Genomic DNA, 57415 nt, shown 5'->3' with positions numbered 1-57415 from the left:
AACTGGCCGAGTTGCACCAGCGGATGTTGCGGGGAGACCCGGCGCTGGAGCTCGGCCCGGAGCCGGTCCTGCCGGGCCGGCCACTCGGCGGGACGCTCCGGACCGCCTGGCGCCCGGCCCAACTGCCGGCTGATCCGGCCGACTTCACCGGACGGTCGGCCGAACTGCGGACGCTCTTCCGGGTGCTGGGCCCTGGGCCGGCTTCGGAGCCCGCCGCGTCGCGCCGGGCGACGGCGGTCGCGGTCGTGGTGGTCAGCGGGCCGCCCGGGATCGGCAAGACGGCGCTGGCGGTGCACGCCGGGCACCGGCTGCGGGAGCACTTCGGCGATGGCCAGCTGTTCGCGGCGCTGCACGGGCCGGACGGCCGCCCGCGGACGGCGGCCGATGTGCTGGGCCGCCTGCTGACCGACCTGGGGGTGGAACCGGGCGATCTGCCGGGGGAGTTGGAGCAGCGGTCGGCGCTCTTCCGGTCGGTCAGCGCGGGGCGCAGACTGCTGCTGGTCCTGGACGACGCGGACAGTGCGGCGCAGGTGGCGGAGCTGCTGCCCGGCTCGGCCGGCTGCGCGGTGCTGGTCACCGCGCGCTCCCGGCTGGCCGAACTGCCGGGCGCCCGTGCGGTCGTACTCGACCGGCTGGCACCGAGCGAGGCGGCCCGGCTGCTGCGGCGGCTGCTGGACGGCGCGGGCGCGCGCACGGGTGCCGGGACGGCGGCCGACGAGGAGAGCGCGGCCGCGGCGGTGCTGGCGGCCTGTGACGGTTGGCCGCTGGCACTGCGGTCCGCCGCCGCCCGGGTGGCGGCCCGCCCCGGCGGTGGGCTCGTCCGGCTCGCCGGGCGATTGGCCGACGAACGGCGCCGGCTGGCCGAGCTGAGCCCCGGCGGGCGCGGCGTCGGCGGGGCCTTCGCGTCCTGCGGCGATCGGTTGCGCCGGGCGCCGGACGGCCTGGCCGGGTGGCTGGCGTTCCGGCGGCTGAGCCGGCTGGGCCCGGCCGACTGGACCGCACGGACGGCGGCTGACCTGCTCGGCGTCGGCGAGGACCGCGCCGATGAGCTGCTCGACCTGGTCGCCGAACACGGGCTGCTGCGCCGGACGGCCGACGGCGGGTACCGGCCGCATCCGCTCGCGGCGCTCTTCGGACGGACCTCCGGATGGACGCGGGATGGAATCCGGATGGCGCCCGTGGAGCCGGGGCGGCGGCGCGAACAGGACTGACGTGCGGCGATGCCGGGGCTTCGGGGCGGCCGTAAAGGTCTGTACCACGTTGGCACCTCGCCGGTTGTCCCTGGCCCGTCAGGAAGTCTTGACCGGCCATTTGGTCTAGTCCACTCTGTGGGCCTGGCCTCAGCTGCGCACGTCCCCGGCCACGACCGGGAACCCCGTACGCCGCCCGGGGCCGGGCTGTTCTCCGCTTCGCTCCCTGCTGCCTGTGTCACGCGCCCTGGGCGCGGCCCGGTGTGCCGCGCCGTCCTGTTGATCAGAGGAGCTGCCCCGTGCACCGTGCGACCAGACAACCCGAGAGAAGACCCGTCGAGCGCGGCGGGGCGAAGCGCTCGGCCCCGAGAACCGCCCTGGCCTGCGTGGCCGCGCTCGCCCTGGCGGCGGCCGGCACGGTGCTGATCGCCTCCGGCGGGAGTGCCAGCGCCACCGTGGGCGCCGACGTCGGCAACCTCCTGCAGAACCCGGGCTTCGAGACCGGCACCCTGGCCGGTTGGAGCTGTACCGCGAACTCCGGTGCCGTGACCGGAAGTCCGGTGCACTCCGGGTCGTACGCGCTGCGGGCCACCCCGGCCGGAAGCGACGACGCGCAGTGCACCCAGCAGGTCGCAGTGCGCCCGAACTCGGCCTACACACTGAGTGGTTGGGTGCAGGGCAGTTACGTCTACCTGGGCGACAGCGGGACCGGTGGGACGGACACCTCGACCTGGAGCACCAACGCCTCCTGGAACCAGCTGACCACCAGCTTCACCACCGGCCCGACCACCCTCAGCGTGACGGTCTACCTGCACGGCTGGTACGGGACGGGCGCGTACGGTGCCGACGACCTGGTGCTGACCGGTGCTCCGCCGTACCCGACGTCCACCCCGCCGACCACTAACCCTCCCACCACGCCCCCACCCCCCACCACGGCCCCGCCGACGACGCCGCCCCCCACGACGCCGCCGCCGACCACGCCGCCCCCCACCACGCCCCCGCCCGGTGGTAACAAGCACCTGCTGACCGGCTACTGGCAGGACTTCGACAACGGCGCCACCGACCAGCGGCTGAGCGACGTCAACTCCGCCTACGACATCATCGCGGTGGCGTTCGCCGACACCGACCCGTCGAAGCCCGGCGGTATCACGTTCGCGCTGGACGGCACCCTGTCGAGCAAGCTCGGCGGCTACACCGACGCGCAGTTCAAGGCGGACATCAAGGCCAAGCAGGCGGCCGGCAAGAAGGTGGTCCTCTCGATCGGCGGCCAGAACGGCACCATCTCGGTCGGTGATTCCACGGCCGCGGCCAACTTCGCGAGCAGCGCTTACGCATTGATGCAGAGCTACGGCTTCAACGGCGTCGACATCGACCTGGAGAACGGCGTCAGCGCCACCTACATGGGCAGCGCGCTGCACTCGCTCGCGGCGATGGCGGGCAGCGGCTTCGTCCTGACCATGGCGCCGCAGACCATCGACATGCAGTCCACCGGTGGCGACTACTTCCAGCTGGCGCTGAACACCAAGGACATCCTGACCATCGTCAACATGCAGTACTACAACTCGGGTTCGATGAACGGCTGCGACGGCAACGTCTACTCCGAGGGCAGCGAGGACTTCCTGACCGCACTGGCCTGCATCCAGTTGCAGGGCGGCCTCGCGCCGAGCCAGGTCGGCCTCGGGGTTCCGGCCTCGACCAGTGCGGCCGGCAGCGGCTACGTCTCGCCGAGCACCGTGGACAACGCGCTGGACTGCCTCGCGAGCGGTACCCACTGCGGCTCCTTCAAGCCCGCCACCAGCTGGCCCGGCATCGGCGGCGCGATGACCTGGTCCACCAACTGGGATGCCAGCAATGGCAGTTCCATCGCCACCACGGTCGGCAGCCACCTCCACGGCATGAGCTGACCCGACGCATCCCCCTGCTCCCGCCCACCGCCCGCCCCACACACACCGGGCGGTGGGCGGCCCTTCCCCCACATCACAGGAGAGCGAGAATGCGCAGAACCAGTCGATCGGCATGGGCGATGACCTCGGCAGCCAGCCTGCTGCTGGGCGCGGCCGTGTCGGTGCTGGGCATGGCTCATGCCCAGGCCTCACAGAACCTCCCGGCGGCCACCCCACTGGCCGCCGCACCCGCCGCCAACACGACGGGAGCGCCCGCCACTTCGGGCGGAATGAAGGTGGCGTACTACGACCAGTGGTCGGTGTACCAGAACGCCTTCTACCTGCAGAACGTCAACAGTTCGGGTGAGGCGAGCAAGCTCAACTACCTGATCTACGACTTCGAGAACATCGACCCGACCAACCTCACCTGCTTCGAGGCCAACTCGGCCGCCTCGCAGGACGAGAACAACCCCAACGCGGGTGACGGTGCGGGCGACTCGTACGCCGACTACGGCAAGAGCTTCAGCTCCGGCATCAGCGTGGACGGCACCACGGACGCCTGGAACATGCCGATCGTCGGCAACTTCCACCAGCTCCAGGAGCTGAAGGCGAAGAACCCGAACCTCAAGGTCATTCTGAGCCTGGGTGGTTGGACCTACTCCAAGTACTTCTCGGACGCGGCCGCCACCGACGCCTCGCGCAAGAAGCTGGTCAGCTCCTGCATCGACATGTTCATCAAGGGCAACCTGCCCTCGCAGAACGGCTACGGCGGCACGGGCACCGGCAAGGGTATCTTCGACGGCTTCGACATCGACTGGGAGTACCCGGGCGGCGGCGGCCACACCGGCAACCACTCCAGCACGGCCGACAAGCAGAACTTCACCGCCCTGCTCGCCGAGTTCCGCACCGAGTTGAACGCCCAGGGCGCCGCCGACGGCAAGACCTACGCGCTCTCGGCCGCGCTGCCGGCCGGCCAGGACAAGATCCAGAACGTCGAGACCGACAAGATCGGCCAGTACCTGACGTTCGGCGATCCGATGACCTACGACATGCACGGCGGTTGGGAGCCCACCGGGCCCACCAACCACCAGGCGCCGCTGTACGAGAACCCGGCCGACCCGTCCACCGCGATCGCCCCCGGAACCTCCAAGTACTCGGCGAACGAGGCGATCAAGGCCTACACGGTCGGCGACTCGCAGTACGGGATACCCGGTGGGTTCCCGGCGGCCAAGCTCAACATGGGCGTGCCGTTCTACTACCGCGGTTGGACCGGCGTGCCGGCGGGCAGCAACCACGGGCTCTTCCAGACGGCGACCGGTCCGGCGACCGGCGCGGCGGACTCGGGCAACGTGGCGGGCATCCGGATGTACAAGGAGCTTTCCGGGGTCGTCGACAATGCGGCGGACACCTTCTGGGATCCGAGCTCGCAGGCCGCGTACTTCTACGACGGCAGCACCTTCTGGTCCGGTGAGGACTCCCAGTCCCTCCAGGCCACCGCGGACTACCTGCACTGCAACGGACTCGGCGGAACGATGATGTTCTCGCTGTACGACCTGGACTCGGCTGCCACGCTGTTCAACGCGGCGGTCACGGACACCAACGGCTCGGCCTCCAGCTGCCCGGCGCCCACGCCGACCCCCACCCCGACCCCGACCCCGACCCCGACGCCGACGCCCACCCCGACCCCGACTCCCACGCCGACTCCCACCCCTACCCCGACCCCGACGCCGACGCCCACCCCCACCCCCACGCCCACCCCCACCCCCACCCCGACCGGCGGCATCGTGGTCAACGGCGGCTTCGAGTCCGGCTCGCTCGCTCCGTGGACCTGCACCGGCAACCTCGGCTCGGTGGTGAGCAGCCCGGTGCACTCCGGCTCGCACGCCCTGGCAGGCGCTGCCAGTGCCAGTGACGACGCCCAGTGCTCGCAGACCGTCACGGTCAAGCCGAACACCACGTACACGTTGTCCGGCTGGGTGCAGGGCAGCTACACCTACCTCGGGGTGACCGGCTCGGGCGCTGACACCTCGACCTGGACCAGCGGCCCCAACTGGTCCCAGCTCTCAACCAAGTTCACCACCGGCGCCGGGGTCACCTCGGTGACCGTCTGGGTGCATGGATGGTACGGCCAGGGCACCTACTACGCGGACGATCTCAGCGTGAGCTGACGACCCGACGCGCGGTTCCCGCGCAGGTCGGAGGCGGTGTCACCCAAGCGGTGGCGCCGCCTCCGGTAGTATTGGCGGACGCTCGGTTCATCCCCATTGGCGGTGGGGGGTTTGTGAGGCGCAAGTGTCGGGAAATCGACAAAGCGCTGAGGCAATCTCGCCGGCCTCGGCCCGGCCCGCCAAATGTTCGCGGGGCAGGTGTACGCGGGTATCGGGTGATGCGACGATGGACCACATGGGGGATGGTGCGCGGCTGTTGACGAGCCGTACGCCCCGGCGCGCCCCCGGCGGACGCCGCGACACTCGGGGGGAGCGGGAGTCGGCATGAAGCTGATCGGCAGGAACTCGCCAGGCCCCGTCCACCAGTACGGCGACGAGGCCGTCACACCCGTGCCCGCTTCCGCCCCGGTACCCGCCCAGCGCAGGAGCGCGCTGACCCAGGGACGCTCGTCCGGGCCGGAGAGCCTGGTGCACGTCCCCGTCCCGCAACTGCCCGGCCGCTACTCGCCGGTCGGCGGCGCGGGCAGCGCCGTCAGCGCCGCGTCCGCGAGCACGGCAGCGGCCGGGGGCGGCGACGACTTCGAGCACCTCAGCTTCGAGACCGAGCTCGCCGCCCGGGAGTCCGCCGCGCTGGAGACCCGGCACCGGGCCGCCGCCGACGCGGGGGACCCGAACGCGGCCAGCCTGCTCGGCGCACTGCTGCTGCGCCGCGGCGAGCTGGACGACGCCGAGCCCTACCTGCGCAAGGCCGCCGCCGCCGGGCTGCGGGCCGCCGCCAACAACCTCGGTGTCCTGCTGCACCAGCACGGACACCGCGCCGAGGCGGGCCAGTGGTGGCGGCAGGCCGCCGTCGCGGGCAGCGCCCCGGCCGCGCACGCGCTCGGACTGCACCTGCGCGACCACGGCGACGAGGAGGCCGCCGAGTACTGGCTGCACTTCGCCGCCGAGCAGGGCCACGCCCTCGGCGCCTACGCGCTGGGCGACCTGATGGAGCACCGGCGCGACGTGCGCGCCGAGCGCTGGTTCAAGTCCGCCGCCGACGCCGGTCACCGCGAGGCCGCCTACCGGCTGGCCCGGATGCGCGAGGCGGCCGGCGACAAGGACAGCGCCGAGACCTGGTACCGCACGGCGGCCGTCCGCAGCCACGGCCGGGCCGCGCTGCGCCTGGGCGTGCTGGTGGAGGAGCGCGCGCAGGGCGACCAGGCGCTCTGGGACGAGGCCGCGCGCTGGTACCGGCAGTCCGCGCAGAACGGTGAGCCGCGGGCGGCCTGCGCGCTGGGCTTCATGCTGCGTGACGCCGGCGACCTGCCGTCCGCCGCCGAGTGGTGGCAGGAGGCCGCCGAGGCCGGTGACGGCAACGCCGCCAACGCGCTGGGCGCCTTGCACGCGAGCCGGGGCGAGGACGCCGCCGCCGAGCGCTGGTACCGCGTCGCGCTCGACGCGGGCGACCACAACGGCGCGTTCAACCTCGGCCTGCTCTGCGCGGGCGCGGGCCGCGACGCCCAGGCCGAGCAGTGGTACCGCCGCGCCGCGTACGCCGGGCACCGCGAGGCCTGCAACGCGCTGGCCGTCGTGCTGCTCCAGCGCGGCGACGAGTCCGGTGCCGAGCCCTGGTTCTCCAAGGCCGCCGAGGCCGGCAGCGTGGACGGCGCCTTCAACCTCGGTGTCCTGCACGCCGGTCGCGGCGAGCACCAGCAGGCCCAGGAGTGGTACGCCCGGGCGGCGGCCGAGGGGCACGGCGAGGCGGCGTTGCAGCTGGCGGTGGCCAAGGAGCAGCGCGGCGACCTGCCGGCCGCGCTGGACCGCTACCGTCAGGCGGCGGTCGGCGGGTCCGCGGAGGGCGCCTTCCGGCTCGCCTCGCTGCTGGACCGGCGCGGGGACGCCGAGGCCGAGGCCGAGCACTGGTACGCGATCGCGGCCGACGCCGGGCACGCCCGCGCGCAGGTGCGGATGGGCGTGCGGGCCGCCGAGCGCGGTGCGTTGGAGATCGCGGAGAGCTGGTACCGCCGGTCCGCGGAGGGCGGCAGCCGCAGTGCGGCCTTCAACCTGGGCCTGCTGCTGGCTCGTCAGGAGCGCGAGCCGGAGGCCATGCTCTGGTACACCCGGGCGGCCGACGCGGGCCACGGGCGGGCCGCGCTGCGCTTGGCGCTGCTGGCCCTGCGCCGGGGGGAGCCGGTCCAGGCGGAGAACTGGTGCCGGCGGGCGGCCGACTGCGGTCCGGCGGAGGTTGCCGAGCGCGCGGCCCGGCTGCTGGACGCGCTGCACCCGGAGATGACGGCTTGAGGGCCCCCTGCGGCTGCCGGGGTCAGGCAGTCGACGGGGTCAGTGGCAGTCCGGACAGAGTCCGCGGTAGGTGATCTCGGCGCCGGAGACGGCGAAGCCGAAGCGCTCGTCGGCCGGCAGCGCGGCGAGCGGGTCGCCGGCCGGGTGGACGTCGCGGATCGTGCCGCAGTGCGAGCAGATCAGGTGCTGGTGCGAGTGGTGCGCGTTGGGGTCGTACCGCTTGGCCCGGCCGTCGGTGCTGACCTCCAGCACCTCACCGAGGACGACCAGTTCGCCGAGCGTGTTGTAGACCGTCGCGCGGCTGATCTCCGGCAGGCGGGACACCGCGCGGGCGTGCACCTCGTCGGCGGTCAGGTGGACGTGGTCGCCGTCGAGGACCTCGGCCACGACACGCCGCTGCGCGGTCAGTCTCCAGCCACGTTCGCGGAGTCGTTCGAGGAGGTCACTCATAGGTACAGGGTAGCAAGTTCTGGACTTGGTTCCAGTGTTGACTTAGACAAAGTCCAAGCTAGGATCGTGTCCACAGGACAGCGCAACACGACCGGATATCGCGGAAGGTGCTCCCATGACTGCCCAGGACGAGCTGCGGCCAACCTTGACGACGGAGGCGGGCGCGCCCGTTGCCGACAACCAGAACACCGCGACCGCGGGAATCGGTGGTCCGGCCCTCATCCAGGACCAGCTGCTCTTCGAGAAGCTCGCGCACTTCAACCGTGAGCGCATCCCGGAGCGCGTGGTGCACGCCCGTGGCGCCGCCGCCTACGGCACGTTCACGCTGACCGCCGACGTGAGCGCCTGGACCCGGGCCAAGTTCCTGTCCGAGGTCGGCAAGCAGACCGAGACCTTCCTGCGCTTCTCCACGGTGGCCGGCAACCTGGGCTCGGCCGACGCGGTCCGTGACCCGCGCGGCTTCGCGCTGAAGTTCTACACCGAGGACGGCAACTACGACCTCGTCGGGAACAACACCCCGGTGTTCTTCATCAAGGACGCCATCAAGTTCCCGGACTTCATCCACACCCAGAAGCGCGACCCGTACACCGGCTCCCAGGAGGCGGACAACGTCTGGGACTTCTGGGGCCTGTCGCCCGAGTCGACGCACCAGGTGACCTGGCTCTTCGGTGACCGCGGCATCCCGGCCAGCTACCGCCACCTCAACGGCTACGGCTCGCACACGTACCAGTGGCAGAACGAGGCCGGCGAGTACTTCTGGGTCAAGTACCACTTCAAGACCGACCAGGGCATCAAGAACCTGACCGCCGACGAGGCGGGCGCGCTGGCCGGCGCCGACCCCGACTCGCACCAGCGCGACCTGCGCGAGTCGATCGAGCGCGGCGAGTTCCCGAGCTGGACCGTCCAGGTCCAGATCATGCCCGCGGCCGACGCGGCGAACTACCGCTTCAACCCGTTCGACCTGACCAAGGTCTGGCCGCACAGCGACTACCCGCCGATCGAGATCGGCAAGCTGGAGCTCAACCGCAACCCGGAGAACGTCTTCGCCGAGGTCGAGCAGTCGATCTTCTCCCCGGGACACTTCGTGCCCGGCATCGGCCCGTCCCCGGACAAGATGCTCCAGGGCCGGCTCTTCGCCTACGCGGACGCCCACCGCTACCGGGTCGGCATCAACGCCGACCACCTGCCGGTGAACCGCCCGCACGCTGCCGAGGCGCGTACCAACAGCCGTGACGGCTACCTCTACGACGGCCGCCACGGCCGCCAGAAGAACTACGAGCCGAACAGCTTCGGCGGTCCGGTCGAGACCGGCCGCCCGCTCTGGTCGGCCACCCCGGTGACCGGCGAGACCGGCACCCACGTGGCGCCCTCGCACAGCGAGGACACCGACTTCGTGCAGGCCGGCGACCTCTACCGGCTCTTCAGCGAGGACGAGAAGGCCCGCCTGATAGCCAACCTGGCCGGCTTCATCGCCAAGGTCTCCGCCGACCGCGAGGACATCGTCGAGCGCGCGATCGACAACTTCCGCCAGGCCGACGCCGACTACGGCCGCCGCCTGGAGGCCGCGGTGCGCGAGCTGCGCAAGCAGCAGTAGCAGCACCCCTCAAGACCGCGGGCCCCGGAACCAGTCCACCGCACTGGTTCCGGGGCCCGCACCCATCTCGGGACAGCGCGTCAGACGCTCAGCCGTCGCAGGGTCTCCTCGTGCAGCAGCCCGTTGGAGGCCACCGCGTCGGCCCCGCCCGGGCCGTCCACCCCGTCCAGCCCGGTGAACCGCCCGCCGGCCTCCTGGACGACGATGCACGGCGCGGCCATGTCCCACAGGCTCAGCTCCGGCTCGGCCGCGATGTCCACCGAGCCCTCGGCGAGCATCATGTACGACCAGAAGTCGCCGAACCCGCGGGTGCGCCAGCAGGCCCGGGTGAGGTCGAGGAAGGGATCCAGGCGGCCGCGCTCCTCCCAGCCGGTCAGCGAGGAGAACGAGAGCGAGGCGTCCTCGATCCGGGACACCTGCGAGACGTGGATCCGCGAGGCCTTCGCCAGGCTGCGCCCGGCGTACGCGCCCAGGTCCTTCGCGGCCCACCAGCGGCGCTGCAGCGCGGGGGCCGAGACGATGCCGACCACCGGCACCTCCTCGCCGTCCGCGCCGACCTCCAGCAGCGCGATCAGGGTGGCCCAGACCGGCACGCCGCGGATGTAGTTCTTGGTCCCGTCGATCGGGTCGATCACCCAGCGCCGCGGCCCGGTGCCGACCAGGCCGAACTCCTCGCCCAGCACCGCGTCACGCGGCCGGGCCCGCTGGAGCACGCTGCGCACCAGCTCCTCGGCCGCCTTGTCGGCGTCACTGACCGGCGTCAGGTCGGGCTTGGTCTCGATCTTGAGGTCGAGCGCCCGAAAACGCTCCAGCGTGATCGAGTCGGCCGAGTCGGCGAGGACATGGGCGAGGCGGAGATCGTCGTGGTAGTCGGCCATGCGTCGAACAGTAGCGAGCCGCCCCCGATCCCGACAGTTCGGCTCGCACGTCGGACAGTCAGGAACCGTCGGCCGAGCGGTAGGCGGGGAAGGCACTGGTGTCGATCGCGAAACCGAAGGGCTCGGGGAGCGGGATCGGGTGGCCGAAGTCGACGTGCACGGTGTCGGTGTAGCCCTCGGAGGCGGGGACGCTGTGCAGGGTGCAGCGGCGCTTGAAGGGGTCGACGATCAGGTAGAGCGGGATGCCGAAGCGGGCGTAGACCTCGACCTTCGTCATCAGGTCGGTGGCTTTGGTGCTTCGTGAGAGGACTTCGGCGACGAGCGAGACATGGTCGGCGCGGTAGGTGCCTTCCAGGTCTACCGAGGCTTCGGCGGGCATGGCGAAGAAATCGGGCTGCGGCTCGTCGCTGTACCCGGGATGCCGGACGGTCTGCTCGGCCGCGATCTGCCACTGCGAGTGGAGCGAGAACTGCTGGATCAGGCTGAGTTGGATCTTCCAGTGCAGGGGCTTTCCGGACGGCGACAAGATGATCTCCCCGTTGAGCAGTTCCACCCGGTAGCCCTCGGGGATCTCGATGGAATCGAGAAAGCGGTGCGCGCGTTCGTCCATCACACTCATGCCGGACCTCCTGAGATTGCTGGATCCATGCTGGCACACGCCGCTGACATCCAGGCCTCAGTGGCCGGAGCCGCTCAGTTGGAGGCCGACGACGCCGGCGATCACCAGGCTGATCGAGACGAGCTTCAGGGCCGAGGTGGACTCGTCCATCCAGATCATTCCGTAGATCGCGGTGCCGGCCGCGCCGATGCCGGTCCAGACCGCGTAGGCGCTGCCCACCGGGAGGGTCTTGAGGGAGAGGGTGAGCAGCCCGAAGCTGCAGAGGGCGAAGACGGCGAAGAGGAGGGTGGGGACGAGCCGGGTGAAGCCGTGGCTCAGCTTGAGGTTGATCGCGAAGCCGGTTTCCAGCAGTCCGGCGAGGACGACCATCAACCATGCCATCGGTTCGTCTCCCTGTGTCTGACAGAGCGTCGGTTGTGATCAACCGACGCTCTTATGATCACCGCTGGCGGGTGATCCGACACCTCGGCCCGCGGCGGGTCAGTCGCCCTCGCGGGTCTCGCGGGAGGAGAGCAGCTGGCGCAGCGAGTACAGCCGGGCCTGCTCGGCGTGGCCGTCCTCGACCCAGGCGTCCAGGGCGCAGTCCTGTTCGTCGTGGCTGCAGGCCCGCGGGCAGTCGACCGTGCCCGGCTCCAGGTCGGGGAAGGCGTGGATCACCCGGGAGGGCTCGATGTGCGACAGGCCGAACGAGCGGAAGCCCGGGGTGTCGATCACCCAGCCCGGGTCCAGCGACTTCTTGGAGCCCGGCTTGGCCCCCGGGGGCGGGGGCAGCCGCAGGGCCAGCGCCGAGACGGTGGTGTGCCGCCCGCGCCCGGTGACCGCGTTGACCACGCCGGTGCTGCGCTGGTGCAGCGGGACCAGGGCGTTGACCAGGGTGGTCTTGCCGACCCCCGAGTGGCCGATGAAGACCGTCGAGCGCCCGCGCAGGTGCTCGCGGACCGCCTCCGCGCCGGTCGTCTCCAGCTCGTCCCGCCGGGTGACGACGTACGAGATGCCCAGCGGCGCGTAGGTCTCCAGCAGTGGCGCGGCCGGGGCCAGGTCGGACTTGGTGAGCACCAGCAGCGGCTCCATGCCGGCGTCGTAGGCCGCCACCAGGCAGCGGTCGATCAGCCGGGGCCGGGGCTCGGGGGCGGCCAGCGCGGTGACGATCGCCAACTGCTGGGCATTGGCGACCACGATCCGCTCGTAGGGGTCGTCGTCGTCGGCCGTGCGCCGCAGGACCGAGCTGCGCTCCTCGACGCGGACGATCCGGGCCAGCGTGTCGGGTTCGCCCGAGAGGTCGCCGACCACGTTGACGATGTCGCCGACCACCACGCCCTTGCGGCCCAGCTCGCGGGACTTCATCGCGACCACCTCGCGCTCGCGCTTGGTGCCCGCCTCGACCAGGCAGGTCAGCCGGCCGCGGTCGACGGTCAGGATCATCGCCTCGTCGGCGTCCTCGTGCTTGGGCCGGATCCTGGTCCGCGGCCGGGAGCCCTTGGGGCTCGGGCGGTTGCGGATGTCGTCCTCGTCGGCGTCCTTGCCGTAACGGCGCATGTTCCCGTACTCCCGCTCAGACGCCCGCCGCCGCCGGCGGATCGAGCAGATCGGCCCACATCTGCGGGAAGTCGGGCAGCGTCTTGGCGGTGGTGGCGACGTTCTCCACCTGGACGCCCGGGACGGCCAGGCCGATCACCGCGGCGGCGGTGGCGATCCGGTGGTCCTCGTAGGTGTGGAAGACCCCGCCCTTCAGCGGGCGCGGGCGGATCCGCAGGCCGTCCTCGGTCTCCGAGACGTCGCCGCCGAGGTCGTTGATCTCCTTGGCCAGCGCGGCCAGCCGGTCGGTCTCGTGCAGGCGCAGGTGGGCGATGCCGTAGAGGTGCGACTCGGAGTCGGCCAGCGCGGCGACGGCGGCGATCACCGGGGTCAGCTCGCCGACGTCGTGCAGGTCGACCTCGATCCCGTGGATCCGGCCACTGCCGGTGAACTCCAGGCCTTCGTCGGTGAAGCGGTGGCTGCCGCCCATCTGGGCGTAGATGCCGCGCAACGCGTCACCGGGCTGGGTGGTGTGCCGGGGCCAGTCGCGGACCGTCACCCGCCCGCCGGTCACCAGGGCGGCGGCGAAGAACGGCGCGGCGTTGGAGAGGTCCGGCTCGACCACGATGTCGCGGCCGAGCAGCGCGCCGGGGGTGACCCGCCAGACGTCCTTCTCGCCGCCGTCCTCGGGGGCGTCGACCTGGACGCCGGCCAGCCGCAGCATGTCGACCGTCATCCGGATGTGCGGCAGCGAGGGCACCGGACCGCCGATGTTGCGGATCTCCACGCCCTGGTTGTAGCGGGCGCCGGAGAGCAGCAGGGCGCTGACGAACTGGGAGGAGGACGAGGCGTCCAGCTCGACCGTGCCGCCGTCCAGCGCGCCGGTGCCGTGCACGGTGAGCGGGAAACCGCCGCGCCCGCCGTCGTCGATCCGGGCGCCCAGCGCGCGCAGCGATTCGATGACGCCGTGCTGCGGGCGCTCGTAGCTGCGCGGGTCGCCGTCGAAGTGCACCGGGCCGTCGGCGAGGGCCGCGAGCGGGGGGAGGAAGCGCATGACCGTGCCCGCGTTGCCCACGTCCACCTGGGCCGGGCCGCGCAGCTGACCGGCCGGGATGACCCGCCAGGCCTCGCCGCCGCCGCTGCCGCCGCTGGAGTTGTTGACCTGCTCCTCGATGCCGACGCCGAGCGCCCGCAGGCCGTCGGCCATCAGTTGGGAGTCACGGCTGCGCAGCGGCCTGCGCACCCAGCCGGGCTCGGAGGCGAGGGCGGCCAGGACCAGGGCCCGGTTGGTGACGGACTTGGAGCCGGGGATGGTGACGGTCGCGTCGACGGCGGCGGTCGCGACGGGGGCGGGCCACAGGGTCTCGGTCATGCCGCCAGTTTAGGGGGGCGGGGCGGGGGTGGTCCGCGTGCGGCCCACGCTGTGGACGCCTCAGCGCAGCAGCTGGCTGCCGCCGGCCAACAGGCAGGACAGCGCCACCACCAGGAAGAGGGTCACCCAGAGCAGCGCGCCGACGCCGGTGAGCCGGGCCAGCTGGTCGGCGTCCGAGTCACGGGCACCGCCGCGGCGGCGCTTGCTCTGCAGCTCGATGACCGGGCGCACCCCGGCGAGCAGCAGGAACCAGATGCCGAGGTAGGCGAAGCCGGCCTGGAGCTGGGCGCTGCCGAACCAGGAGACGGCGAAGAAGACGGCCCCGGTGGCGACCACCGAGAGCAGCCCGAAGGCGTTCCGGATCATGATCAGCAGGGCTGCCAGCAGCGCGATCGAGATCCACAGCAGTGCGGTGATCCGCCCGGCGGCCAGCAGGGCGGCCCCGCCCAGACCCAGCAGCGAGGGCGCGGTGTAGCCGGCGGCGGCGGTCAGGATCATGCCCAGGCCGGTCGGGCGGCCGGAGGAGACGGTCAGGCCGGAGGTGTCCGAGTGCAGCCGGACGCCGTCCAGCCGGCGGCCGGTGAGCAGCGCGATCAGGCTGTGACCGCCCTCGTGCGCGATGGTCACCACGTTGCGGCTGACCCGCCAGACCGGGTGCGGGAGTATCGCCAGCAGAGCGGCCGCGGCGCAGGCCAGCACCAGCCAGCGGGGCGGGTCCGGCTGGGTGCCGACGACCTGCTGCCAGACGGCGGTGATGTTGTGGTTGTCCATGCTTCGTCCAGAGGGCCGGCGGCGGGGAGGAGAGGGCAGCCTCCCACGGAGGGACAGCCACGGGGTAGTCACCGGTTCCCGGAAGGACCCTCGCCCGCGCAGGGGATCATGGGAAACTTGCGCCATGTGTGGTCGATTCGCGGCGAGCACCACGCCGGAGGACATCGTCGAGCACTTCGGCGTCGCTCATTGGGACCCGACCGAGACGCTCGCGCCCAGCTGGAACGTGGCCCCGACCCAACCGGTCCGGGTCGTCCTGGACCGGATACCCAAGGGCGGCAGCGCGCCGGTGCGCCAGCTGCGGGTGCTGCGCTGGGGGCTGGTGCCGGCCTGGTCCAGGTCGCCGGAGACGGCGGCCAAGATGATCAACGCGCGGGCCGACACCGTGCACGAGAAGCCCTCCTACCGGCAGGCCTTCGCCTCCCGCCGCTGCCTGATCCCGGTGGACGGCTACTACGAGTGGCAGACCGCGCCGAGCGAGACGAGGCCGCGCAGGCAGCCGTACTTCGTCAGCCGGCTGGACGGCGCACCGCTGGCGCTGGCCGGACTGTACGAGTTCTGGCGCGACCGCGCCCGGCCCGCCGACCACCCCGAAGCCTGGCTGGTGACCTGCACCATCGTGACGACCGAGGCCGAGGAGCTGCTCGCCCCGATCCACGAGCGGATGCCGCTCTACCTCCAGCCGAGCTCCTTCGACGCCTGGCTGGACCCCTCCCTCGCGGACGCCGAGGAGGCGCGCGCGCTGCTGGTGGCGCCCGAACCGGGCCTGCTCCAGGTCGTGCCGGTCTCCGCCGCGGTGGGCAGCATCCGCAACAATCGTCCCGGGCTGACCGCGCCGGTCACGCCCGAGGAGGAAGGACTGCTCTTCTGATGGCCGACGACGTCGAGACCACCCTGGCCCCCACCCCGGTCGGGGACGCCCGGATCAGCTGGCACCGGCCGGCCGGCCCGGCGAAGGCGGTGCTCGGCCTCGGGCACGGCGCCGGCGGCGGGATCGGAGCGGCGGACCTGGTGGCGCTGGCCGCCACGCTGCCCGCGCTGGGCGTGGCCGTCGCGCTGGTCGAGCAGCCCTGGCGGGTGGCCGGCAAGAAGATCGGCCCGGCCCCCAAGACGCTGGACCTGGCCTGGCTGCCGATCGCCGAGCGGCTGGCCGCCGAGGGAGCGCCGCTGGTGGTCGGCGGCCGCAGTGCCGGGGCCCGGGTGGCCTGCCGTACGGGGGCGCCGAGCGGTGCCGTGGCCGTGCTGGCGCTGGCCTTCCCGCTGCACCCGCCGGGCAAGCCGGAGCGTTCGCGGGCCGAGGAGCTGTTGGGGAGCGGGCTGCCGACGCTGGTGGTGCAGGGGACGGTGGACCCGTTCGGGGTGCCGGCGGAGTTCCCGCCGCTCCCGCCGACCCACCGGCTGGTCCCGGTGCCGCGTGCCGGGCACGGCTTCGCGGTGCCGAAGTCGGCGGCGCTGGGCCAGGACGGGGTGCTGGAACTGATTACCGACTCGGTCGGGGCCTGGCTGGCGCAAACGCTGTCGCTGTGAGCAGCGGGGAATGCCTTTGCCCGAAGGCGGGTTTACCCCTTCGTCAGCACTGCCCGAACACGGAAAGGCAGCACACATGGGTTCGATCGTGTGCCCGGAGCGGCCCGAGGAGCGAAGCGCCGAGAGTGCCTTCATCCCGTGGTCGGAATGGCTCGCCGCGGGTGACAAGCCCGCAGGCCAGATATCCTCGGTGACGGGTGGGCTCGGAGTGAGCCAGACCCGTAACGCCGAGGAGGTGGGTCCGGTCGTCGCGACCGAGGACGAGCCGAACGCAGGGCTGACCGGGGACGATCCGGTGGTCGGGGCCGAGTTGTCGGCCGATCCGGCCGCCGAGCCCGGTTCCGAGCCGTTGACCGGCGAGGAGCTGGCGGAGGCGATCGGCGAGGACACCTTCCGGGTGTCCTCGGACGAGACCGAGGAGGCCCGGCGGGGACGCTTCGAGCGGGACGCTCTGGGCTACCTCGACCCGATGTACTCGGCCGCGCTGCGGATGACCCGCAACCCGGCCGATGCCGAGGACCTGTTGCAGGAGGCCTTCGCCAAGGCGTACGCCTCCTTCCACCAGTTCCGCGAGGGCACCAACCTCAAGGCCTGGCTGTACCGCATTCTGACCAACACCTTCATCAACTCGTACCGGAAGAAGCAGCGGGAGCCCCAGCGCACCGCCGCCGAGGAGATCGAGGACTGGCAGCTGGCGCGGGCCGAGTCGCACATGTCGACCGGGCTGCGATCGGCCGAGACCCAGGCCCTGGACCACCTGCCGGACAGTGACGTGAAGGACGCCCTGCAGGCGATCCCCGAGGAGTTCCGCATCGCGGTCTACCTCGCGGACGTCGAGGGCTTCGCCTACAAGGAGATCGCCGACATCATGGGAACCCCCATCGGTACGGTGATGTCCCGGTTGCACCGAGGCCGCCGCCAGCTGCGGGGCATGCTGGAGGACTACGCCCGCGAACGCGGACTGGTCCCGGCGGGCAGTGCGGCCGGGAGCGAGTCGAAAGGTACGGGCTCATGAGCTGCGGAGGTCCGCACGACACGGACTGCGGCGAGGTGCTTGATCACCTGTACGAGTTCCTGGACAACGAGATGGCCGAGGGAGACTGCGCCAAGCTGCGCCAGCACTTCGACGAGTGCTCGCCCTGCCTGGAGAAGTACGGTCTGGAGCAGGCCATCAAGGCCCTGATCAAGCGCTCGTGCGGCTGTGACGACACGCCGTCCGACCTGCGCAGCAAGGTGCTGGCGCGGATCGACAACATCAGGGCCGGCCAACGGGTCGGCGAGCCGCTGCTGGCGGCGGAGGGTGCCGGTCACGGGGACGGCGGGCTGCTGGCCGCCGGTCCGGTGGCGGCCGCCCCGGTGGACTGACCGAAGCCTTGCCCGACAGGGGCCCGGGAGCATCGCTCCCGGGCCCCTTCGCGTTCGCCCGGCAGCGCCGCGGGCACGGAGGTCAGCACGGCGGCCAGCATCGCGGTCAGGACGGTGGGTCAGCACGGCGATCTCACCCGATCGGGTGAGTGTGGCCAGTGCTCGCTTGGGCAATACGCGATGACGGGTCCCCAGCGGCGAGTTGAGCCCTATCCTCCTGACGGGTATTCACCTGGCGGGCCGACCGAGCCCGCCGGTCCGAGACCCGGCCGCCGGACGGGCCCTGTGGTTGGGGAGGCTGAGATCGCTGTCGCATGCGGGGGCCGGGCGCTCCCTGACCGGACACCATCTGCACGGCTCTCCGGGGCGGCGCGGGCGTACGTCCTGCTGATCCTGGCCGCGGCCGGGTGCTCGCTGCTCCCGCTGCTGCCGGGGACCGGCCTGCCCGGCTGGCTCGGCACCCCGGTGGACTGGCCGAAGATCGCCCTGCTGGCCTTCCTGCACGCCTGTTGGGAGTCGGTGGCGCAGGGCCTGCCGACCCCCTGCCTGCGGATGGCGCAGCGGACCTGGGCTCTCGCCAAGCGGCTGACCGGCCGGGGCAGTGCCCGGGAGGCGGCGGGCGAGCGGCGCGGGCCGGTGCGGCCCAGCGCCAACGCGTTCCTGCCGGTGCTCTTCGCCGGTGTGCTGATGCTGCCGCCGGCAGCGGCGGCGCTGGTCGCGCTGCCGGCCGCGCTCAGCGGCCCGGCCTGTGCCCCACAGGCGCTGCGGCGGTTCTGGAACGCCTCCCAGTTCGCCCTGGCCGCGTGGTGCGCGGCCTGCCTGTTCCACCTGATGGCCGGTCCGCGGCTGCTGCTCGGCGCCCGCTATCCGGCCGCGCTGCTCCCGCCGCTCGTCGCCGTGCTGGCGTTCTGCCTGGTCAACGGCGTGCTGGTGGCCGGGATCAGGCTGCTGGCCGAGCACCGGCCGGTCAAGGAGCTGCTCGGCGGCGCGCTCACCGTGCTCGGGCTGCCCGCGATCGGGCACGCGCTCGGCGGCCTGATGGTGGCGGTCCTGTGGCAGGGGCCGTACGGGGCGTTCGCGGCGGTGCTCGCGCTGCTGCCGCTCTCCATCTCGGCCTGGGTCTTCGCCCAGGGGCACCGGGAGCGGGTGGCGCACCAGGCCACCGTGGAGGCGCTGGTCCAGGCGGTGGAGATCAAGGACGCCTACACCCGTGGACACAGTGAACGGGTCGGCCGGGCATCGGTGTTGATCGCCACTCAGCTGGGGATGGCGGGTGAGCGGCTGCAGACGCTGCGGTTCGCCGGCATCCTGCACGACGTCGGCAAGCTGGGCGTGGCCACCGAACTGCTCCGCAGAAACGGTCCGCTCAGCGACGCGGAGCGCCGGGCGGTGGAGGTGCACCCGGAGTACGGGCACGAGCTGGTCCGCGGCATCGACTTCCTCGGCGAGGCGCACGCCGGGATCCTGCACCACCACGAGCGGATGGACGGGCGCGGTTACCCGCACGGGCTGGTGGGGCGGCGGATCCCGGAGTTCGCGCGGATCATCGCGGTGGCCGACGCCTTCGACTCGATGACCTCGACCCGCTCCTACCGGCGCGGGCGGCCGGTCGGGGAGGCGGTCGCCGAGCTGCGGCGGTGCGCGGGCAGCCAGTTCGACCCGGCGATGGTGGACGCGCTGGTGGTGGCGGTCGGCCGGCACGGCTGGCAGCCGGTCGTCCCGGCCGTCGACGGGGACGAGGAGCGGGTGCCGGACATCCCGCTCGGGGTGCCGGAGCCGGCGCCGCGGCTGCAGAGCGGCGGTCCGCGATGAGGGCGGGCCGGCTGCGGACCGGCCGCCTGCGGACGGGAGCGGGGCGTCCGGTGCAGCCAACCGGACGTCCGGTGCTGCCAACAGGACGTTCGGTGCAGCCGACGGGACGTCCGGTGCGGCCGCGCCTGACGCGGGAGTCGGGTGGCCGGCTCACGGCCGGGGCCGGCGGAGCCGTGGCGGTGCAGGCCGTGGCGCTGGTGCTGCTGGCGGTGGCGGTCGGGTCGGTGGCGGTCGGGGGAGTGGCGGACCCGCGGGTGGCGGGGGCCTTCGCGGCGCTGATCGCGGTCGGCGAGGCGGCCCGGATCGGCCATCCGGGCGGACGCGAGCAGGCTCCGCTCGGCGCGGCGGCGGCCCTGGCGTACGCCCTGTTGGGGCCGCTGCGCGGGCTGCCGACGGCGCACGGTGTGCTGCAGGTGGTGGCGGTGACCGCCGCCGGGCTGGCCGCCGGTGCGCTGCTGCGCGCCGCGGTGCTGCCTTGGCTGGGCGGCCGGGCGGCCGGGTGGGCCGGTCGTGGCGGCCGTCCGGGCGATGCGGGCAGCGTCCCGCGGCCCAGGCGCGCGCCGCCGCACGCGCACCCGCGGCATCTGCAGCACCGCCGGCGGCGGCATCCGCTGAGCCCGCGGCGCCTGGTGGAGCTGGGCCGGCGGCGCCGGAGCCGGACCACGGGCGCCCTCCGGCACCGGCTGCCCGCCGCGCCCCGCCGGGACGAGGCCGCTCGCCGGCTGCTCGCCGTCGCGTTCGCGGCGACGCTCTTCCAGCCGCTCTACACCGGCGGAGCGCTGGACCGCCTCCCGCTGGCCGGTCCCGCGTACGGCGTCTTCCTGACCGCTGTGGCCGCACTCGCCGCGCTCTGCGACGCCGTCCTGGCCGCCTTCCAGCAGCGCGACCGGGACTGCCCGGTGCTGCCGGACGCCCGGGGCGGGGCCCGGCGCTTCGGCGCGGTGCTGGAGGACGAGCTGCGCGCGCTGCCCGGCATCGGCTCGGCGATCGCCGCCACCGGGATGCTGGTCAGCCTCGCGGCGGGGGAGGTCGGGCTGTGGGCCCTGCCGGTGTTCTGCGCCCCGCTGCTGCTGGCTCAGGCGTCCTTCCGCCGGGCCGCCGCGATCCGTGCCACCTACCGGCAGACCATCGCCACGCTGGCCCGGGCCACCGAGGTGGCCGGGTACACGGCGCCCGGCCACGCGCGTCGGGTCGCGGACACGGCGTGCGCGCTCGGGCGCGAGCTGGGGTTGTCCTCCCGGGAGCTCGCCCTGTTGGAGCACGCCGCGCTGATGCACGACATCGGCCAGCTGTCGCTGGTCGAGCCGGTTCCGGACGGCGCCACCGCCACCCTTCCGGACGCCGAGCAGCAGCGGATCGCCAGGCTCGGCAGCGAGGTGATCCGGCGCACCGGCGTCCCGGCGCAGGTCGCCGAGCAGGTCGCCCGGCTGGCCGACCCGCCGCGCGGTCCGGACGGCCGTACCGACCGGAGCCTGCCGCTGGCAGCCCGGATCATCCGGGTGGCCAACGCCCACGACGACCTGCTCGACCGGTCCGCCCCGGCCGGGCGGGCCCGGGTCCTGGCCGTCCTGCGTGCGCAGGCCGGCGGCGCCTACGACCCCCTGGTGGTGGAGGCGCTGGCCCGGCTGGGACCGGCCTCCCCGGCCTTCGCGGCGGCGGCGCCCGCGCGACGGCCCTCCGGCCGGGCGAACCCGCCGTCGGCGGACGGCGGCCCGGGCGACGCCGGACGGCGGGAGCGCACGTGAACCACCGTGCGGGAAGCGGACCCTGCCGCTGCCGTGGTTGGATGCGGTCGTAGCGTGGAACACCCGACCCGGGGCCTTCGTACCTCCGGCCCCGGCCGCCAGGCCGGACCGCCGGCGGCAGCGGTGTCGGACAGCGGGAACCGTGCGGGACGCGGGTCGGCGGACGCTGACAGCACCAGCGGGCAGGAGCCGGACCCCCAGCAGGATTCAGCAGGACCGAGCGGACAGGCGGCAGGGCAACGTGAAGATCTTCCACCGGGCACGGCACCGGCCGTCCGCCACCTGGCGGCAGACGACCGACCGGGCCTTCACGCTGATCGGCAACGGGCGGTACGAGGACGCCGGCGCACTGCTGGTGATGGCCGCCGACCTGGAGCCATGGCTCTCCGACTCCTGGTTCAACCTGGCCCTGCTGCACAAGTTCCGGCGGGACTGGGAGCAGGCCAGAGCCGCCGGCCTGCGCGCCGTCGCGCTGCTCGACCGTGACCACGGCGCTCCCGACTGGTGGAACCTCGGCATCACCGCCACCGCGCTGCAGGACTGGCCGCTGGCCCGCCGGGCCTGGCAGGCGTACGGGCTGCGGCTGCCCGGCGGGCCGGGCGTGGCGCCCGACGAACCGGTCCGCCTGGACCTCGGCACCACTCCGGTCCGGCTCTCCCCGGAGGGCGAGTCGGAGGTGGTCTGGGGCCGGCGGCTGGACCCGTCGCGGGTCGAGGTGCTCTCCATCCCGCTGCCCTCCTCCGGCCGCCGCTGGGGCGAGGTGGTCCTGCACGACGGTGCGCCGCACGGCGAGCGGGTGGCGAACGGGGCCGCGTTCCCGGTCTTCGACGAGATCGAGCTCTGGGCGCCCTCGCCGGTGCCGACCTACGTGGTGCTGCTGCAGGCCGCCACCGAGGCCGACCGGGACGCGCTGGAGCGACTGGTCGCCGAGGCCGGCTACGCGGCGGAGGACTGGACCTCCTCGGTCCGGCTGCTCTGCCGGGCCTGTTCGGAGAGCCGGATGGTCACCGACGACGGACGTACCGTGCACCACGACCCGCACGACGACGGCGACGAGGCCCACCCCGGCCACCTCAGCCACCTCAGCCAGGGCAGCGGCGGGATGGCCTGGCTGGCCGAGCGGGAGTGCGGCATCGCGGCGCCGGCCGGGCTGGTCCGGCTGCTGCTGGACCGCTGGGCGGCGGCCTCGCCGTCCACCCGGGCCTTCCGCGACCTCGAAGAGGTCTGCTGATCACCGTCTGATCACCGTCCGTCCGGCGCGGGCGTCGCCGGCTGTGAGGACCGGGGGACCAGGTGTAAGGACCAGGGGATTCGGCGGGGCCGTACGCTAGGGGCTGTCACCCGGAGAGCCCTAGAAAGCGACAGCAGCGATGGCCGATCAGCACGACCACACGCACGACCACGACCATGCGCACGATCACGACCACGACCACGGCGCGCCCGACGCGCCCGTCAAGGTGATCGGCGAGGAGCCCGACCTCTCCAAGGGCACCGCGCGCCCCATCACGGTGGTCGGCAACCCGGTCCTGCACCGGGAGTGCAAGACCGTGACGGAGTTCGACACCGACCTCGCCGCCCTGATCGACGACATGTTCGTCTCGATGTACGCGGCCGAGGGTGTCGGCCTGGCGGCCAACCAGATCGGCGTGGACGCCAAGGTGTTCGTCTACGACTGCCCGGACGACGACGGTGTGCGGCACGTCGGCCACGTCGTCAACCCGGTGCTGGTGGACCTCCCGGTCGACCGCCGGACGCTGGACGACGGCACCGAGGGGTGCCTCTCGGTCCCCACCGCCTACGCCGAGTTGGCCCGCCCGGACTACGCCGCGGTGACCGGCCAGGACAAGGACGGCAACCCGATCCGGGTGGAGGGCAACGGCTTCTTCGCGCGCTGCCTGCAGCACGAGACCGACCACCTGTTCGGCTTCCTCTACATCGACAAGCTCTCCAAGCGCGACCGCAAGGACGCGCTGAAGCAGATGGCCGAGGGAACCGCCAAGTACGCCACGGTGCCCAACAGCTGACGCTCCTTCGCGACAGCACGCAGCCCCCGCCGGAAGCTTCCGACGGGGGCTGCGTGCTGAGGCTGGAACGCGGTTTGCGGAGGAGCCTAGAAGTCGTCGTCGAAGGCGACCGAGCCCTCGACGGCCACCTGGTAGGCGGAGACCCGGCGTTCGAAGAAGTTGGTCAGCTCCTGGACGTTCTGCAGCTCCATGAAACCGAACGGGTTCGTCGAGCCGTACCGGATCGGCATGCCGAGCCGGGCGAGGCGCTGGTCGGCGACCGCCTGGAGGTACTCGCGCATGGACGCGGTGTTCATCCCGGGCAGGCCCTCGCCGCAGAGGTCCTGGGCGAACTGGAGCTCGGCCTCGACGGCCTCCTCCAGCATCTCGGTGACCTGCTTGGCCATCGTGTCGTCGAAGAGGTCGGGCTCCTCCTCGCGGACGGTGTCCACCACCGACATGGCGAAGTCCATGTGCATGGACTCGTCACGGAACACCCAGTTGGTGCCGGTCGCCAGGCCGTGCAGCAGGCCGCGGCTACGGAACCAGTACACGTACGCGAAGGCGCCGTAGAAGAACAGCCCCTCGACGCAGGCCGCGAAGCAGATCAGGTTCAGCAGGAACGCGCGCCGGTCGTCCTTGGACTGCAGCGAGTCGATGTGGTCGACCGCGTTCATGTACTTGAAGCAGAACTGCGCCTTCTGGTGGATGGAGGGGATGTTCTCCACCGCGGCGAAGGCCGCGTTGCGGTCCTCGGGGTCGGGCAGGTAGGTGTCGAGCAGCGTCAGGTAGAACTGGACGTGCACGGCCTCCTCGAACAGCTGCCGGGACAGGTAGAGCCGCGCCTCGGGGGAGTTGATGTGCTTGTAGAGGCTCAGCACCACGTTGTTCGAGACGATCGAGTCGCCGGTCGCGAAGAAGGCGACCAGCCGGCCGATCATGTGCCGCTCGCCCTCGCTGAGCTTGGCGAGGTCGGCGACGTCGGAGTGCAGGTCCACCTCCTCGACGGTCCAGGTGTTCTTGATCGCGTCGCGGTAGCGGTCGTAGAAGGACGGGTAGCGCATCGGACGCAGTGTCAGCTCGAAGCCGGGGTCGAGCAGCATCTTCTCGCGGCCGGGGACGTCGGGGGTGGGGACGTCGGGGGTGGGGGTGCTCATGCGCCCGCCTCGCTTCGCTCGTTGGGTGCGTCGCACAACGCGCAGCTCATCACGGTTCGTTCGCTTCGCTCGCTCACTGGCAGGCCTCGCAGGACTCGGGGTTCTCCAGGGAGCAGGCGAGCGCTGCCTCCTCCTCCGGGGTGAGGGTGGTCGGCGTTGCCACGGCGACCGGGACCGGCGCGGCGGCACGGGCGGTGCCGGAGGCGGCCTGGGCGATCCGGGTGGCCGGGCGCGAGCGCAGGTAGTAGGTGGTCTTCAGACCGACCTTCCAGGCATACGCGTACATCGAGCTCAGCTTGCCGATGGTCGGCGCGGCCATGAAGAGGTTCAGCGACTGGCTCTGGTCGATGTAGGGCTGCCGGGCGGCGGCCAGGTCGATCAGCGCGCGCTGCGGCAGCTCCCACGCGGTGCGGTAGAGCGAGCGGACCTCGGCGGGCAGCCAACCCAGCTCCTGCACCGAGCCGTTGGCCTCGCGCAGCGCGTCCCGGGTCTGCGCGTCCCAGACGCCCAGCTCCTTCAGCTCGCGCACCAGGTACGGGTTGACCTGGAGGAACTCGCCGGAGAGCGTCTCGCGCTTGAACAGGTTGGAGACCTGCGGCTCGATGCACTCGTAGACACCGGCGATCGAGGCGATCGTCGCGGTCGGCGCGATCGCGAGCAGCAGCGAGTTGCGCAGGCCGGTGCGGGCGATCGTGGCGCGCAGCGCGTCCCAGCGCTCGGCCCACTGCGGGGCCGTCTCGAAGTGGTCGATGTGCAGCTGGCCGCGGGCGGCGCGGGTCTCCGCGTACGCCTCGTGCCGGCCCAACTGCTCGGCCAGCTCGCTGGAACGCTCGTAGGCGACCAGCATGATGCGCTCGGAGATCAGCGTGGAGATCTGCTTGGCCTCGGCGGAGTCGAAGTCGATCCGCAGCTTGAAGAAGACGTCCTGCAGGCCCATCACGCCCAGGCCCACCGGGCGCCAGCGCGAGTTGGAGGTGCCGGCCTCGGGGGTCGGGTAGAAGTTGATGTCCACCACGCGGTCCAGGAAGGTCACCGCGGTGCGCACGGTGGCGTCCAGGCGCTCCCAGTCCATCGCGTCGAGGAGGTTCTCGGCGGTGGCGGAGGCGGAGACGTGCGCACCCAGGTTGACCGACCCGAGGTTGCAGACGGCGGTCTCGGAGTCGTCCGTGACCTCCAGGATCTCCGTGCAGAGGTTGGAGGAGTGGACCGTGCGGCCGGGGACCGCGGTCTGGTTGGCGGCGCGGTTGGAGGCGTCCTTGAAGGTCATCCAGCCGTTGCCGGTCTGCGCCAGGGTGCGCATCATCCGGGCGTAGAGGGTCTGCGCGGGGATGCTGCGGACGGCCTTGCCCTCGGCCTCGGCCTTCAGGTACGCGGCGTCGAAGTCGGCGCCCCAGAGGTCGACCAGCTCGGGGACGTCGGCGGGGGAGAAGAGCGACCAGTCGGTGCCCGCGTTCACCCGGCGCATGAACTCGTCCGGGATCCAGTGCGCGAGGTTGAGGTTGTGGGTGCGCCGGGCCTCTTCGCCGGTGTTGTCCCGCAGCTCCAGGAACTCCTCGATGTCCGCGTGCCAGGTCTCCAGGTAGACGCAGGCCGCGCCCTTGCGCCGGCCGCCCTGGTTGACGGCGGCGACCGAGGAGTCCAGCGTGCGCAGGAACGGCACGATGCCGTTGGACTGGCCGTTGGTGCCGCGGATCAGCGAACCACGCGAGCGGATCCGGGAGTAGGAGAGGCCGATACCGCCGGCGTGCTTGGAGAGCCGGGCGATCTGCGCGTAGCGCGAGTAGATCGAGTCCAGGTTGTCCAGCGGCGAGTCCAGCAGGTAGCAGCTGGACATCTGCGGGTGCTTGGTGCCCGAGTTGAAGAGCGTCGGCGAGGACGGCAGGTAGGAGAGCGTGCTCATCAGCGCGTACAGCTCGGCGATCTCGCGGACCGCCTGGTCGCCGTCGCCGACCGCCAGGCCGCAGGCGACCCGGAGCATGAAGTGCTGCGGGGTCTCGATCACCTTGCGGGTGATCGGGTGGCGCAGCAGGTAGCGGGACTGCACGGTGCGCAGGCCGAAGTACTCGAAGCGGTCGTCGCCGCGCTGGTCGATCAGCGCGTCCAGCGCGTCGGCGTGCTTGGCGACGAATGCGGCGGTGCCGGCGCCGATCAGGCCCTCGGCGTGGCCGACCGCGATCGAGGCGGCGAAGCACACCGCGCCCTGGCCGACCGCCTCGTCGGCGATCTCCTGGGCGAGCAGGCGGGCGGCCAGCTTCGAGTACTGCGGGTCCTCGGCGATCATCGACGCGGCGGCCTCGACGGCCAGCCCGCGCAGCTCCGCGAAGTCCGAGCCGGCGTTGCGGCCGCGCAGGGCGGCGGCGGCGACGTGGCCGGGGTCCACCTGGGGGAGGTCGCTGCTGCGGTCCGTCAGCAGGCGCAGGAGTGCTGCTCCAGGGTCCGACTTGGCAGTGGGGTCGGAGCTGGATCCCTGGGCGGGCAGGGTGACTGAGGCAGCGGTGGTCAAGGCGCTCTCTCCTGGCGACGGCAGCGAATGAGACACCGGACCGGCGCGGGGCAGGGCAGGGGAGCGCGGCGCGCCCACTCGAACGGTGGCGCGCAACGGCGGCATCCCCGGCCCACCCGCGAGGCCCGGAAAACTGAGTCGTGCGGCAAGGCTTCTGCGGGGAAGCCTGTGGCACACCGTCGGCAGGTAATCGGACTCGCGGCTGGTGGGAAACCGACCGCTCACCGCTGCGGGGCAGCCCCGGATTCACACCGGGTTCCCCTGCGTCGACAGCGAGAGTGAGCATACATGTGGTGCTGCCCCTCGTGCGCAGCACCACATGTAGTGTTGCGTGCCGTATCGGAGCCAATACCAGATGCCGGGGCGGTCGGCTGTTCGCGGGCGTTGGCGGGGACGGTTCGGCCGTTTCGGTTCCGCCGGGCGGCCGTGGATTGTGTGCGGATCGGGGGTGGATCGGCTGCGGATTCGCGACGGATCAGCGCCGGATCCGCGGTGTGTCGGTGGTCGTGGTGGGGGTGGAGCGGGGTGCCGGATCCGGGTTCGGAGGCACCGGGTCGGGCGTGGCGGGTGTGGCGGGCGCGGGGGATGGGTGGGGTGAGGGGTGGAGCGAGGAGTGGGGGGATGGGTGGAGCGAGCGGTGGGGTGAGGGGCGGACCGGAGCTGAGAGCCGGGGTGGCTGCTGGGTGGACTCCGGATGGCCCGTGGGTGGCCCCTCAGCGGTCTCTGGGTAGCCCCTGGGTGGCCCCTGAGTGGCCCCTGAGCGGTCCCTGAGTGGGCTTGGGACGGCTTCCGTGGGGCGGGTGAGGTTGGGGCGCCGTCGGGCGCGGGTGTGCGGGTGCGCGGGTGTGGTCACCGCACAGGAGGTGACTCGGGCTCCGGGGGTGCCCGGAGCGTCCGGTGGGTGTCAGAAGGTGATGCTGTAGACCCAGAGCTCGATTTCCGGGCGGGGGCGCCAGTCGCGCTCGGGGGTGCGACGGAAGCCGACCCGTTCGTAAATGCGGTGCGCGGCGGTCATGGCCGGGCGGGTGGAGAAGGCCATGCCGGTCAGGCCGAGTTCACGGCTGCGGGTGACGCAGGCACGGACCAGGGCGTCGCCGACACCGCGACCGCGGGCGTCGGCGGCAGCGGCCAGCATCCGGATCTCGCCCTCCTGGGAGGTGGCGATGTCGGCCCATTCGGTGCCGCCGACGGCGAAGGTCACGCAGCCGAGGACTCGTCCGGACGGTCCTTGAGAGAGGTCGGCCGGGTCGACCGCGACGAGGAGTTCGGCCTCTGCGGCCCGGCGGCGGGCGTCGCGCAGGAGTGTGACGTAGTCCGCGCCCGGTCGGGTGTGCCCATCGCCGACGAAGGCCTCGACAGTGACCTCGCCTGCGGGACCGAGGTCTTCTTCGAGGGCGCTGCGGATGAGGATGTCCATCGCCCCAGTGTGCCAAGGCGCAGGCCGGAGGCGGCGGGGAGGGTGCCGCGCAGGTGGTCGGGGTTGGCGGGCGGCTGGGTGGCCGGGCGGCGGTGGGAGTGGGGGAAGTGGCGAGGGCGGCGGGTGAGATGGGGACGGTGGGAAGGGTGGGGAGGGCGTGACGATAGGGAGGTGGGGAGGCTTGGGAGGGTGGGGAGGTAGAAGGTCTCGTCGGGTCAGGGACCGGTGATGCGGAAAACCGGGTAGCCGGGGGCGATGCGCAGGAGCTCGGCGTCGGATGCGTCGGGGCCGATGCCCTGGAAGAAGGCGCCGACCTCGAACTTCCAGCGCTTGAGGTAGGCGCGGAGCACCTCTGGCTTCTCGCTGTCAGGGAGCTCGGTGGCGTGGAAGGTCTCGGCCTGCCGGCCCAGTCGCAGTTCGCCGGTGCCGATGGCGCGCAGGTTGCGGACCCACTGGGTGTGGCCGCGCGGGGCGACCAGGTAGCGGGTGCCCTGGTGGGTGAGGACGTTGACGGGGGTGGTGCGCCACTCTCCGCTCTTACGGCCCCGGATGGCCAGCACGCGCGAGCCCCAGAAGCTGAGACCGGCTCTGGTGAGCGCCGCCACGATGCGGTTGGTGATCCGCAGGGCGCGGCCGCCGGAGTAGACGTAGCGCTGTGCTTCAGGCTGGGAGGCCGGGGTCGGGGACATCGCGGGGCTCCTTGGTGAGCGGTGAACACAGTCGAGATTGGTGAACACATTCGAGAGCAGTGCTCTCGTTTTGGTGCACTGAACTCTTCCACTGCTGGAGATGGCAGTCAAGAGCAGTGCTCTCGTTTCAGTGCGGCGCTCTTCTTCAAGCTCGGTGATCTCATGTGCGACCGCTGCTCTAAGTTGCGTTCGCTGCTCTGATTTGTGGCAGGGTGTTCTCCCATGGCAGCGATTCGAACCGCCCGGGAGCGGGCGCGCGAGGAACTCACTCGCGAGATCAAGGACGAGGCGCGGCGGCAGCTCGGCGTGGAGGGCGCCCAGCAGCTCTCGGTACGCGCGGTCGCGCGCGAGCTGGGGATGGCCTCGTCGGCGCTCTACCGGTACTTCCCGAGCCGGGACGACCTGCTCACCGCGTTGATCATGGACGCCTACATCGCCCTGGCGGAGTCCGCCACGTCGGCGGTGGCGCAGGCGCAGGCGCGGGCGCAGGCGACAGCAGGCGGGGCGGACCTGGGTCAGGCGAGTCCGGGCCGGGCGGCTGCGGGTCGGGCGGCTGCCCACGAGGCGGCCGGCCTGGGTGCGCGCGCCTGTTGGCGGGCGTTCTGCGGCGCCGTCCGTGACTGGGCGCGGGAGCACCCGCACGAGTACGCGTTGATTTACGGCACGCCGGTGCCCGGCTACCACGCGCCGCAGGAGACCATCGAGCTGGCGGTCCGCCTCCCGCTCGCGCTGCTCGACGTGGTCAGGCCCGCTGCCGGGCGCCTGGAGGCGCCGGCCGGTCGGCCCGTTCCGCCGGTGTACTCGACCCAACTCGCCTCGATCGCCGCGCAGTACGCGCCCGAGCTTCCGCAGGCCGCCCTGGCCCGGGTGATGGTGGCCTGGACGCAGCTGTTCGGCATGATCAGCTTCGAGCTCTTCGGTCACCTGGCCGGCTCGGCCGATCCGGCCGACGAGTTCTTCGCGTACTCGGTGGAGCAGATGGCGGACTTCGTCGGCCTGCCGACCGGGGCGTAGTCACCGGCGGCAGGAGCGGCCGCCGCCGGTGCTGCGGCCGCTCCTACCGCCGCTACAGCTCGCGCGGCCGACGCCCCGCGTCCCGCGCCGCCCGCCCGCTGGTGGCAGGGCAGCAGGGGCAGCGGTCTGGCGGCACGGCAATGCCGGCCGCGCGACAGTGGGGGCGTCGCGCGACCGGCGGTCAAGGGGGAGCAGCGGGAGCAGGTGCCGAGCCGGAGGGTTCGCCGCCGCCCCGGCACCTGTTCAGCCGCTGAGCCGCTCAGCTGAGATCGCTCAGCTGAGGCCAACCGGGTCAGGCCAACCGGGTCAGGCCGGCAGGGACCAGGCCTGGTTGGCCTGGTTGGCGCCGCAGGTCCAGGTGTCGAGCCGGGTTCCGTCGGCGGTGCCGCCGCCGTAGACGTCCAGGCAGAGGCCGGAGGCGGCGTTCACCAGGGTCCCGTCCGGCTTGGCGGTCCACTGCTGGCCGCTTCCCCCGGAGCAGGACGACAGGACCGCCCAGGAGCCCGCCGAAGTCCCGGCCGCGGTGAGGCACTTGCCGAGCGTGCGGACGGTGTTCCCGGCGCTCAGGGTCCACTGCTGGTTGGCGTTCCCGGTGCAGCTGTAGAGGATCACCGGGTTGCCGTCGGTGGTGGCGCTGTTGGAGTCGTCCGCGCACTTGGCGCCGTCGCCGGTCAGCTGGCCGGTCGGGATCGCCGCCGCGCAGCCGTTCGGGGTGAGCCGCCAGACGGCCGTGCCGTGGGCCGGGACGGTGGTGGTGAGAGCTGAGGAGGTGGTCGAACTCGTGCCGGTCCAGAGGTCCTTGGCGGTGACCGTGCAGCCGGGCAGGCCGACGGAGGCGAGTGTGGCGCTGATCGAGCGGGCCGAGGCGGACCGGTTGAGGACGGCCACCGCCCGGTCGCCGTTGGCCAGCGGACGGGCGAGTACGTCGGTGGTCGCGGTGCTGGATACCACGCCGGCCTGGTGGCCCGCGCTGTCCTGGTCAACTGCCACCAGGTCGCTGTTGCCGATCGCGGCGACGGCGGCCGGTGAGAGGGCGGAGACGTCGGAGGAGAGGATCAGCGGCGCGGCCATCATCGACCAGAGGGCGACCTGGCTGCGCGACTCGTCGGCGGTCAGGCCGCTGTCACCGGCGATCAGGAAGTCCGGGTCGTTCCAGTTGCCGGGGGCGGCGTAGCGGCCGAGCCAGCGGTTGTAGCCGTAGTTGGAGAGCACCGAGCTCCAGCGTGAGGTGTTCGGCTTGCTCGCGTCGTAGGTCGCGATGTCCGAGCCCTCGCGCCAGAGTTGGCCGTCCTGGCCGATCCAGCCGAGGACCGAGAACCAGCTCGGGTTGCCCCACTCGCCGTTCTGGAAGTAGGCGGGTGCCGACTCGGAGAAGACGATGTCGCGTCCGCTGCCGCGCAGGGCGGCGGACTGGGCGTCGTAGGCCTGGTGGTAGGCCTGCTCGTCGGTCTGGCCGGGGGCGGTCCAGACGTTGCAGCCGTCCAGTTTGAGGTAGTCGACGCCCCAGGAGGCGAAGGTGGCCGCGTCCTGGGTGAAGTGGTCGGCGCCGCCGCCCTGGGGTTGCCCGCTTCCGGGGTAGCCGCCGCAGGTGGACGAACCGGCGTCCTCGTAGATGCCGAACTTCAGGCCCCGGTCGTGCAGGTAGGAGCCCAGCCAGGCCATCCCGTGCGGGAACTTCACCGGGTCGGCGGCCAGGTTGCCGGCGCTGTCGCGGCTGCCGGCCATCCAGCAGTCGTCAACCGTGACGGTGGTGTAGCCCTTGGCGGCGAGGCCGCTGCTGACCAGGGCGTCGGCGTTGGAGGTGATGGTCTGCTCGGTGATGCCGCACTGGTAGTGGGCCCAGTCGTTCCAGCCCATCGGCGGGGTCGCGGCGAGCAGCCGGGCCGAAGCGGCGGGCGCGGCCGCTGCTGCGGCGGTCGATGCGGACCCCGCTGCCGAGGCCGCTGGCAAGGCTGAGGCTGAGGCTGAGGCCGAGGCTGTGGAGAGCGGGAGGGCGGAGAGGGCGAGTGCGGCCAGCGCGGTGGTGCTGAGCAGGCGGCGCACGGCGGTGCGAACCGGTGGCACGGAGGGCTCCTTCCGGGCGGCCGTGAGGGCGCCGGGGAAGTCGTTGGGGGATGTCCGAGCGGTCTGGTGCGCAACCAGTGCAGCGGTACTGCGTATTCATGTCAATAGGGCCTACCAAACGAGCATGATTGCGCATGTCATGCAGATGTCAAAAACCAGGCGGAGGCCTTGAGTCAGCAGAAAGCCGCGCACCCGGCCCCCGACGTCAGGCGTCGGCGAGAGCCGGGTGCGCGGCTTAAGGCATGGCTGGCAGGTTCGGGACGTCGGTCGCGTACGACGGGCCGTTGCGACGGGCCGGTGCGAAGGGCCGGTGCGACGGCCCGTCCGGCTCAGGTGTCCAGGTGCCCGGTCTCGTTCCACAGCTCGGGGACCAGCCGGTCGTACCCCGCCCGCCACACCCCCACCGAGCAGTTGCGCACCGCGTCCAGCGCAAGCAGCTGCTCCTCGCTGAGCCGGTCCAGCACATACCGCACCATCAGCACCACATTGTCGTGCGCCACCAGCAGCACCGGCTGCCCGGCCTCCTCCACGCACAGGTCGCGCAGGCAGTCGCGCACCCGCAGGGCGACGTCCGCCCAGCTCTCGCCGCCCGGCGGCCGGTAGTACAACTCGCCCATCTTCCGGCGCCGGGCGGCCTCCTCGGGATACCGCTTCTCGATCGCCGCCGCGGTGAGCATCTCCAGGATGCCGAGCTCGCGGTCGCGCAGCCGTTCGTCGTACCGCACGGTGAGCCCGACCGGCACCGCGCCGAGCCCGGCGGCCTGGGCGAGCGCGATCCGCGCCGTCTCGGCCGTCCGGACGTACGGCGAGCACCAGACGGCGCGCGGCCGGTCGCCGGGCGGCAGCGCGGCCCACCAGCGGCCGAGGGCCTGGGCCTGGGCCTGCCCGTGCATGGAGAGCGCGATGTCGGCGTCCCGGCAGGTGATCGGCACGGTCAGCGCGCCGGTCGCCTCGGCGAGCTGGAACTCCACGTTGGCCGCGCTCTCGCCGTGCCGGGTGGCGATCAGGACGGACGGCAGCGGGGTCGCGCCGGCGCGCTGCTGGTGCCCGTTGAGGATGCTGCTCAGCTCTGCCATGGCGGTGCTCCCCGTTGCTTGGGCGGTGTCGGATGTCCGGGGGCCGGACCGGAGGCCGGACGTGCGGCGCGCACGGGTACTCAACGGTCCATGACGATGATCGCGCCGCCACCTCCCAGTGTTGAGGGAGGTGGCGGCGCGATCACAGGGCGCGCGACGGAGCGTTTAATGCGCCGCTACCGGCTGGGGCGCATCGGTGGGCTCGGGGTCGCCCGGTTCCGCGCTGTAGTCGCCCGGCGAGGTCTCGTCGATGCCGTCGGTCACCTTCACGGCCCGCAGCACGAGCGTCAGGACGACCGCCACCACCAGGTTCAGCACGAAGGCGGTCAGGCCGATGTAGCCGATCTCGCCGATCCCGGGGATCGCGGCCGAGTTGCCGCCGAAGTGCTTGGTGGCGGGGGAGGCCAGGCCGTAGGCCTTCCAGGTCCCGTAGACCATGCCGACCGCCCAGCCCGCCAGCAGTGCCCAGTGGTGGAACCAGCGGGTGAACAGCCCGCCGACCACCGAGACGAAGGTCTGCAGGATCCAGAGCCCGCCGAGCAGCTGCAGGTTGATCGCGACCTGCTTGTCCATGCCGAGCACGAAGATCAGCGCGCCGACCTTGACCAGCAGCGAGGCGATCTTGGCGACCTTGGTCTCGTCCGCCGGGGTGGCGTCCGGCTTGATGAACTCCTTGTACACGTTGCGGGTGAAGAGGTTGGCGGCGGCGATCGACATGATCGCGGCCGGCACCAGCGCACCGATCCCGATCGCGGCGAACGCCACGCCCGTGAACCAGGAGGGGAACAGGTCGGAGAAGAGCTGCGGTACGGCGAGTTGGCTGTTGAAGCCCTTGGTGCCCTTGCTGACGTTGTCCGTGATGGCCATGAAGCCCAGCAGGGCCAGCAACCCCAGCATCAGCGAGTACGCGGGCAGGATCGCCATGTTGCGGCGCACGGTGTTGCGGGACTTGGAGGCCAGCACGCCGGTCACCGAGTGCGGGTAGAGGAAGAGCGCCATCGCCGAGCCGAGCCCGAGCGTGGCGTACGTCCACTGGGCCTTCGGCGCGATGATCAGCGAGCCGACCGGCTTGCCGTTCGCGCCCTTGGCGTTGAACTTGGTCGCGGCCGTGTCGAAGATGTGGCCGAACCCGCCCAGCCGGTGCGGGATGTAGAGCACCGCCGCGATGATCACGATGTAGACCAGGGTGTCCTTGACGAACGCGATCAGCGCGGGCGCCCGCAGGCCCGAGGAGTACGTGTAGGCGGCCAGCACCGCGAAGGCCAGGAAGAGCGGCAGGTCCTTGACGAACCAGTTGGCGTTCGCCCCGCCGCCGACCCCCAGGGTGTCCAGCACGGCCTGGATGCCGACCAGTTGGAGCGCGATGTACGGCATGGTGGCCAGGATGCCGGTCAGCGCCACCGCGAGCGACAGCGCCTTGGAGCCGTACCGGCCGCGGATGAAGTCGGCTGGGGTGACGTACCCGTGCACCCGGGCGACCGACCAGAGCCGCGGCAGGAAGGCGAAGACCAGCGGGAAGGCGATGATGGTGTAGGGCACCGCGAAGAAGCCCGCCGCGCCGGTCGCGTAGACCGCCGCGGGGACGGCGATGAAGGTGTAGGCGGTGTAGAGGTCGCCGCCGAGCAGGAACCAGGTCACCCAGGTCCCGAAACTCCGTCCGCCCAGGCCCCATTCGTCCAGGTGCAGGGAGTTCTCGGCGCGCCGCCAGCGTGAGGCCAGGAAGCCCATCACGGTGACCGCGACGAAGAAGAGCAGGAAGACCGTCAGAGCGGTCACGTTGACGCCGTGGTTCATCGCGGCACACCTCCGCGCAGGGCCTTGCGCTGCCGTTCCTCACGGGTGATCAGCAGGTAGGCGGAGATGGTGAACACGGCTGACAGCGGCACCCACAGCAGCTGGTACCAGTAGAAGAACGGGATCCCGTCGAACCGCGGCGTGAGCCGGGCGTAGGAGGAGACCCACAGCTCGGCGACGATCGGGACGAGCAGGCAGACCGCGGCCAGCACCCTGGGTGCGGTGATCACCGGTAGCTGACCTGGGGGCGCCTGTGGCGCGTCTGGAACGATGGACATCGGGCGACTCCGGCGGTGGCAGGGTGATCCCCAACAGCGCCACAGCGCAATGGCATCGGGCCAGTACGCCCGCCGAGCAGCGCCCGTGGTGATCGGCATGGATGGCACGGAATGTAGGGCACCGGACCGCTCGCTGTCACCACTGTGCGACGGGTGATCTCAATGAATGGACATGTGTTCGTCCGGTTGTTGGCAGGCGATCGGGCCGTTCCGCCCACCGTGGCCGCTCCCCGTCCGGGGCCCGCAGCCCCTGATATGAGCCGGTCCGCACCCGATAGCGTGGGGCCATGTCTGTTGAACTGCCTGGAGAACTGCCCGCGGCGCCGGACGTCACCCATATCTGGTGGGCCCGTCCGGCCGACCTCCCGCAGTCGCTGCTCGACCGCCTCTCCGCCGCCGAGCGCGCCAAGGCCGACGCACTGCGGCACGAGCCGGAGCGCCGCCGCTCGGTGACCGCGGCCCTGCTCCTGCGGGCCGCCGTCGGGCAGTTGACCGGTACGCCGCCGGCCGACCTCCCCATCGTGCGGCGCTGCGACGAGTGCGGGGGACCGCACGGCAGGCCGCGCCTGACGGGCAGTGCGCTGGAGCTCACGGTGACCCACTCGGGCGACCGGGTCGGCGTGGGGATCGCCACCGGCGTCGAGATCGGCCTGGACGTCGAGCCGTTGGAGAGCGCGCGGATCACCGAGGGGATGGCCGACATCGCCTGCACCCCGAACGAGGCGCGCTGGCTGGCCACCCACACCGGGGACGCCTACGCCGGGGCGTTCCTGCGGCTCTGGACGGCCAAGGAGGCGGTGCTCAAGGCCTTCGGCACCGGACTGCTGAAGCCGCTGACCGAGGTGGACCTGCAACCGCCCACGGACGGCGGGCCGTTCACCGGGCCGGTGCGCTCCGGGGTGGAGGCCTGGCTCTACCCGGTCGACCCGGGCAGCGGGTACGTCGGCTCACTGGCCGCCCTCGCGCCGCTGGGCGTGGTCCGTGAGCACGACGGCGACGCGCTGCTGGCGGCCCTGACCGTGAACGGCTGACACCTGACCGCCACCGGCTGAGACCAGACCGCCACCGGCTGACACCTGACCGCCAACGGCTGAGACCAGACCGCCAACGGCTGAGAACGGGCTGAGCCCCCTGGTTCCTCGGGACCAGGGGGCTCAGCGCGTTCGGGGCAGCGGCGGCGGTCAGCTCGGCCGCTGCAGCCGGGTGATGAACTTGTAGCGGTCGCCGCGGTAGATCGAGCGCACCCACTCCACCGGGGCGCCCTCGGCGTCGAAGGAGTGCCGCGCCAGCTGGAGCATCGGCAGCCCGAGGTCGGACCCGAGCAGCCCGGCCTCGCGCGGGTTGGCCAGCGTGGTCTCGATGGTCTCCTCGGCCTCGGCCACCACCACGCCGTACACCTCGCGCAGCGCGGTGTAGAGCGAGTTGTGCTTGACCAGGTTGCGCCGCAGCGCCGGGAAGCGCTTCGCGGAGAGGTGGGCGACCTCGATGGCCATCGGGTCCCCGTTGGCCAGCCGAAGCCGTTCGATCCGCAGCACCCGTCCGCCGGGCTTGATGTCCAGCAGCGGCGCGAGCCGGTCGTCCGCCGTGACGTAGCCGACCTCGATCAGCCGCGAGGTGGGCTCCAGGCCCTGCGCCCGCATGTCCTCGGTGTAGGAGGTCAACTGGAGGGCCTGGGCGACCTTGGGCTTGGCGACGAAGGTCCCCTTGCCCTGGATCCGCTCCAGGCGGCCCTCGACGACCAGTTCCTGCAACGCCTGCCGGACGGTCGTACGGGAGGTGTCGAACTGCGCGGCGAGCGCCCGCTCGGGCGGTACGGGAGTGCCGGCCGGCTGGGTCTCGGTGAGCTGGAGCAGGTGTCGCTTCAGTCCGTAGTACTTGGGCACCCGCGCGGACGCCGGGTCCGCGCCCGGGCCGGCCGGTACCGGCGGGTTGCCCGGCTGGGGGTGGTTCGCCCGAAGCTGGGCCGTGGTGCCCCCGTCGCTGCTCATGGGCCGCTTCTCCGCTCCTCGCAAGACCGTAGATGATCCCGCTACCTCGTTAACGGCACACATCGTTGCACGTATGCCCGGGCGACGGGCACCTCATCACACGATGAACGATGAGCGGTGTCGGCTTGATAACGGCTAGTCCCGATTGGTCTTCGGCCCGTTGACACACCCATTGGTCTAGGCCAAGCTCCTGGCATCTGGTCTACACCACTGCAGACCAACTCATGAATCCCAGCCCATCTCACGGGTTCGCGGCACCGCTTACCACCGGTTTGCGGGGGTATGTCGCAGGCCATCGATGGAGGGCAACCGGGCATCCCTCAGGAGGATGGCGTGAAGCGTCAGCTCATCGCGGCGGTCGGCGTCGCAGCAATGGTCGTCGGTGTCGCGGCTTGTGGTTCGTCCGCGAAGAAGGACGACTCGACCGGCGCGGCGAAGTACAACGGCAAGACCGTCACCGCGTGGCTCATGTCCGGCTCCGCCCCGCAGGCCTGGCAGGACGGTGTCAAGGCCGACTTCGAGGCGCAGTACCCGGGTGCCAAGCTCAACATCCAGATCCAGAAGTGGGACGGGATCGGCGCCAAGGTCACCACCGGCCTCTCCGACAACTCCGTCGACGTCCTGGAGGTCGGTAACACCCAGACGACGGGCTACGCCGCCACCGGTGGCCTGCTCGACCTGACCGCCGACAAGGCCGACCTCGGCGGCGCCGACTGGCCGGCCAACCTCAACGCCTCTTCGGTGCTGGACGGCAAGCAGTACGCCGCCCCGTGGTACTTCACCAACCGCGTGGTCATCTACAACAAGGCGCTCTGGACCAAGGCCGGCATCACCGCGACGCCGAAGACCCTGGACGAGTTCTACGGCGACCTCGACAAGCTGAAGACCACCGCCGGCGTCTCGCAGCCCATCTACCTGCCCGGCCAGGAGTGGTACACCTACTTCGGCCTGCTCGCGGGCACCGGCGGCCAGATCGCCAAGCAGACCGGCACCACCTGGGCCGGCAACCTGGAGTCCCCGGAGGCCAAGGCCGCCTTCCAGACCTTCCAGAAGCTGCAGAGCTACTCCACCGCCCCGAAGGACAAGGACGAGGCCACCCCGGAGCAGACCACGGTCTTCGCCAAGGGTGACGTGGGCGCGATGATCGGCCTCGGCTGGGAGGCTCCGGACCCCAAGGACATCCCGGCCTCCGACATCGGCTACTTCGCGATCCCGGGTGCGACCGCGGACAAGCCGTCCGGTGTCTTCCTCGGCGGCTCGAACCTCGCCATCGCCCAGGACACCAAGAACCCGGACCTGGCCAAGGGTCTGCTGAAGATCATGCTGACGGACAAGTACGAGGGCCAGATGGCCGCCACCGGCCTGATCCCGAACAAGACCTCGCTGGACTCGCTGGCCACCACCCCGTTCGCCCAGGCGGCCATCCCGGCCAGCGCCAACGGCGCCACCACGCCGAACACGCCGAACTGGTCGAACGTCGAGAACACCCCGAACCCGATCAAGGACTTCCTCGCGGCCGTCCTGCAGGGTGCGGACTACGACGCCACCGCCAAGAAGTACGACGCCACCATGACGCAGCTGCTCGGCCAGAAGCAGTAGTCACGAGCGGCGCCGCGCACCGGTCCCCGGCGGGGGCGGTGCGCGGCGCCGCACACTGCTTTCTCTCCGACGCCGGCTGGGGGACGAGAGAACGGTGACAGCGCCGTTCGGACGGATCCGGACGGCTTCCCCGCCCCGGCGGGGTGCGGGGCGGTCAGGCCCTGACCGCTGCCGGCAGGCAGGTCCCCCCAGTACAACGGCGGCCGCTGAGAAGAGGATCGATGGCAGTTCAGTCGGAACCGGTACGGGTGCAATCCCCCGGAGGCGTGAAGGGTAGCCCCCTCGGCAGTGGCAGACCGGTCGTCGGTCCGAGCCTGCTGAGCCGCAGCACGCCCTACCTTCTCCTGCTGCCGGCCATCGTGGCCACCCTGGCGCTGCTGGGCTGGCCGCTGGTCAAGACGTTCGAGCTCTCCTTCCAGAACCTGAACAAGCGCCAGCTGATCCTGCACCTGACCGAGTGGAACGGCTTCTCCAACTACAAGGACCAGCTGACCAGCTCGGAGTTCTGGCACACCACCGGCCGGACGATCGCCTTCACCACGGTCAACGTCGTGCTGATCATGGTCGGCGGCACGCTGGTCGGGCTGTTGCTGAACCGGCTCGGCAAGAAGATGCGGATCCTGCTCCAGGCCGCCCTGATGCTCGCCTGGGCGATGCCGATCGTGGCCGCCGCCACCGTCTTCAGCTGGCTCTTCGACTCCCGCTTCGGTGTCGTCAACTGGTTCCTGGACCAGCTCGGCTGGCACTCCATGGCCAACTACAACTGGTACAGCTCGCAGTACGGCACCTTCTTCGTGATCATCCTGCTGATCGTCTGGCAGTCGATCCCGTTCGTCGCCTTCAACATGTACGCGGGCCTGACCACCATCCCGGCCGAGCTCTACGAGGCGGCCCGGATGGACGGTGCCGGATCCTGGCGGATCTTCCGCTGGGTGGTCTTCCCCAGCCTGAAGCCGTTCTTCCTGAGCACCACGTTCCTGGAGATCATCTGGGTCTTCAAGTCCTTCGCCCAGATCCTCGCCGTCAACGCCGGCGGCCCCCAGGGACTCACCCAGACGCTGCCGTTCTACGCCTACATCCAGGGCACCGGCAATCAGCACTACGGCATCGGCGCCACGATCGCGGTGCTCACCATCCTGATGCTGGTCGTGCTGATGGCGTACTACTTCCGGATCATTCTGAAGCAGGAGGACGAGCTGTGAGGCGCTCGATCATCGGACGCAGCTGGCCCAACGCCATCGCGGTCGTCCTCTTCGTCTTCTTCATGTTCCCGGTCTACTGGATGTTCAGTACGGCCTTCAAGCGGAACAGCGACATCATCAGCAAGACGCCGGTCTTCTTCCCGCTGCGCGGCACGCTGGAGCACTTCAGCACCGCCACGGGGGCCGCGCAGTTCTGGGAGATGGTCGGCAACAGCTTCACCGTCACCGTGCTCGCGGTGCTGGGCTCGCTGGTCATCGCGACGCTGGCCTCGTTCGCGATCGCCCGGATGAAGTTCCGCGGCCGCAAGTCCTTCGTCCTGGTGATCATGCTGGCGCAGATGGCCCCCTGGGAGGTCATGACGATCGCCGTCTACATGATCGTCCGCGAGAAGGACATGCTGGACAGCCTGGTCCCGCTGACGCTGTTCTACATGATGATGGTGCTGCCCTTCACGATCTGGACGCTGCGCGGCTTCATCGCAGCCGTGCCCAAGGAGCTGGAGGAGTCGGCCATGGTGGACGGCTGCACCCGGACCCAGGCCTTCGTCAAGGTGGTCTTCCCGCTGCTCGCCCCGGGCCTGATGACGACCTCGCTGTTCGGCTTCATCACCGCCTGGAACGAGCTGCCGCTCGTCCTGATCCTCAACAAGGCCACCGGCCCGGGCAGCGCGCAGACGCTGCCGCTCTGGCTGACGTCCTTCCAGTCACTCTTCGGCGACGACTGGGGTGCCACGATGGCGGCCTCCACGCTGTTCGCCATCCCGGTGCTGATCATCTTCCTGTTCCTGCAGCGCAATGCCGTGGGCGGGATGACCGCCGGCGCAGTGAAGGGCTGAGAGATACCCGTGAGCATTCTCATCCCGAGCGTGCCGGACAGCGACCAGCTGCACCGCGACGCTCTGACGGTCCTGCAGCCCGGCTTCGAGGGCACCACCCCGCCGGAGTGGGTGCTGCGCAAGCTCGCCGCCGGCCTCGGCTCGGTGGCCCTGTTCGGACGCAACGTCACCGATCCGGCCCAGCTGGCGGCGCTGACCGCCACGCTGCGCCAGGAGAACCCGGACGTCCTGGTGGCGATCGACGAGGAGGGCGGCGACGTCACCCGCCTGGAGGCCGGTTCCGGCTCCTCCTGGCCGGGCAACCTCGCCCTCGGCGCGATCGACGACCCGGCGCTGACCCGTGACGTCGCCCGCGAACTGGGCCGCGCGCTGGCCGAGTGCGGCATCAACTACAACTGGGCGCCCTCCGCGGACGTCAACTCCAACCCGGGCAACCCGGTGATCGGCGTGCGCTCGTTCGGCGCCGACCCCGAGCTCTGCGCCCGGCACACCGCCGCCTGGGTGGAGGGCCTGCAGTCGGTCGGGGTGGCCGCCTGCGCCAAGCACTTCCCCGGCCACGGCGACACCGCGGTCGACTCGCACCTCGGCCTGCCCGTGGTCGACGTCGACGTGGACCTGCTGCGGTCGCGCGACCTGGTCCCGTTCCGGGCCGCCATCGCGGCCGGGGCCAAGGCCGTGATGAGCGCGCACATCATGATCCCGGCGCTGGACCCGGTGCACCCGGCCACGCTCAGCCGGGCGGTGCTCTCCGGGCTGCTGCGCGCCCGGGCGAGTGAGGGCGGCCTCGGCTACGACGGTCTGATCGTCACCGACGGCATCGAGATGGGCGCCATCGCGGACACGTACGGCATCGCGGAGGGGACGGTGCTGGCGCTGGCCGCGGGGGCCGACGCGATCTGCGTCGGGGGCGGCCTGGCGGACGAGGAGACCGTCCTGCAGCTGCGTGACAGCATCGTGGAGGCGGTCCGCTCGGGCCGGATCCCGGAGGAGCGGCTGGCGGACGCGGCCGCCCGGGTGCGCTCGCTGGGCAGCTGGGCCCGGCTGACCAGTCACCGTCGGGCGGCGCAGTGCGGCGACGGTGCGCCGGACCTGTCGATCGGCCTGCGGGCCGCCCGGCGCGCGCTGCGGATCACCGCGGCGCCGAGCCGGCCGTTCACCCCGGTGACGGACCGCCCGTACGTGGCCTCGTTCTCCCCGCAGGCGAACATCGCGGTGGGCGACGAGACCCCGTGGGGCGTGGCCGGCATGCTGGCGGCCCGGTTCCCGGGCACCCGGAGCGAGAGCATCGGCCCGGAGGCGGCCCGGGCGGGGGAGTTGGACGCGCTGGTCGCGCGGGTGCTGGCCGGCGCGGAGGGGCGCCGACTGGTCCTGGTGGTGCGCGACGCGCACCGGCACGACTGGATGGCGGCGGCCCTGCGGCCGCTGCTGGCGGCCCGTCCGGACGCCGCGGTGGTCGAGATGGGCGTGCCGCAGGCGCAGCCGGTCGGCGCGCTGCACATCGCCACCCACGGCGCGGCGCGGGTCTGCGGCCTGGCCGCCGTCGAGGTGCTCACCGGGCAGCCCTCCGTGAGTGCCTGACGGTTCATCAGAACGCGAAGTCCCCCCGGAGGATTCGTCCCCCGGGGGGACTTTTGTCATGGTTTGAGCAACCCTTAAAGCCACCTTAAGTAGCCTGCCGGCAACGCTGCGCTCACTTCGCACAACAGGTCTGCAACGGCCGCCCCCGGCTGTCATCGGAGCGTTGACAGCCGGTTTGGTCTAGGCCAGGCTCCAGAAATCTGGTCTGGACCACCCGGACCGCCCAGGTACGTCGGGCCGTCCTCCTGGTGGGAGCCCCTCTGCCATGCCCTCAGGAGGATCGCGTGAAGCGTCAGTTCGTCGCAGCGTCCGTCGCCACCGCGCTGGCCCTCGGCCTGGCCGCCTGCGGTGGCGCGGGAGCGGCCAAACCCGCCGCACACTCCGCCGATCCCACGACCGTCACCGGCACGCTCACCGTCTGGCTGATGAACGACGCGCAGACCAGCTGGCCCGAGCTGGTGGGTCAGGTCAACAACGAGTTCGCCGCGCTGTACCCGAACGTCAGCCTCAGACTCAGCTACCAGAGTTGGGCCGACAAGGTGAGCAAGCTGGACGACGCGCTCAAGCAGGGCGGCGCGCCCGACGTCGTCGAGCTGGGCAACACCGAGACCATGAAGTACATCCTGAACGGCTCGCTGGCACAGGTGAACCACGCCGACTACGAGAACTCGGACAGTTGGATCCGCGGCCTGGAGAACACCTGCACGTACGACGACAAGCTCTACTGCGTTCCGTACTACGCGGGCGCCCGGGTCGGCATCTACAACAGTGCGATGTTCCAACAGGCCACCGGCAGCGCCGACTTCCCGACCACCGAGGACGCCCTGATGTCCGCGCTGGACAAGGTGCAGGCGAAGTACAAGGACGACAGGTCGTTCTCCCCGCTCTACCTGCCCGGCCCCTACTGGTACGCCGCGTTGAGCTACGTCGCGGCGTACGGCGGGACCGTCGCCCGCTTCGACAGCTCCGGCAACTGGCACGGCACGCTGGAGGATCCGAAGGCGCAGCAGGGCATCCAGCACTTCGTGGACCTGGTGCGGAAGTACAACCACGGTGACCTGACGGTCAACGAGCTGCACCAGTCCGGCGTGCTCGGCAAGCAGAAGGCCGCGATGATCTACGGCAACGGCTGGGAGGCGGCCGACGCCGCGACCGCCCCGGCCGGCGACCCGGCGCTGAACGGTGTGCTCAAGGTGGTCGGCATGCCGGGCCCGAACGGCAAGCCGCTGCCCAGCTTCATCGGCGGCTCGGACCTGGCGATCACCGCCAAGTCGCAGGTGTCGACGCTCGCTTCGGCCTGGATCAAGCTCTTCACCAGCGCCAAGTCGGAGCAGGTGCTGGCCGACAAGAACATCCTGCCGAACAACCTCGTCCAGCTCGCCCCGCTCAAGGAGAAGCCGGAGACCGCCGCCGCGGCCAACGCGGTGCCGGACGCCTGGTTCACCCCGATCGCCCCCGGTTGGGGTGCGGTGGAGAAGCAGAACGTGCTGCCCGACATGCTCGGCGCGATCCTGGCCGGCACCTCGGTGGCCGACGCGACCAAGGCCGCCGACGCCAAGATCAACCAGCTGATCAACAGCCCGTCCTGACCGGCGGGGCGGCCCGGGCCGCGCGGGGCGTTCGGACGTGCTCCGCGCAGCCTGCCCCCTTGGGCCGTGTCTGACAATTCCCGCCGGGCCCGCGACGCCGGGCATCCCGCCCAACGCCGCGGGTTCATCCGACGCGAATCGTCAGAAACGGCCTAGGATCGGCCCTGGCACGAGTGTGCGGACTCGCCGCCGGAAGAGGTCCTCACCGGGCAGTCGCCCGGCGGGGTTGAAGCAACTCTCGTTCGGAGGCCCACCAGATGTCCGACACGCAGACCGGCTCCGTGACCCCCGGGCGGATCATGGCGGCGGAGATGGCCGAGCAGCCGGCCGTCCTGCAGCGCATCCTCGATGAGGGCGCCCCGAAGATCCGCGAGATCGCCGCCGAGATCGCCGCCCGCAACCCGCGCTTCGTGCTGCTGACCGCGCGCGGCACCTCGGACAACGCCGCGCTGTACGCGAAGTACCTGATCGAGGTCCTGCTCGGCAAGCCGGCCGGCCTCACCTCGATGTCCACCACCACGGCGTACGGCGCCAAGCCGGACCTGCGCGACGTGCTGGTGATCACGGTCAGCCAGTCCGGCGGATCGCCGGACCTGGTGGCCTCCACCAAGGCGGCCCGGGAGGCCGGCGCGGTCACCCTGGCGGTGACCAACAACCCGGGCTCCCCGCTGGCCGACGTCTCCGAGTTCCACATCGACGTCATGGCCGGCCCGGAGAAGGCGCTGCCGGCCACCAAGACGTACACCGCCGAGCTGCTGGCGCTCTACCTCCTCGTCGAGGGCCTGCGCGGTGGCGACGGCGCGGCCGCCAAGGTGCTGCCGGCACTGGCCGCGGGCGTCCTGGCCCGCCAGCCCGAGGTGAAGGCGCTGGCCGAGCGCTACCGCTTCGCCCAGCGCCTGGTGATCACCTCGCGCGGCTACGGCTACCCGACCGCCCGCGAGGCGGCGCTCAAGCTGATGGAGACCACCTACATCCCGGCCTCCCCGTTCTCCGGCGCCGACCTGCTGCACGGCCCGCTGGCCATGGTGGACAACGTCTCCCCGGTCATCGCCATCGTCCCCGACGGCAAGGGCGGGGAGGCCCTGCAGCCGGTCCTGGACCGCCTGCGCGGCCGGGGCGCGGACCTGGTGGTGATCGGCCAGCAGGACCAGGTGGACGCCGCCTCCGCGGGCTTCGCGCTCCCGGCCGGCGTGCCCGAGGAGGTCCAGACGATCCTGGAGATCCTCCCGCTCCAGCAGCTGGCCTACGAGGTCACCATCGCCCGGGGCCAGGACCCGGACGCGCCGCGCGCGCTGGCCAAGGTCACCGAGACGCACTGATCCCGGGCACGCCGAAGGGCCCCCTCCGCGCCGTGCGGCGGCATGGAAGGGGCCCTTCGGTCGGTCCGGTCTGCCCCGGGGGAGGAAAACACTACGGGCCACGGCGCCGACACGGGACCCTCAACCCATGTGGCACCGCAGCCCGGAGCTGTCGTCGGGCGCCACGTCCGCGAGGGACGCGCGGCAGCAGGACTGTGCGGGGTCCTGGTGCGACGGCGACCGACCGAGGAGCGACCGCGCGCAGTCAGGGCAGTTGCGCGGGGGGCCGTTCCTTGGTGCTCCTTCATTGTGGACTAGACCAATCTGGGTTGTCCAGGCGTCCGCACACATTGGTCTGGACAACGCCGGCCAAGCCGCCGCCGGGCCATCCCGGCTACGCTCGCCCTGTGCCCTCGCTGAACGAACTCGTCCGCCGCCACACCACCCTCACCGGTGCCGACGTGGAGTGGCTGCATCTGCTGGTCTCGGAATGGCAGCTGCTCTCCGACCTGTCCTTCGCCGATCTGGTGCTCTGGATCCCCACCTGGGACGGCATCCGCTACGTCTCGGTCGCCCAGATGCGCCCGAACACAGGTCCGACCTCCTACCAGGACGACATGGTCGGCCACCTGGTCCCGCGCGGCCGCCGCCCCCTGCTGGACGCCGCCTTCGACGAGGGCCGGATCGTCCGCGAGGGTGACCCGGAGTGGCGCGAGGAGGTGCCGGTGCGGGTGGAGTCCATCCCGGTCCGGCGGGAGGGGCGGGTACTGGGAGTGATCGCCCGCAACACCAACCTGCTCACCGTGCGTACGCCCAGCCGGCTGGAGCTGACCTACCTGCAGAGCGCCTCCGACCTCGCCCAGATGATCGCCGCAGGAACGTTTCCCTACGCCGGCGAGCAGGTCGACATGGACGCCGCGCCGCGGGTCGGCGACGGGCTGATCCGGCTGGACGCCGAGGGCATCGTCACCTACGCCAGCCCCAACGCGCTCTCCGCCTATCACCGGCTCGGCCTCACCACGGATCTGGTGGGTGGTCACCTCGGGCGCACCACTTCGGAGTTGTCGCTTCCGTCGCGCGGCGCGGTGCACGAGGCACTGGCGAAACTGGCCAGCGGCTGGGCTCCCCGGCAGACCGAGGTGGAGGCCCAGGGCGGCGTGGTGACCCTGCGGGCGATCCCGCTCAAGCCCAAGGGCGTGCACACCGGTTCGCTGGTGCTGGCCCGCGACGTCACCGAACTCCGGCGCCGCGAACGCGAACTGATGACCAAGGACGCCACCATCCGGGAGATCCACCACCGGGTGAAGAACAACCTCCAGACGGTGGCCGCACTGCTGCGGCTGCAGTCCCGCCGGATGGACTCCGAGGCGGCCCGCGCCGCGCTGGACGAGGCGGTCCGCCGGGTCGGCTCGATCGCCATCGTGCACGAGACGCTCTCGCAGAACCTGGACGAGCGGGTCGCCTTCGACGAGATCGCCGACCGGGTGCTGTCGATGGTGATGGAGCTGTCCCACGAGGGCCAGGTGACCACCCGGCGCAGCGGCAGCTTCGGGATCCTCTCGGCCGACGTGGCAACGCCGTTGGCGATGGTCCTCACCGAGCTGCTGCAGAACGCCCTGGAGCACGCGTTCGGTCCGAAGGCGGCCGGCAACCTGGAGGTCAGCGCGCTGCGCGGCCGGGCGCCGGCCACCGGCATGGGCTGGTCGGACAGTTGGAACGGGGGAGCGAAGCCCGACGAATACCTGCTGATCACCGTGCAGGACAACGGTTGCGGGATGCCCGAGGGGTTCGACCCACAGAAGGCCGGCAATCTCGGGCTGCAGATCGTCCGGACCCTGGCCACCGGGGAGTTGGGCGGCACCTTCGACATGGTCGCGGCCCCGGACGGCGGTACGAAGGTCGTCCTGGAGATTCCGGTTCGCTGATCCCGCGCGCGAAGCCGCGGGCCGCAGGCCAGCCGGGGCCGAAAAGCTGGGGAAAGAGAAACGAGGCCCTGCCGACCGGGGGGGGTGGGTCGGCAGGGCCTCTCAACCCGTTCCGGCCGTCGGGGGGAGTCGGTCGGAACGGGGGCTCTTTGGTGGTGTGGCACTGTCGGCTGACAGCGGGCACCGGCAGGTCGCTCGCCCCGTGGTGTTGCGTACGGTGAGCGTCCCAGGTCCACGATATTGCTCTGTGTGAACAGTATCAAGTGTCCGGGCCGAGCTGTGCCACAGCGGCCGCGCCGGGGCGCGGCCAGATCCTGCGGAAGGCCTCGCCAGAGTGGCGGCGAAGTCCTTGATCGTATGGCGATCGGTCCTACTGAAGATCAGTACGTTGGCTAGCCAAGTGGCCAATCCTGTGGTCAGCTCTGCCGCTGATCAGACTTACTGATCTGTACTGCTAACGTGCGGTGTAACGGGAAGTCGCTCAGGCGGTGCGGGCGCGGTTGCGGGCGGCACGGCGCTTCATCGCACGGCGCTCGTCCTCGCTCATTCCGCCCCAGACGCCGGCGTCCTGGCCGGTCTCAAGAGCCCACTGCAGACACTGCTCCATGACGGGACAGCGGCGGCACACGGCCTTGGCTTCCTCGATCTGCAGCAGAGCAGGACCGGTGTTCCCGATCGGGAAGAACAGCTCCGGGTCCTCTTCGCGGCAGACTGCGCGGTGACGCCAATCCATGGTCGTCCAACTCCTCCTGCCGACAGGCGGTGGCCCGGTTCGGCGCAATCGATGGCTTGTGAATGTGAACGCTTTCACGAATCCCGCAACGGCAAAAGGGCCCGAAGGCCTCTACGGCCTGACGGTCTGAGCTGAGGGGGGTTCGGGCGAGTCCTGAGAGGATCCCGGTCGGGATGCTCAGTGGGGATGCGTCGCGGTGTCCCGCTGCGACGTGTCCCGATCGCCATGTAGAGGTTCGCAAACCTCGGGCTCGGATACAACCCCCTTCGAGAAGGAATTTTTGATTCTTCGGTGTCGCCTAGCTCACAGCCCGTACTTCTATGGGGTGAAGGGGGCTAGCGCGTTCGAGAAGAAGGGCGGGACCCCCTTCTGGTCACACAATCACACGCAGTGCCCGGCGAACGCCTGTGAAACTGACGCGACTCCTGTCTCCAAGGTGGTCCCCATCGACCTGAAATGGGGCCGGTTCCTGTGAAACCAAGGTGAAGTGTCTGACGTCGTGATAGGAGACGACGTGTTTCCCGGTGGGTCCGGTGGCCCGCGCGGATTGCTCCGAAGGAGTGTGCGGCCGCAGGATCTGACGGACCGTACGAGCGGTGCCGAACGCGGTCATTCGAGTGACGCCGAAGACATCCAGATCGGTTTCGAAGGATGCCTCGGGGGAGGGCAGCACCGGGCGATTCCCGAGAAAGGTCCACGGGGAGGTGTTGGACACTATGGTCATCACCAGTCCGGACTGCGGTGCGCGGCCCGGAATCTCCAGCGTCACCGGCCCCCGCCGACGGTGTTCACGTTCGGTGACGTAGTGCCGCAGTGCTTCGCGGATGTACAGCGCGTGCGTCGACTTCCGTCCTGACCTGCGCTGATCCTCGACCCGGCCGACGACGCCGGCGTCGAAGCCGAGGCCGGCGGTGAAGGTGAACCAGCGGTCAGGCACCCCGTCCGTCATCGCCTTGCCCAGCGAGATCGCCCGCTCCCGGCGGTGCTCCAGGGCGTCCAGCAGGACGCCGGTGGCCTCCACCGGGTGATTGGGCAGGCCGAGCGCCCGGGCGAAGACATTGGTGCTGCCGCCGGGCACCAGCGCGAGTCTGGGCACTCGTTCGGAGGGTCCGTGCGTGAGCAGTCCGTTGACGACCTCGTTGACCGTGCCGTCGCCGCCGAGCGCCACCACCAGGTCCACGGTGCCGGACTCGGTGGCCTCGCGGGCCAGATCCCGGGCGTGGCCGCGGTACTCGGTGACCGCGACCTCCAGTTTGAGATCACTGCGCAGGGCGTGGGTCAGGACATCCCTGGTACGGCCACTGGTGGTGGTGGCCTTCGGGTTCACGACCAGAAGCGCGCGCATGAGGTTCAGCCTACGGCCCGGTCCGCCGCGGTCGGCGGCTACCCTGCTGGGGTGACCGCAGAAACCTCCGCACCCGCCTCCGTCCCCACCTCCCGGCCGCTGCCGCTGCTCGTCGGCGCCGCCCTCTCCGCGGCCGAGGGCGCGGCCCTGGCCGGCTGGGGGATCTACATGAGCGTGGCCGGCCTGGTCGAGGACACCAGGAACCAGGGCCTGAACGAGTTCGGCGGGTTCGTCATCCTGCTGCTCGGCCTGCTGCCGCTGTTCGCCGCCTGGGGGCTGCTGCGACTGCGCAGCTGGGGCCGCAGCCCGTCCGTGCTGGTGCACACGCTCTGCCTGCCGGTCGGCTACTTCATGCTGCAGACCGGCGGCGCGATGGCCGCGCTGGGCGTGCTGGTCGCGCTGGCCGGCGTGGTCGGCACGGTGGCCCTGCTGACCCCCCGCGTCACCGGGGCGCTCTACCGCTGAATCCGCACGCGCGAACGGCCCGGGGACAGGACGTCCCCGGGCCGTTCGCGGCTGTCTACTCCTCGACGAGGAGCTTGTCGCGCAGCTGGGCCAGGGTGCGGGCCAGCAGCCGCGAGACGTGCATCTGCGAGATGCCCACCTCCGCGGCGATCTGCGACTGGGTCATGTTCCGGAAGAACCGCAGCACCAGGATCTTCTGCTCGCGCTGCGGCAGTTGGGCCAGCAACGGCTTCAGCGACTCCCGGTACTCGACGCCCTCCAGCGCCTCGTCGGTGGCCCCCAGGGTGTCCGCCACGGCCGGCGACTCGTCGTCGCTGTCCGGGACGTCCAGGGAGAGCGTGCTGTACGCGTTGGCGGACTCCAGGCCCTCCAGCACGTCCTCCTCGGTGATCCCGAGGTGCTCCGCCAGCTCGTGCACGGTGGGGGAGCGGCCGTGCCGCTGGGACAGCTCGCTGGTCGCGGTGGTCAGCGAGAGCCGCAGCTCCTGGAGCCGGCGCGGCACCCGGACCGCCCAGCCCTTGTCCCGGAAGTGCCGCTTGATCTCGCCGACGATGGTCGGGGTGGCGTAGGTGGAGAACTCCACGCCGCGCTCGTGGTCGAACCGGTCCACCGACTTGATCAGGCCGATGGTGGCCACCTGGGTCAGGTCGTCCAGCGGCTCGCCCCGGTTGCGGAACCGCCGGGCCAGGTGCTCGACCAGCGGGATGTGCATCCGGACCAGCTGGTTGCGCAGCTCCACGCGCTCGGGCGAGCCGTCGGACAGGGTGGAGAGCCGGACGAAGAGCGCCCGGGCCGCCTCCCGGTCCGGGGCTCCGGAGCGGTGGTGCGGGGTCAGCTGGGCGGGGACCGAGGCCCGGACGGGCTCGGCCTGGTCCGGCACGGCGTCGTCCGCGGCCTCCGGCAGGCCTGCCGGCGCCTGGTCCGGCAGCGCGGCTGCCGTGGGCTCCGGCGTCGGGTCGGTCGGCTGGCTCATCCGGTGGGCGTCCTTCGGGTGCGCGTCGTCGTGGGAGGCGGGCCCCGGGGTGGACCCGCCCGGCTGGGCCGGTACGGTACGGCGGCCGGCCGCCGTACCGAGCGCGGCGTGGCCTTCGGCGGGCGGCAGGTCGCCCATCGGCAGATCGGTCATGGGCAGCTCGGTCATGGGCCGAGACGCGGCAGCAGAGTTGCGATCCAGATCACTCACGGCGATCCCCCGTTCCGTTCCGGGAGCACCCGGCCGCCATCGCGGCCGGGCCATCACATTGGTTGTACCGCGATTCGCCCCCGGAACGGGAGCGAACCGCTCCGGGGGTCCGACTCCGTCGATCGCCGCCGACCCGCACGGCCGGTGAGGAGGTCACGGCTGGCTGATCGTCCCGCCGCGCTTCTTGTGCAGACTGATGGTGACCGTCCGGTCCTCGGCGACCGTCGACTCCACCTCGCCGGCCAGTGCGGAGAGCACCGTCCAGGCGAAGGTGTCGCGCTCCGGTGCCCGGCCGTCCGTGGTGGGGGCCGAGACGGTCACCCGCAGGGCGTCCCCGACCAGTCTGAACACGCAGCACAGGACAGAGCCCGGCACCGCCTGCTGGAGCAGGATGGCGCAGGCCTCGTCCACCGCGATGCGTAGGTCCTCGATCTCGTCGAGGGTGAAGTCCAGGCGGGCTGCGAGGCCGGCCGTGGCCGTCCGCAGCACCGAGAGGTAGGCACCCTGCGCGGGCAGGCGTACCTCCACGAAGTCCTTGGCTGCCTGGTTCTCAGGATCGCCGTCGATCTGGGACACCCTCACCTCCTGGGTGACGCGCTGTGCTGGAGACCCCAAGGCCGCGGCACGTTCTGTTGCATGACTCAAGTGCTTCGCCCCAACTGTCTTGAGGGGTGGTGCGGTACGCAGCGGTTCCTACCCAGTCGGGAGGCACCGGACGCAGGCCGTCCGCCCGAGACGTTACCGCTATCGGCGGACGGATGTCGCGACCCCGGACGGGCCGAGGGTGACTCATGGTAGGCCCCGGCGACCCTGTGGGGCAGACATCCGACGTGATTCCTCGCTGCCGGCTCAGCGGGTGCCGAGCACGCGCAGGGCGTCCCCGGTCAGCCGGTGGACCGTCCACTCGTCCATCGGCTCGGCGCCGAGCGCCCGGTAGAAGCCGATCGACGGCTCGTTCCAGTCCAGGACCGACCACTCGAAGCGCTCGTAGCCGCGCTCCACGGCGGTCCGCGCCAGCTCGGTGAGCAGCGCCTTGCCGTGCCCGCCGCCGCGCGCGGAGGGCCGGACGTAGAGGTCCTCCAGGTAGATGCCGTGGGTGCCCCGCCAGGTGGAGAAGTTGCGGAACCAGAGGGCGAAGCCGACTCTCTCGCCGGTCGCGTCGTCCTCGGCGATGTGCGCGAAGACGGCCGGCTGCTCGCCGAAGAGCGCCTCGCGCAGCTGCTCCTCGGTGGCTTTCGCCTCGTGCAGGGCCTTCTCGTAGTCCGCGAGCTCGCGGATCATCTCGATGATGACGGGGACGTCGTCCACGGTGGCTTGCCTGATCATGTGCCCGAGCCTACTGGGGCGGCGGGCCGGACCGAAGGCGCTGCGGGCGTCACCCTGGCGCCACCGGTTCCACCCGAACGGCGGATGCCCCTCACTCCTGGGAGTGAGGGGCATCCGCGCGGTGCGACGTCGAACGTCACGCCTTCTTGGTCTCCCAGAAGATCGTGTCGATCTGGGCGATGAGCTCGAGGAGCTTCTCGCCGGTCTTCGGGTCGGTCGAGGCCTTGGTGGCCGAGGCGGCCTTCAGGGCGTCGTTGAAGAGCTGGTGCAGCTCGGGGTACTTCTCGAAGTGCGGGGCCTTGAAGTAGTCGCTCCACAGGACCGACAGGTGGTGCTTGACGGCCTCGGCGCGCTGCTCCTTGATGATCAGGGCGCGAACGCGGAAATCGGCGTCCTCGTTGGCCTGGTACTTCTCCTGAGTACCCTTCACCGACTCGGCCTCGATCCGGGCCTGGGCCGGGTCGTAGACACCGCAGGGCAGGTCACAGTGCGCGTGCGCGGTCACCCGCGGAGCAAACAGACGAGAGAACATGGGAGTCCTTCCTTAGATCGTCTTCCCGCGGCCGAGACTACCCGTTTGCCCCCTGGATCTCTCGGCCGGGACAGGGGCCTAGGGCAAAAGGCGGAGCCGCAACCGGTAGATATCGGACGCCTGTGCGTGATGCGCGATGCTGGACCGTGGACGCATGGCGCCGGACGGCGGCACGGACCAGGAGGCGGAGCGAATGGCGGCGAAGCGACGGGATTCTGACGTCGGCCCAGAGGACGTCGGGCCGGAGCCGGTGGAGCGGGTCGGCGGCGGCCTGCTGCCGTTCGGCCTGATGACGGTGGCCGGGCCCTCGATGGTCCCCACCCTGCGGGGCGGTGACCAGCTCGTCGTCCGGTACGGCGCCAGGGTGCGGCCCGGCGCGGTGGTGCTGGTCCGTCACCCGCTGCGGCAGGACCTGCTGGTGGTCAAGCGGGCCACCGAGCGCCGGACGGGCGGCTGGTGGCTGCTGTCCGACAACCAGTTCGTCGAGAGCGACAGCCGCGAGTACGGCGCGGTCCCCGAGGACCTGGTGCTCGGCCGGGTCCTGTTCCGGGTGCGGCCCAGTCCGGTCTGGCTGGCGCCGGCCGGGTGGCTGGAGCGGCTGCTCTGCGGCTGGCCGCTGGCCCGGGTGCCGGGCCTGGCGGCCAGGTTCGGGGTCTTCCGCGGGCTCAGCCCCGAGCTGTGAGGGCGGCGGCGGCCGCGCTGGCGGCGGCCTCCACGCGCTTGCGGGCCCGGTAGGCGGCCACGTTGGCCCGGGTGGCGCAGCGGTCGGAGCAGTAGCGGCGCGAGCGGTTGGTCGAGGTGTCCAGATAGGCGTTGCGGCAGGGGACCGCCTGGCAGATGCCCAGGCGGTCGGCGCCCAGCTCGGTCAGGTGGATGGCCAGGCCCATGCAGGCGACCGCGGTGAAGTTGGCCGCGGCGGTCGGCGCGTTGTCGGCCAGGTGCAGGTGCCAGCGCGGCCGCCCGCTCTCGTCCAGGTAGTCGTGGCCGGAGACCAGGGGGCTCACCGGGTACTCCACCAGCAGGCTGTTCAGCAGGTCGACCCCGCGGACCTCGTCGCCCTCCGCGGCGGCCACGAAGACCGCCCGCAGCCTGGTCCGGACCCCGCGCAGCCGGGGCAGGTCGGACTCGTCGGCCAGCCGGGCGCCGCGCGAGTCGCTGACCGCGAAGAGCGCGCGGACGGCCTCGACGGAGACCAGCGCGTCGGTGCCGCGCTCGGGCTCCTCGCTGTTCACCAGGCGGACGGCGTAGTCGGCGTACGCGGCGAGTTCCACGGCGGTCCTTCCAGGAGAGCGGTAACGGGCAGGCAGCCTTAAGCCTATTACCCGGAGGGGAAAACGCGAAGGCGCCGGCCTTCGCGGGGCCGGCGCCTTCGTCGCGGGTCACAGCACCTTGGAGAGGAACGCCTTGGTGCGGTCGTGCTGCGGGTTGGTGAGCACCTCGCGCGGGTGGCCGGACTCGACCACCACGCCGTCGTCCATGAAGACCAGCGCGTCGCCGACCTCGCGGGCGAAGCCCATCTCGTGGGTGACCACGATCATCGTCATGCCCTCCTCGGCGAGGCCGCGCATGACGTCCAGCACGTCGCCGACCAGCTCCGGGTCGAGCGCCGAGGTGGGCTCGTCGAAGAGCATCAGCTTGGGCTGCATGGCCAGCGCCCGGGCGATGGCGACCCGCTGCTGCTGGCCGCCGGAGAGCTGGGACGGGTAGCTGGCGGCCTTGTCGGCCAGCCCGACCCGCTCCAGCAGGGCCCGCGCCCGCTCCCGGGCGTCACCCCGGCTCTCGCCCCTGACCTGGACCGGCGCCTCGACGATGTTCTCCAGCGCGGTCATGTGCGGGAAGAGGTTGAAGCGCTGGAACACCATGCCGATGTCGCGCCGCTTGCGGGCCACCTCCTGGTCGCGCAGCTCGTAGAGCTTGTCGCCCTTCTGCCGGTAGCCGACCAGCTCGCCGTCGACCGAGAGCCGGCCGCCGCTGACCTTCTCCAGGTGGTTGATGCACCGCAGGAAGGTGGACTTCCCGGAGCCGGACGGGCCGATCAGGCAGAACACCTCGCCCTGCTGGACCTCCAGGTCGATGCCCTTGAGCACCTCGACCAGGCCGTACGACTTGCGCACGCCCTCGGCCCGGACCATCGGGCCGCCGTTGCCGACGCCGTCCGCCGGTGCCTTCGTCGGGTCAGTCATGGGGAGCGCCTTCGGCCGGGGGCAGCGCCGCGGTGGGCGCGGCCGCGGGGGTGCGGACGAACAGGGCCCGCAGCTTCTGCAGCGGAGTGGCCGGCAGCGCGCGGTTGGAGCCGCGGGCGAAGTACCGCTCCAGGTAGTACTGGCCGACCGTCAGGATCGAGGTCATGAAGAGGTACCAGATGCTGACCACGATGAGCAGCGGGATGTTCTTGAAGTTGTGCGAGTAGATGTTCTGCCCGGCCTGGAAGAGTTCCTCCAGCGCGATCACGCTGACCAGCGAGGTGGTCTTGAGCATCGAGATGGTCTCGTTGCCGGTCGGCGGAATGATCACGCGCATCGCCTGCGGCAGGATGATCCGCCGCATCGTGCGGGCCCGGCTCATGCCGAGCGCGTGCGCCGCCTCGGTCTGTCCCTCGTCCACCGACTGGATACCGCCGCGCACGATCTCGGCCATGTACGCGGCCTCGTTGAGACCGAGTCCCAGCAGGGCCGCGACGAATGTCGGAATCAGCGTGTTGGTCGACTCCGACCAGAATGCGGGACCGAACGGAATTCCGATCGAGAGTCTTTGCCAGAGCAGGCCGAGAAAGTTCCAGAACACCAGTTGGACGAGGACCGGGGTGCCGCGGAACACCCAGATGTACAGCCAGGCGGCCGACGAGAGCAGCGGATTGGGCGACAACCGCATGACGGCCAGGATCACGCCGCCGACCGCGCCCATGAGCATCGACAGGGCGGTGAGTTCGAGCGTGACGCCGATGCCGTGCAGGATGCTCTGCTGGAAGAGGTACTTGCGTACCACGTCCCATTCGAAGACCGGATTGAAGATCAGGGCGTGCAGCAGCATCGCCGCGAGGACCGCGACGACGATTCCGCCGACCCAGCGTCCGGGGTGGCGCACCGGGACGGCCTTGATCGTCTCAGGCCGTCCCGCGGGCACCTCCCCCTTGTCTGATGGGTTCACTGTGGTGACCTAGGGGTGAGAGGGCGGAGGGCGGCGATCAGCTGACGGCGCCGTTGACGACCGACTTGTTGATCGCACCGGCCTCGACGCCCCACTTCTGCAGGATCTGCTTGTAGGTCCCGTCGTCGATCAGCGACTGCACGGCGCCCTGGACGGCGGGGGTGAGCGCGGAGCCCTTGGCCACCACGACACCGTAGGGGGCGGAGTCGGTGACCGTGCCGATCCGGTCCAGCTGGCCGCTGGTCTTGACCGCGTAGTCGACCACGGGGGAGTCGGCCAGCATGGCGTCGTCACGGCCGGCGACCACCGCGTTGGTGACGTCCGTCTGCAGGTCGAACTTGTCGCCGTTGTTCGGGATGGTGGGCTTGCCCGCCTTCACGCACGCCGGGTTGAGGGTGTTGGTGATCTCGTCGGCCTGCGTGGTGCCGGTCTGCACGGCGACCTTCTTGCCGCACAGGTCGTTGGCGTCGATCTTCTGCGGGTTGCCCTTCTTCACCGCCGTGCCGGTGCCCGCGGTGAAGTAGGTGACCATGTCGACGGTCGCCTCGCGGTCCTTGCTGTCGGTGAAGGAACTCATCCCGAGCTGGTACTTGTTCGCCTGGATGCCCGGGATGATCGCGGTGAACTTGGAGTCCTGGACGTCCGTCGTCAGGCCGAGCTTGGCCGCGATGGCGGCGGCCAGGTCGATGTCCATGCCCTGGATCTTGCCGCTGTCGTCCTTGAACTCGTTCGGCGCGTACGAGGCGTCGGTGCCGACCACGAGCTTGCCGCTCGACTTCACGTCGGCGGGCACCATCGCGGCCAGCGAGGCGACGGCGCTGGGCGTGGCGATCGCCGCAGCGGAAGAGGCGCCGGACGAGGACGAGCTGCTCCCGCTGCTGCCGCAGCCGGTGAGGACCAGCGAACCGGTGGCGAGGGCCGCCGCTACTGCCAGCAGCCGGGCGTGGGGGGTACGAGCGCTCATGGGGCGAGCCTCCTGTGGGGAAGAAGGTGGGACGGATCGTGCCGCGGGGGACCGAGGGCGCTGCTGGGTGGGACCACTCTCCGTCGAAGTGGTGGGGGAATCCTGCCATCACCGAACTGTTGAACGGAGCATCATTCAGATCAAAAATGGATAACGAGGAGTGGTGTTGTTCGATTACCGGAGGAGAGCAGGTCGACTGCCTGCCCTCCTCCGTCCTTTTTGACAGGTTCTCACCGGTTATGGGCTCACGCCCGGTGAACGCCCGGTGAGTGGTGCGTCCGGCGGGCTCAGAACCCGCCGTTGATCTGGGCCACCGGCACGGCGCCGCTGTGCATGTCCCAGGTGGTCAGCAACTTGTCGTAGGTCCCGTTGCGGATCAGCTGGTTGAGCGCGCCGGAGAGCACGTCGCGCAGCGCCGGGTCGGTCTTGGCGACGGTGATCCCGTACGGGCTCGGCTGCAGCAGCGAGCCGGTCACCTGGAACTTGGTGCCCTGCCGGCTCGGGTCGGTGGTGTACGCGGCGACCGGGTAGTCGTTGA

The 57415-nt window shown here is 71.3% G+C and carries 51 protein-coding genes and 1 riboswitch (2 of these 52 running past the window's edge); of the genes, 24 read left to right on the top strand and 27 right to left on the bottom strand.

The genetic code is table 11. From position 1 onward, the window contains the following. From BS80_RS16390 to BS80_RS16375, 4 genes are all read left to right on the top strand, one after another. On the top strand, positions 1 to 1211 hold the 3' portion of the coding sequence (locus BS80_RS16390) for an AfsR/SARP family transcriptional regulator (protein ID WP_051966684.1). Its footprint begins 739 nt before the window's first position; the window shows 1211 of its 1950 coding nt (coding positions 740-1950); its start codon lies beyond the left edge, outside the window; its stop codon occupies positions 1209 to 1211. 365 nt (positions 1212 to 1576) lie between these two features. Further along, positions 1577 to 3094, top strand: a complete 1518-nt coding sequence (locus tag BS80_RS16385; protein ID WP_063771995.1) for a chitinase — start codon at positions 1577 to 1579, stop codon at positions 3092 to 3094. 89 nt (positions 3095 to 3183) lie between these two features. Continuing rightward, positions 3184 to 5241: a glycosyl hydrolase family 18 protein gene (locus BS80_RS16380; protein WP_035798163.1), complete on the top strand. Its 2058-nt coding sequence runs from the start codon at positions 3184 to 3186 to the stop codon at positions 5239 to 5241. 324 nt (positions 5242 to 5565) lie between these two features. Further along, a complete protein-coding gene (locus BS80_RS16375) occupies positions 5566 to 7524 on the top strand; it encodes a tetratricopeptide repeat protein (protein WP_232246502.1) in 1959 nt (652 codons plus the stop codon). A gap of 39 nt (positions 7525 to 7563) precedes the next feature. Here BS80_RS16375 and BS80_RS16370 read toward each other — a convergent pair whose 3' ends face one another. After that, on the bottom strand, positions 7564 to 7974 hold the full coding sequence (locus BS80_RS16370; RefSeq protein ID WP_035798162.1) for a Fur family transcriptional regulator: 411 nt from the start codon (positions 7972 to 7974) through the stop codon (positions 7564 to 7566). A gap of 115 nt (positions 7975 to 8089) precedes the next feature. On the opposite strand from BS80_RS16370, the gene BS80_RS16365 reads away from it, so the two are divergent. After that, entirely contained in the window at positions 8090 to 9568 is a 1479-nt protein-coding gene (locus tag BS80_RS16365) for a catalase (protein WP_035798160.1), read from the top strand. Positions 9569 to 9648: 80 nt separating this feature from the next. Here the strand turns inward: BS80_RS16365 and hisN are convergent, their stop codons facing one another. The 6 genes from hisN to BS80_RS16335 all read right to left on the bottom strand — a co-directional run bounded on the left by hisN (position 9649) and on the right by BS80_RS16335 (position 14723). Next, entirely contained in the window at positions 9649 to 10446 is a 798-nt protein-coding gene (gene hisN / locus BS80_RS16360; RefSeq protein ID WP_035798158.1) for a histidinol-phosphatase, read from the bottom strand. 58 nt (positions 10447 to 10504) lie between these two features. Then, complete coding sequence (locus tag BS80_RS16355; protein ID WP_035798156.1) at positions 10505 to 11065, bottom strand: Uma2 family endonuclease; 561 nt, start codon at positions 11063 to 11065, stop codon at positions 10505 to 10507. Positions 11066 to 11122: 57 nt separating this feature from the next. After that, positions 11123 to 11446 (bottom strand): DMT family transporter, encoded by a 324-nt coding sequence (locus BS80_RS16350; RefSeq protein ID WP_035798154.1) that lies wholly within the window; start codon positions 11444 to 11446, stop codon positions 11123 to 11125. 99 nt (positions 11447 to 11545) lie between these two features. Further along, positions 11546 to 12601, bottom strand: a complete 1056-nt coding sequence (gene rsgA / locus BS80_RS16345) for a ribosome small subunit-dependent GTPase A (RefSeq protein ID WP_035798152.1) — start codon at positions 12599 to 12601, stop codon at positions 11546 to 11548. Positions 12602 to 12617: 16 nt separating this feature from the next. After that, positions 12618 to 13952 carry a 3-phosphoshikimate 1-carboxyvinyltransferase gene (aroA, locus tag BS80_RS16340; protein WP_035798151.1) on the bottom strand — a complete coding sequence of 445 codons (1335 nt, stop codon included), beginning with the start codon at positions 13950 to 13952 and terminating at the stop codon, positions 12618 to 12620. Positions 13953 to 14012: 60 nt separating this feature from the next. Next, positions 14013 to 14723, bottom strand: a complete 711-nt coding sequence (locus BS80_RS16335; protein ID WP_035798148.1) for a M50 family metallopeptidase — start codon at positions 14721 to 14723, stop codon at positions 14013 to 14015. Positions 14724 to 14847: 124 nt separating this feature from the next. Here BS80_RS16335 and BS80_RS16330 point away from each other — a divergent pair, with 124 nt between their 5' ends. The 8 genes from BS80_RS16330 to def all read left to right on the top strand — a co-directional run bounded on the left by BS80_RS16330 (position 14848) and on the right by def (position 23196). Further along, complete coding sequence (locus tag BS80_RS16330; protein WP_035798146.1) at positions 14848 to 15594, top strand: SOS response-associated peptidase; 747 nt, start codon at positions 14848 to 14850, stop codon at positions 15592 to 15594. Next, positions 15594 to 16250 (top strand): alpha/beta hydrolase family protein, encoded by a 657-nt coding sequence (locus tag BS80_RS16325; protein WP_035798144.1) that lies wholly within the window; start codon positions 15594 to 15596, stop codon positions 16248 to 16250. Before BS80_RS16330 ends, BS80_RS16325 begins: the two co-directional genes overlap by 1 nt. Before the next feature lie 364 nt (positions 16251 to 16614). Then, positions 16615 to 17265: a sigma-70 family RNA polymerase sigma factor gene (locus BS80_RS16320; RefSeq protein WP_198045611.1), complete on the top strand. Its 651-nt coding sequence runs from the start codon at positions 16615 to 16617 to the stop codon at positions 17263 to 17265. After that, on the top strand, positions 17262 to 17615 hold the full coding sequence (gene rsrA / locus BS80_RS16315; RefSeq protein WP_051966683.1) for a mycothiol system anti-sigma-R factor: 354 nt from the start codon (positions 17262 to 17264) through the stop codon (positions 17613 to 17615). Before BS80_RS16320 ends, rsrA begins: the two co-directional genes overlap by 4 nt. A gap of 285 nt (positions 17616 to 17900) precedes the next feature. Beyond that, complete coding sequence (locus BS80_RS16310; RefSeq protein WP_232246501.1) at positions 17901 to 19427, top strand: HD-GYP domain-containing protein; 1527 nt, start codon at positions 17901 to 17903, stop codon at positions 19425 to 19427. 92 nt (positions 19428 to 19519) lie between these two features. Then, positions 19520 to 21172 (top strand): HD-GYP domain-containing protein, encoded by a 1653-nt coding sequence (locus BS80_RS16305; RefSeq protein WP_198045542.1) that lies wholly within the window; start codon positions 19520 to 19522, stop codon positions 21170 to 21172. Positions 21173 to 21413: 241 nt separating this feature from the next. Then, positions 21414 to 22403: a tetratricopeptide repeat domain-containing protein gene (locus tag BS80_RS16300; RefSeq protein ID WP_035798142.1), complete on the top strand. Its 990-nt coding sequence runs from the start codon at positions 21414 to 21416 to the stop codon at positions 22401 to 22403. 139 nt (positions 22404 to 22542) lie between these two features. Continuing rightward, positions 22543 to 23196 carry a peptide deformylase gene (def, locus tag BS80_RS16295; RefSeq protein ID WP_035798140.1) on the top strand — a complete coding sequence of 218 codons (654 nt, stop codon included), beginning with the start codon at positions 22543 to 22545 and terminating at the stop codon, positions 23194 to 23196. A gap of 86 nt (positions 23197 to 23282) precedes the next feature. Here the strand turns inward: def and BS80_RS16290 are convergent, their stop codons facing one another. From BS80_RS16290 to BS80_RS16275, 4 genes are all read right to left on the bottom strand, one after another. Then, a complete protein-coding gene (locus BS80_RS16290) occupies positions 23283 to 24332 on the bottom strand; it encodes a ribonucleotide-diphosphate reductase subunit beta (RefSeq protein WP_035798138.1) in 1050 nt (349 codons plus the stop codon). Positions 24333 to 24405: 73 nt separating this feature from the next. After that, positions 24406 to 26811, bottom strand: a complete 2406-nt coding sequence (locus BS80_RS16285) for a ribonucleoside-diphosphate reductase subunit alpha (protein WP_035801460.1) — start codon at positions 26809 to 26811, stop codon at positions 24406 to 24408. A 188-nt stretch (positions 26812 to 26999) separates the two neighbouring features. Then, positions 27000 to 27127: riboswitch (cobalamin riboswitch) on the bottom strand. A gap of 612 nt (positions 27128 to 27739) precedes the next feature. Further along, positions 27740 to 28252, bottom strand: a complete 513-nt coding sequence (locus BS80_RS16280; RefSeq protein WP_035798137.1) for a GNAT family N-acetyltransferase — start codon at positions 28250 to 28252, stop codon at positions 27740 to 27742. A gap of 215 nt (positions 28253 to 28467) precedes the next feature. Next, positions 28468 to 28941: a nitroreductase family deazaflavin-dependent oxidoreductase gene (locus BS80_RS16275; RefSeq protein WP_035798135.1), complete on the bottom strand. Its 474-nt coding sequence runs from the start codon at positions 28939 to 28941 to the stop codon at positions 28468 to 28470. A gap of 222 nt (positions 28942 to 29163) precedes the next feature. On the opposite strand from BS80_RS16275, the gene BS80_RS16270 reads away from it, so the two are divergent. Beyond that, on the top strand, positions 29164 to 29955 hold the full coding sequence (locus BS80_RS16270) for a TetR/AcrR family transcriptional regulator (RefSeq protein WP_035798127.1): 792 nt from the start codon (positions 29164 to 29166) through the stop codon (positions 29953 to 29955). A gap of 306 nt (positions 29956 to 30261) precedes the next feature. Here BS80_RS16270 and BS80_RS16265 read toward each other — a convergent pair whose 3' ends face one another. The 4 genes from BS80_RS16265 to BS80_RS16250 all read right to left on the bottom strand — a co-directional run bounded on the left by BS80_RS16265 (position 30262) and on the right by BS80_RS16250 (position 35167). Next, entirely contained in the window at positions 30262 to 32019 is a 1758-nt protein-coding gene (locus tag BS80_RS16265) for a ricin-type beta-trefoil lectin domain protein (protein ID WP_198045541.1), read from the bottom strand. A 329-nt stretch (positions 32020 to 32348) separates the two neighbouring features. Continuing rightward, positions 32349 to 33095: a histidine phosphatase family protein gene (locus BS80_RS16260; RefSeq protein ID WP_063771994.1), complete on the bottom strand. Its 747-nt coding sequence runs from the start codon at positions 33093 to 33095 to the stop codon at positions 32349 to 32351. Positions 33096 to 33260: 165 nt separating this feature from the next. After that, the gene (mctP, locus tag BS80_RS16255; RefSeq protein WP_035798126.1) at positions 33261 to 34889 is read right to left on the bottom strand and encodes a monocarboxylate uptake permease MctP; all 1629 of its coding nucleotides are present in this window, start codon (positions 34887 to 34889) and stop codon (positions 33261 to 33263) included. Next, on the bottom strand, positions 34886 to 35167 hold the full coding sequence (locus BS80_RS16250) for a DUF3311 domain-containing protein (protein WP_035798124.1): 282 nt from the start codon (positions 35165 to 35167) through the stop codon (positions 34886 to 34888). The genes mctP and BS80_RS16250 overlap by 4 nt, the downstream gene beginning before the upstream one ends. 287 nt (positions 35168 to 35454) lie before the next feature. Here BS80_RS16250 and BS80_RS16245 point away from each other — a divergent pair, with 287 nt between their 5' ends. Then, complete coding sequence (locus BS80_RS16245) at positions 35455 to 36198, top strand: 4'-phosphopantetheinyl transferase family protein (protein WP_051966680.1); 744 nt, start codon at positions 35455 to 35457, stop codon at positions 36196 to 36198. A 150-nt stretch (positions 36199 to 36348) separates the two neighbouring features. Here the strand turns inward: BS80_RS16245 and BS80_RS16240 are convergent, their stop codons facing one another. Beyond that, a complete protein-coding gene (locus tag BS80_RS16240) occupies positions 36349 to 37155 on the bottom strand; it encodes a GntR family transcriptional regulator (RefSeq protein WP_035798122.1) in 807 nt (268 codons plus the stop codon). Positions 37156 to 37488: 333 nt separating this feature from the next. Between BS80_RS16240 and BS80_RS16235 the strand changes: the two genes are divergently transcribed. The 7 genes from BS80_RS16235 (at position 37489) to BS80_RS16205 (ending at position 47182) form a co-directional block, all read left to right on the top strand. Then, on the top strand, positions 37489 to 38754 hold the full coding sequence (locus tag BS80_RS16235; protein ID WP_035798119.1) for an extracellular solute-binding protein: 1266 nt from the start codon (positions 37489 to 37491) through the stop codon (positions 38752 to 38754). Positions 38755 to 38975: 221 nt separating this feature from the next. Then, a complete protein-coding gene (locus BS80_RS16230) occupies positions 38976 to 39956 on the top strand; it encodes a carbohydrate ABC transporter permease (RefSeq protein WP_035798117.1) in 981 nt (326 codons plus the stop codon). After that, a complete protein-coding gene (locus tag BS80_RS16225; protein WP_035798115.1) occupies positions 39953 to 40792 on the top strand; it encodes a carbohydrate ABC transporter permease in 840 nt (279 codons plus the stop codon). Before BS80_RS16230 ends, BS80_RS16225 begins: the two co-directional genes overlap by 4 nt. 9 nt (positions 40793 to 40801) lie before the next feature. Continuing rightward, complete coding sequence (locus BS80_RS16220; RefSeq protein WP_051966679.1) at positions 40802 to 42370, top strand: glycoside hydrolase family 3 protein; 1569 nt, start codon at positions 40802 to 40804, stop codon at positions 42368 to 42370. Positions 42371 to 42654: 284 nt separating this feature from the next. Then, on the top strand, positions 42655 to 43959 hold the full coding sequence (locus tag BS80_RS16215; RefSeq protein WP_035798113.1) for an extracellular solute-binding protein: 1305 nt from the start codon (positions 42655 to 42657) through the stop codon (positions 43957 to 43959). A gap of 257 nt (positions 43960 to 44216) precedes the next feature. Next, complete coding sequence (locus BS80_RS16210) at positions 44217 to 45278, top strand: SIS domain-containing protein (protein ID WP_035798111.1); 1062 nt, start codon at positions 44217 to 44219, stop codon at positions 45276 to 45278. A gap of 386 nt (positions 45279 to 45664) precedes the next feature. Continuing rightward, the gene (locus tag BS80_RS16205) at positions 45665 to 47182 is read left to right on the top strand and encodes a sensor histidine kinase (protein ID WP_035798108.1); all 1518 of its coding nucleotides are present in this window, start codon (positions 45665 to 45667) and stop codon (positions 47180 to 47182) included. 481 nt (positions 47183 to 47663) lie between these two features. Here the strand turns inward: BS80_RS16205 and BS80_RS16200 are convergent, their stop codons facing one another. Continuing rightward, the gene (locus BS80_RS16200; protein ID WP_014138019.1) at positions 47664 to 47915 is read right to left on the bottom strand and encodes a WhiB family transcriptional regulator; all 252 of its coding nucleotides are present in this window, start codon (positions 47913 to 47915) and stop codon (positions 47664 to 47666) included. 373 nt (positions 47916 to 48288) lie between these two features. After that, the gene (locus BS80_RS16195; protein ID WP_035798105.1) at positions 48289 to 49260 is read right to left on the bottom strand and encodes a diacylglycerol/lipid kinase family protein; all 972 of its coding nucleotides are present in this window, start codon (positions 49258 to 49260) and stop codon (positions 48289 to 48291) included. A 51-nt stretch (positions 49261 to 49311) separates the two neighbouring features. Here BS80_RS16195 and BS80_RS16190 point away from each other — a divergent pair, with 51 nt between their 5' ends. After that, positions 49312 to 49725 (top strand): hypothetical protein, encoded by a 414-nt coding sequence (locus BS80_RS16190; RefSeq protein ID WP_063771993.1) that lies wholly within the window; start codon positions 49312 to 49314, stop codon positions 49723 to 49725. Between the two features lie 55 nt (positions 49726 to 49780). Here BS80_RS16190 and BS80_RS16185 read toward each other — a convergent pair whose 3' ends face one another. The 4 genes from BS80_RS16185 to sodN form a co-directional block, all read right to left on the bottom strand. Next, complete coding sequence (locus BS80_RS16185; RefSeq protein WP_232246499.1) at positions 49781 to 50866, bottom strand: RNA polymerase sigma factor SigF; 1086 nt, start codon at positions 50864 to 50866, stop codon at positions 49781 to 49783. Between the two features lie 195 nt (positions 50867 to 51061). Next, on the bottom strand, positions 51062 to 51484 hold the full coding sequence (locus tag BS80_RS16180; RefSeq protein ID WP_035798099.1) for an ATP-binding protein: 423 nt from the start codon (positions 51482 to 51484) through the stop codon (positions 51062 to 51064). 273 nt (positions 51485 to 51757) lie between these two features. Further along, positions 51758 to 52234: a GNAT family N-acetyltransferase gene (locus BS80_RS16175; protein ID WP_035798096.1), complete on the bottom strand. Its 477-nt coding sequence runs from the start codon at positions 52232 to 52234 to the stop codon at positions 51758 to 51760. A 136-nt stretch (positions 52235 to 52370) separates the two neighbouring features. After that, positions 52371 to 52766, bottom strand: coding sequence for a superoxide dismutase, Ni (gene sodN / locus BS80_RS16170; protein WP_035798093.1), 396 nt, complete (start codon positions 52764 to 52766; stop codon positions 52371 to 52373). A 289-nt stretch (positions 52767 to 53055) separates the two neighbouring features. Between sodN and sodX the strand changes: the two genes are divergently transcribed. After that, positions 53056 to 53448 carry a nickel-type superoxide dismutase maturation protease gene (gene sodX / locus BS80_RS37760; protein WP_232246611.1) on the top strand — a complete coding sequence of 131 codons (393 nt, stop codon included), beginning with the start codon at positions 53056 to 53058 and terminating at the stop codon, positions 53446 to 53448. On the opposite strand, the gene BS80_RS16160 is transcribed toward sodX, so the two are convergent. The 5 genes from BS80_RS16160 to BS80_RS16140 all read right to left on the bottom strand — a co-directional run. Next, positions 53432 to 54037 carry a CGNR zinc finger domain-containing protein gene (locus BS80_RS16160; RefSeq protein WP_035798092.1) on the bottom strand — a complete coding sequence of 202 codons (606 nt, stop codon included), beginning with the start codon at positions 54035 to 54037 and terminating at the stop codon, positions 53432 to 53434. The two genes, sodX and BS80_RS16160, sit on opposite strands and share 17 nt — an antisense overlap. A 108-nt stretch (positions 54038 to 54145) precedes the next feature. After that, entirely contained in the window at positions 54146 to 54949 is an 804-nt protein-coding gene (locus BS80_RS16155; protein WP_051966678.1) for an amino acid ABC transporter ATP-binding protein, read from the bottom strand. Beyond that, complete coding sequence (locus BS80_RS16150) at positions 54942 to 55889, bottom strand: amino acid ABC transporter permease (protein ID WP_035798090.1); 948 nt, start codon at positions 55887 to 55889, stop codon at positions 54942 to 54944. The genes BS80_RS16155 and BS80_RS16150 overlap by 8 nt, the downstream gene beginning before the upstream one ends. 61 nt (positions 55890 to 55950) lie before the next feature. Further along, positions 55951 to 56877, bottom strand: a complete 927-nt coding sequence (locus tag BS80_RS16145; RefSeq protein WP_035798088.1) for an ABC transporter substrate-binding protein — start codon at positions 56875 to 56877, stop codon at positions 55951 to 55953. Positions 56878 to 57164: 287 nt separating this feature from the next. Further along, positions 57165 to 57415, bottom strand: partial view of an ABC transporter substrate-binding protein gene (locus BS80_RS16140; RefSeq protein WP_051966676.1) — the final stretch only. Its footprint extends 640 nt past the window's final position; 251 of the gene's 891 nt are visible here — the last part of the coding sequence; the start codon falls outside the window, past its right edge; its stop codon occupies positions 57165 to 57167.

It is taken from the genome of Kitasatospora mediocidica KCTC 9733, from assembly GCF_000744225.1.
Classification (GTDB): Bacteria; Actinomycetota; Actinomycetes; order Streptomycetales; family Streptomycetaceae; genus Kitasatospora; species Kitasatospora mediocidica.
This window is presented reverse-complemented; position numbering and strand designations above follow the sequence as displayed.

Coding starts and splice junctions, on each gene's coding strand:
- BS80_RS16380 (WP_035798163.1), top strand. CDS start 3,184: ATGCGCAGAACCAGTCGATCGGCATGGGCGATGACCTCGGCAGCCAGC.
- BS80_RS16375 (WP_232246502.1), top strand. CDS start 5,566: ATGAAGCTGATCGGCAGGAACTCGCCAGGCCCCGTCCACCAGTACGGC.
- BS80_RS16370 (WP_035798162.1), bottom strand. CDS start 7,974: ATGAGTGACCTCCTCGAACGACTCCGCGAACGTGGCTGGAGACTGACC.
- BS80_RS16365 (WP_035798160.1), top strand. CDS start 8,090: ATGACTGCCCAGGACGAGCTGCGGCCAACCTTGACGACGGAGGCGGGC.
- hisN (WP_035798158.1), bottom strand. CDS start 10,446: ATGGCCGACTACCACGACGATCTCCGCCTCGCCCATGTCCTCGCCGAC.
- BS80_RS16355 (WP_035798156.1), bottom strand. CDS start 11,065: ATGAGTGTGATGGACGAACGCGCGCACCGCTTTCTCGATTCCATCGAG.
- BS80_RS16350 (WP_035798154.1), bottom strand. CDS start 11,446: ATGGCATGGTTGATGGTCGTCCTCGCCGGACTGCTGGAAACCGGCTTC.
- rsgA (WP_035798152.1), bottom strand. CDS start 12,601: ATGCGCCGTTACGGCAAGGACGCCGACGAGGACGACATCCGCAACCGC.
- aroA (WP_035798151.1), bottom strand. CDS start 13,952: ATGACCGAGACCCTGTGGCCCGCCCCCGTCGCGACCGCCGCCGTCGAC.
- BS80_RS16335 (WP_035798148.1), bottom strand. CDS start 14,723: ATGGACAACCACAACATCACCGCCGTCTGGCAGCAGGTCGTCGGCACC.
- BS80_RS16330 (WP_035798146.1), top strand. CDS start 14,848: ATGTGTGGTCGATTCGCGGCGAGCACCACGCCGGAGGACATCGTCGAG.
- BS80_RS16325 (WP_035798144.1), top strand. CDS start 15,594: ATGGCCGACGACGTCGAGACCACCCTGGCCCCCACCCCGGTCGGGGAC.
- rsrA (WP_051966683.1), top strand. CDS start 17,262: ATGAGCTGCGGAGGTCCGCACGACACGGACTGCGGCGAGGTGCTTGAT.
- def (WP_035798140.1), top strand. CDS start 22,543: ATGGCCGATCAGCACGACCACACGCACGACCACGACCATGCGCACGAT.
- BS80_RS16290 (WP_035798138.1), bottom strand. CDS start 24,332: ATGAGCACCCCCACCCCCGACGTCCCCACCCCCGACGTCCCCGGCCGC.
- BS80_RS16280 (WP_035798137.1), bottom strand. CDS start 28,252: ATGGACATCCTCATCCGCAGCGCCCTCGAAGAAGACCTCGGTCCCGCA.
- BS80_RS16275 (WP_035798135.1), bottom strand. CDS start 28,941: ATGTCCCCGACCCCGGCCTCCCAGCCTGAAGCACAGCGCTACGTCTAC.
- BS80_RS16270 (WP_035798127.1), top strand. CDS start 29,164: ATGGCAGCGATTCGAACCGCCCGGGAGCGGGCGCGCGAGGAACTCACT.
- BS80_RS16260 (WP_063771994.1), bottom strand. CDS start 33,095: ATGGCAGAGCTGAGCAGCATCCTCAACGGGCACCAGCAGCGCGCCGGC.
- mctP (WP_035798126.1), bottom strand. CDS start 34,889: ATGAACCACGGCGTCAACGTGACCGCTCTGACGGTCTTCCTGCTCTTC.
- BS80_RS16250 (WP_035798124.1), bottom strand. CDS start 35,167: ATGTCCATCGTTCCAGACGCGCCACAGGCGCCCCCAGGTCAGCTACCG.
- BS80_RS16245 (WP_051966680.1), top strand. CDS start 35,455: ATGTCTGTTGAACTGCCTGGAGAACTGCCCGCGGCGCCGGACGTCACC.
- BS80_RS16240 (WP_035798122.1), bottom strand. CDS start 37,155: ATGAGCAGCGACGGGGGCACCACGGCCCAGCTTCGGGCGAACCACCCC.
- BS80_RS16230 (WP_035798117.1), top strand. CDS start 38,976: ATGGCAGTTCAGTCGGAACCGGTACGGGTGCAATCCCCCGGAGGCGTG.
- BS80_RS16210 (WP_035798111.1), top strand. CDS start 44,217: ATGTCCGACACGCAGACCGGCTCCGTGACCCCCGGGCGGATCATGGCG.
- BS80_RS16200 (WP_014138019.1), bottom strand. CDS start 47,915: ATGGATTGGCGTCACCGCGCAGTCTGCCGCGAAGAGGACCCGGAGCTG.
- BS80_RS16195 (WP_035798105.1), bottom strand. CDS start 49,260: ATGCGCGCGCTTCTGGTCGTGAACCCGAAGGCCACCACCACCAGTGGC.
- BS80_RS16185 (WP_232246499.1), bottom strand. CDS start 50,866: ATGACCGAGCTGCCCATGACCGATCTGCCGATGGGCGACCTGCCGCCC.
- BS80_RS16175 (WP_035798096.1), bottom strand. CDS start 52,234: ATGATCAGGCAAGCCACCGTGGACGACGTCCCCGTCATCATCGAGATG.
- sodN (WP_035798093.1), bottom strand. CDS start 52,766: ATGTTCTCTCGTCTGTTTGCTCCGCGGGTGACCGCGCACGCGCACTGT.
- sodX (WP_232246611.1), top strand. CDS start 53,056: ATGACGGTGGCCGGGCCCTCGATGGTCCCCACCCTGCGGGGCGGTGAC.
- BS80_RS16155 (WP_051966678.1), bottom strand. CDS start 54,949: ATGACTGACCCGACGAAGGCACCGGCGGACGGCGTCGGCAACGGCGGC.
- BS80_RS16145 (WP_035798088.1), bottom strand. CDS start 56,877: ATGAGCGCTCGTACCCCCCACGCCCGGCTGCTGGCAGTAGCGGCGGCC.